Genomic DNA, 57,671 nt, shown 5'->3' on the forward strand with positions numbered 1-57,671 from the left:
CAAGAATGAAAGCTCAGCTTGTCTGTGATGCGTTAACAATGGCTATTTGGCAACGAAAACCCGATAAAGGGCTTATTGTTCACTCAGATCAGGGTGTTCAATACGCAAGCCACCTGTACAGGAACTTACTAAAAGATAATGGTTTTATTGGTAGTATGAGTAAAAAAGGCTGTTGTTGGGATAATGCTGTAGCGGAGAGCTTTTTTGGCAGTTTAAAGCAAGAGCGTGTTCATTGGAGAAACTATGAAACACGTTATGAAGCACAACAAGACGTAATGAATTACATAACCATGTGGTACAACAGTAACCGATTACATTCCTACTTAGGGTATCAAAGCCCTAATGATTTTGAATTGAAAATTAATGAGTTAGAAAAAGTAGCTTAACTAGGGTGACTGAATTTACTTGACCAGGTCAGTCCTACCGTCTCATAAGTAATGTCGCGTCACACTATAGCTGATACATTGTTCAACACTTGGATTAATAGAATTTCTGTCAATGAGAATTTGCCTCTAAATGAGAATATTCTTATTCTCGACAAAATTAACCGATCACCAAGCACCAATCACTAAGTGCCAGAAAAAGTTAAGTAATTAATTCAATTAGAGTAATAACGTAAACTGACTTACTTATAACAAATAACCATAATAAATCTTTATTTATTACTTGCAGCCAAGGAAATTAAACAGTAGTGTAATTGTCATTAAATCAATTATTTCTATTGCTGATAATTTAATTTTACACTGCGATAAAATTAACAGCATAAACTTACTATCAGAGACGTTTAACACATGAGTACTAACCTGAATCGCCGACATCACCATCTTCATTACAACTAGCCCATTCAGGTTTACTTAATCAGTAAACTATTGAAGGGCAACTGGCCTTTCAGTGGTTTTAAAATAGCACTATACTCTCTCTTAATAGAAGTATCGGTAATTGCTAAACCCCCGAAAGAGTCAACACTCTCTCGGGGGTTTTCGCATTTTAGCGAAGAATTAATTGTATATACATGACAAAATTTACGATAAAAATAATAGGAATTAGCATTATGAGCACATCAGAGCCACGTTTACGCATTGCCATGCAAAAGTCAGGACGCCTAAGTGAAGACACCCAAAAACTACTTAAGCTTTGTGGATTAAAGTTAAACCTAACTGATAGAAGATTATTAGCGCATGTAAGCAATATGCCTATTGAAATTATGCGTGTTCGTAGCAGCGATATTCCTGGTTTAATTATGGATGGCGTTTGTGATTTAGGTATTGTTGGTGATAACACCCTTGAAGAAGAGGAGCTAGATCGCAAATTAAAAGGCAATAAGGCTGACTACATTCGCACTACGCCATTAGATTTTGGTGGCTGTCGCTTTTCAATTGCGATGCCTGAAGAGTTTGAATACACCGGCTTAGACTGTTTAAACGGTTTACGTTTTGCAACCACTTACCCACAATTACTCAATCGCTTTGCTAAAGCCAATGGTATCAACGTAGAATTTTGCTTATTAAAAGGCTCTGTTGAAGTAGCACCTCGCGTTGGCTTAGCCGACGGTATTTGTGATTTAGTCTCTACTGGCGCAACTCTTGAAGCCAATGGCCTAAAAGAAGTCGCCGAAGTTTTCCGCTCAAAAGCATCACTCATTCAACGAGCTGAAGGATTTACTCCAGCAAAACAAGCTATTTTAGATACTTTATTACCACGCATCCACGGCGTAATGAAAGCTAAAGAAAGCAAGTATATCATGCTACACGCGCCAAAAGAGAAAATAGCCCAAGTCAGTAAACTCATGCCAGGCACAGAAACGCCAACCGTTTTACCACTAGCAGGACGTGAAGACATGGTTGCCGTGCATGTAGTCGCTACAGAAACATTTTTCTGGGAAACGATGGAGCAGTTAAAAGACCTAGGTTGTCACTCTATACTGGTAATGCCTATTGAGAAAATGATGGGCTAAATAAGCAGCATACTTGAGACTTCAGCGGCATTGTCGGTGTTGTGAGTTAGCATCACTTAGCACACTAAGCTCAGGCAACTAACCACTTGACAGCTTTGCTGAAGTCATAATTATTTAGCTTAGTTTTACAGTAAACACCTTTACAATATATTGAAAAAGCTAGTACTAAGCAGCGACACCAAAAAGCTAGCACTAAAAAGCTTTTACTTATAAATAATATCGAGAAAGCATTATGATTGATCAACTAATTAATTGGCAAACACTGTCAGAGCAGCAAAAAAAATCGGCCCTTGCTCGACCTGCAATAGCAGATAGTGCTTTATTATCAACACAGGTTGCCAATATTATATCGCGTGTTAAGAATCAAGGCGACAAAGCGCTTTTTGAACTTACTGAACAATTTGATGGTATTGCACTCAATACGTTAACAGTAAGCGCTGAGCAAGTAGCACAAGCTAAGGCAAGATTATCTGATAAACGTCTACAAGCAATACACACTGCCTATAAACAAATAAAATCGTTTCATAGCGCCCAACAAGCTACGGATATAACCGTTGAAACCACACCTGGTGTTAAGTGCACACTCAAAACAGAAGCCATTGAAAGTGTAGGTTTATACATACCAGCTGGCTCAGCGCCCTTACCATCGACGGTATTAATGTTAGGTGTTCCAGCTCAAATTACTGGCTGTGAACGTACCGCTCTTGTTTGCCCGCCAGATAAAAATGGTCAACTAGCCGATGAAGTGCTAGTTGCCGCCAACCTTTGCGGCATCAATGAAATATATACTGTAGGTGGCGCACAGGCTATTGCAGCACTGGCTTATGGCACCGAGACCATACCGGCAGTAAACAAAGTATTTGGCCCAGGTAACCGTTATGTTACTGAAGCAAAAACACAGCTTTCACAACAAGTGGCTGGTTTTGCCATTGATATGCCTGCGGGCCCTTCTGAAGTATTGGTTATAGCCGATAAGCAAGCAAACGCTGCTTTTATCGCGGCTGATTTATTATCACAAGCTGAACACGGTGTTGATAGCCAAGTTATATTGTTAAGTGATAGCGAGTCGTTAATCGATAAAGTATCAACAGAACTAGAAAAACAAATTGCGTTATTATCTCGACGTGATATCGCCAAACAAGCGTTAAAGCAATCTCGTTTAATTTTAACTAAAGATTTAGCGCAAGCGGTTGAAGTATCAAATCAATACGGACCAGAGCACTTAATTGTGCAAACAGAAAATGCATCAACACTATTGGCTAGTTTACGTAATGCTGGTTCAATTTTTGTCGGGGCTTATACACCTGAATCTGCTGGCGATTACGCTAGTGGCACCAATCACGTATTACCCACTTATGGTTATTCAAAAGTCATCTCAAGCTTATCTCTCGCTGATTTTTCTCGTCGTTATACCGTACAAGAAATAACAAAAGCGGGCTTGGCCAGTTTAGCTGAGTGTATTATTGAATTAACCGATGCAGAGGGTTTAGATGCACATCAACGTGCAGTAACTATTCGCTTAGAAGAAGGCGCGTAATCATGACAGCATCAGCTGATAGCAGCTTAATAGCGAGTTCTTTGGAAAATAAAAACTTAATAGACAAATTAGCCAGAGCAGAGCTGGTAGATATGGTGCCATATCAATCAGCAAGACGCTTATTTGCCAGTGGCGATAATGATCAGGCAAACAGCAAAACATGGCTTAATGCCAACGAAGCGCCAGGAACAGGCAAGTATCAGGTAACAAGTGAAAATATTAACCGCTATCCTGATTTTCAACCACAAGCATTATTAAGTGCTTATAGTAATTATTGCGGTTTACCGGTAGAAAACATCTTAGCAACTCGCGGCGCCGATGAAGGTATTGAATTAATCATTCGCAGCTTTTGTCGTGCTTATCAAGACAGTATTTTAATTTGTCCACCAACCTATGGTATGTATGCCATTAGTGCAGAAAACCACGGCGCTGGTATTGTTAGTGTGCCTCTACTTAACGTTACACAAAGAGACTCTGCACAGCCAGATTGTCAACTTGATCTTGACGGTTTAAAACAGCAAGTAGGTAAGGTTAAAGTGGTATTTTTATGCTCGCCTGGTAACCCAAGTGGTAACCTATTACCAACAGCACAAATTAACGCTGCCATTGAGTTGTTTAAAGAGTCAGCCATTATAGTGGTTGATGAAGCTTATTATGAATATGCCGCCACTAAAGAAGTAGCGAATAGTCAGTTAATTACACAATATGAAAACGTTATTGTCTTAAGAACGTTATCAAAAGCTTTTGCTTTAGCGGGCTTACGTTGCGGCTTTACCTTAGCAAGCAAAGCAGTGATCACCCTATTAAGTAAAGTGATTGCGCCCTACCCTATTTCAGCGCCCGTTGCTGAAATAGCCAGTAAATCATTACGCAATGACTTAGCGGTTATGCAGACAAGAGTTGAGCAGGTAACCATATTGCGCGAGCAGTTAAGCCATTGGTTAACTAAGCAACACTGGTGTTGTTATGTGTTTAGCAGTGACGCCAACTTTGTACTGTTTCGCTGTACTAGCGAAGCCGATAAAAACCGTGTATTTAATCTATTACTTGCAAACAACATATTAATTCGTGACCAATCTAAACAGCTGCAGCTTGATAACTGCCTACGTATTAGCATTGGTAGTGAAGCTGAACTCACCCAGCTACAAAAGCTATTAGATACACTATAAATAAAGTAGTTATCGCTAACATGACTGTTAGCGTAACAAACCTAATTAAGAGCATTTTATGAGTAACACCCAAGAGAAAATATTATTTATCGACCGTGATGGTACCTTAGTTGAAGAGCCAATTAGCGACAAACAACTTGATAGTTTAGAGAAGTTGGTCTTTGAGCCTAATGTCATTGCAGAGCTGTTAAAACTACAAGCTAAAGGCTTTAGTTTAGTGATGGTGTCTAATCAAGACGGTTTAGGTACAAAAAGTTTCCCACAAAGCGATTTTGATTTACCACATAACAAGATGATGGATTTCTTTAGCTCGCAAGGCGTACATTTTCAAGACGTATTACTTTGCCCTCATTTTGATGAAGACAATTGTAACTGCCGTAAACCTAAACTTGGCTTAGTTAGTGATTACTTACAACAAGGTCGTGTAGATTTTACTAACTCTTTTGTTATTGGTGATAGAGAAACCGATATGGGTCTTGCTGCTAACATGGGTATTGTTGGTATCAAATATGATCGCCAGCACTTAAATTGGGCTCAAGTGAGTGAACAAATTATCAATCACTTAGAACAACCAAGAGTTGCCACCGTTACCCGTAAGACCAAAGAAACTGACATTACTGTCACCGTGAATTTAGACCAAGCGGGCAACAGTAAAATAGACACTGGCTTAGGTTTTTTTGATCATATGCTAGATCAAATAGCCACACACGGCGGTTTTAACTTAAACTGTAGCGTTGTCGGTGATTATCATATTGATGATCATCACAGTGTTGAAGATACCGCCTTAGCACTAGGTCAAGCACTAAGACAAGCACTAGGTAATAAACGTGGTATTAACCGTTTTGGCTTTGTTATTCCTATGGATGAATGTCGCGCTGAATGTGCCATCGACCTTTCTGGCCGCCCTTGGTTAGAGTTTGATGCTGACTTCACCAGTGACAAAGTCGGTACTATGTCTACGCAAATGGTGCCACACTTTTTCCGTTCATTAACTGACGCTATGTTAATTACTTTGCATTTATCAACCAGTAAAGGTAACTGCCACCACCAAGTAGAAAGTTTATTTAAAGTGTTTGGTCGTGCCTTAGGTCAAGCAATAAAAGTTGATGGCGACGCCATGCCTAGCTCTAAAGGAACCTTGTAATGACAAAGGCAAAGCATGTTATTGTTGATACCGGCTGTGCTAACTTAGCTTCGGTAAAGTTTGCAGTTGAACGCTTGGGTTATCAAGTAACCATTACTGATGATGTTGATTTAATACAAAGTGCTGATAAAGTTATTTTCCCCGGTGTTGGTAGTGCTAAGCATGCCATGGAAAACATCAAAACTAAAAACTTAGTGAGTGTTTTGCAAAACTTAACTCAGCCAGTGCTTGGCTTTTGCTTAGGTATGCAATTAATGACTGAGTCATCAAAAGAAGGTGGTAATGACGGGTTAGTACCCTGCTTAAATTTAATTCCAACTAAAGTTGAGCCATTACAAGCACAAGGTAATAGATTGCCACACATGGGCTGGAATACGCTCACCACCGTTAGCGACCACCCTGTTTTTAAAGGTATTTGTGTTGGTGATTATTTCTATTTTGTGCACAGTTTTGCCGCGCCAATTAGCGAATACACCATTGCTGGCTGTGAATACGGTAGTACTTTTTCTGCCGCTATCGCTAAAGATAACTTTATTGGTTGTCAATTCCACCCTGAGCGCTCAAGTGCTTTAGGCAGTAAAATAATACAAAACTTCTTGGAGATGTAAGCCATGATGATCCCCGCAATTGACCTGATTGATGGTCAAGTAGTTCGCCTTTACCAAGGTGATTATGATCAAAAGACAAACTACGAGTATACCGCTAAAGAACGTCAAGACTTATACGCACAAGCCGGTGCTACCGTGATGCACTTTGTTGATTTGGACGGTGCTAAAGACTCAACTAAACGCCAGCTAACCTTGTTAAAAACATTAATGAATCATAACACTATGATCATTCAAGTAGGTGGCGGTGTACGTTGTAAGGCAGATGTAGAACAACTGTTAAATGTTGGTGCAGACCGTGTTGTTATTGGTTCATTAGCCATTAAACAACCTGAATTAGTACGTGAATGGATCATCGAATTTGGTGGCGATAAGATCGTATTAGCACTGGATGTTAAAATTGATGAAAATGGTAATAAAACTCTGCCAACACATGGTTGGATTAAAGACAGTGGTGTTAACTTAGAAGATTTATTAACACACTACCAAGACGCCGGTTTAAAGCACGTACTTTGTACCGATATTAGTAAAGATGGTACCCTTTCTGGCTCAAACGTGACTATGTATACCGAGCTATGTGCGCAATATCCAAACCTAGCATGGCAAGCCTCAGGTGGCATTGGCAGCTTAGACGATATTAAAGCCTTAATTCCAACGGGCGTTAGTGGCGTTATATTAGGTCGTTCATTACTCGAAGGTAAGTTCACCCTAGAACAAGCCATTGCTTGTTGGCCTCAATCGTCATAAAAAGTATTAATACAGCATTGTCGTCACTCATCACGCCATCACTTATAAAACATAAGCTCTGGCGTTCATCATTTGACGGCTTTGTTTAAATCCTTTTTATTTAGATTGAAACTCAATTATGAATAAAAATATAATGTAAAGTCACAATGATTAACATTGTGACCTAAACGGGAGAAGGCTCCATGTTAGCCAGAAGAATTATTCCTTGCTTAGATGTTCGTGACGGTAAAGTTGTCAAAGGCGTTCAATTTCGCAATCATGAAATTATTGGTGATATTGTGCCATTAGCTAAGAAATATGCTGAAGCGGGTGCTGATGAATTAGTTTTTTATGATATTACTGCTAGCGCTGATGACCGTGTAGTAGATAAAAGTTGGATCAGTCGTATTGCCGAAGTTATCGATATTCCTTTTTGTGTTGCTGGCGGTATAAAAAGCGAAGCAGACGCAAAAGAAATCTTAATGATGGGCGCAGACAAAATTAGTATTAACTCGCCTGCCCTAAGAGACCCTGAACTAATCACGCGTTTAGCCGATGTATTTGGCCAACAGTGTATTGTTGTTGGTATTGACAGTTTTTATAATAAAGACGCTAATGGCGGCAAGGGCGAATATCAAGTTTATCAATTTACCGGTGATGAAAAACGCACCCAGCAAACAGGCTGGACTACTTTTGACTGGATTAAAAAAGTAGTGAGTTTAGGTGCAGGTGAAATAGTATTAAATTGCATGAACCAAGACGGTGTTCGTCAAGGTTATGATATTGAGCAACTACAACAAGCCAGATCAGTATGTAGTGTGCCTTTAATCGCCTCAGGTGGCGCAGGTACTATGGCACACTTTAGTGAGGTTTATCGTCAAGCCGACGTTGATGGCGCATTAGCCGCATCAGTTTTCCACAAAGGTGTTATTGCCATTAAAGACTTAAAAGATTATTTAAAAGACCAAAATATTGAGGTAAGACCATGTTAGTAAACGAAAGTAATATCGATGCGTTAGCATGGGATAAAATGGATAACCTAATACCTGCCATTATTCAACATAGCGCTACTGGCGCAGTGTTAATGCAAGGTTACATGAACAAGGCATCACTTGCCGCGACCTTAAGCACAGGCAAAGCGACATTTTTTAGCCGTTCAAAACAGGCATTATGGGTTAAAGGCGAAACCTCTGGTAATTTCCTTGAAGTAAAACAGGTGCTAACGGATTGCGATAACGATAGTTTATTAATCGCTTGCACACCTATTGGACCAAGCTGCCATCTTGGTACCGAGTCATGCTTTCCTGAACAAAAGTTAACGCAACAAAACTTTTTAAGTCAACTTGAACAAGTCATTGAACAACGCAAAGGTGATGATCCAAAAGAAAGTTACACTGCGCACCTGTTTTCTCGTGGCACCACGAAAATGGCACAAAAAGTGGGTGAAGAAGGCGTTGAAGTCGCACTAGCTGCGGTTGCAGAAACCAAAGAAGATTTATTAGGTGAATGTGCAGATTTGTTCTATCACACCTTAGTATTACTTGCTGATCAAAAAATTGAGCTTAGTGAAGTCATGGCAGTATTACAACAACGTCATAATAAGTAATCACTATAAGTAATAGCAATTCTATTAAATTTATTCCCAACTCAGGGCTGTATTAGCGAGCTTAGAACAAGCAAAATTTGTTAAGTATAGTGAGTCTATATTTCATCAATTTTGTGCTGTTATCAGTTTGCTAATAAACTCCCGAAGGGCGAGTACCTAATAAAAGGCAAAGGCTTACATGCGGCGTTATTGATTTTGGCAAGGAGGCTACACGGAGGTAGCTTATTAGTGAATGCAGGACACACATTCTCCTGAGTAAATGCAGGACACACATTCTCCTGAGTAACCATTCTCTTCAATCAATGCCTTGCCTCTAAGCCTTTTAACCCTCGCTGAGTGGGAAATAACTTAATAGACTTGGTATAAGAGTCGCTTTTTATTCAACGTTTAGGCTATGTTGCTAAGCGTTGAATAAATACTGACTAAACGTTAAATAATATTGATGACGTTACGCCATAACACTGAGCAGATTATTAGTCAGATTGATGTAAGTGTTCTTCAATATTTGCCCGTAATACTCGATAACCCACGTTACCATAAAGTATTTGCCTGCCATTATCTATGATATACGTAGGGCTACCTTTTAACGACAATAATTTGGCTTGTTGATAATCCGCCATCAAAGCCCCTATTGCCCTACCATCATTTATCGCTGCTTTAACGCCATTAATCTCATAGCCTGACTTTTCAATAAGCGCGAACAATACAGATAGCTGACTAATATCTTGCCCCTCAACAAAAAATGCATGGCGAATAGCTTGTGCCAACTTAACACTTACTTTATCACCCAACATTACCTCAATGGCTTTTAAAACAAGGTGTGGGTTAGCAGATGAATTCGGTCGAACACTTTTCCACACTTCGCTATGAATAGATGCACCTGGATAAGGCGCAGCAGCCTCTTTAACATGACTTGAAAAGCCTAAAAAACCGCCTTTATCTTGCCACTGGTTTGGAATTTTATGTCTAGCATCACCAAACACATCAAGGTAATGATATCGCCAAGCAATCTTGCCTACTAATTTATCATTAAGCACTTCAATGCGTTGCTGCGCTATCCATGCCCAAACACATAAAATATCACTGTAATAGTCTATTACAACAGGTGTTGTCATATTGGAATCCAGTTACTTACTAATCTATGGGGAGTTAGCTGCTTAACGGTAATGACAATAAGTTATTACCGTTAACAACAAGCATTACAAATATCATCTACATTAGACGTGATCACTGACACATTTAAGTAACCAACGCGCTTTAGTTGTTCTGCAGAAAAAATAGCACGAGCACCGGTGGCGCAGTGTAAAAAGATAAGCTGATTTTCATTGGGATAAAGTGTCAGCATTTTCATTTCAAGCAAACCGCGTGGAATATTGATAGCGCCTTTAGCTGATTTTTCTGCATATTCACTTGGCTCACGCACATCAATAATGACACCATTATTTTGCTTAGCCAACGGTAGCGCTTGTGCAATAGTCATAATGGTTAATGATTCTCGTGCTTTAGCAATGACTTCAGGTATGGTTTTTAACATGGTTATTTCTCTATTGGTAAATTAGCTTAATTCTAGATCACTCTAGGTTAACTCGGGCGTTTAAGCCGGCTACTTTAAGCCTAGCTTTTTTAAAATGGTCATCATTAAACACCATTTAGTAAATGATGATTGTATTAAGTTAACAGCAATAAAGGCGGTAAACCATAACCAAGTTTGTGTGTAATTTATCGCTAAATATAGCGATATTAAAATCATAGTACCAGCAACTAAACGTAGCGCTTCATTAACAGTCATTTGGCTTACTCCTCAAAGGGCTTATTCACGTGGGGGGATTAAAAATCATTAAACAGTCATTAAACAGTCATTAAACAGTCATTAAAAGACAACATGTCATATTTTTATTTCAGCATAATCTTTATTAGTAAATGCTAATAAAGATTATATTAGCCTTTACTAATTTAGAAAACAACTATAATATCAACTTATATTATAGAACTAGTTACCCTGGATAATGAATGAATATTAAACAACAAAAGTTGTTAGAAAATGCGCAAGAAGTCGCCGCCATTTTAAAACAATTGTCTAATCCTTACCGATTAATGATCTTGTGTTGCCTGAGCGATAATGAACTTACGGTTGGTGATTTAAACCTACGTATTGAACTTTCACAATCAGCACTTTCACAGCATTTAGCCAAACTACGAGACAGTAATATAGTGACAACAAGGCGCGAGGCACAAACTATTTTTTATCGTATTGCAACCCCAACCATAGAAGAATTATTACGAGTCCTGCATGAAAAGTTTTGTCGCGACGACTCAGACATTGATCACAAAGCAGTGAATTAACAATGACCACTAACGCCACTTTTACTACTGCATTACTCAGTAAGGTACTTAAGAGTAAAATTCCGCTTTTTATTCTACTGTTATCAATAGTCGCTGGGCTAATGGCGCTTAACTTTACAGCGCGTGAAGAAGAGCCACAAATAGTGGTGCCAATGATCGATATTATTGTCGATGCCCCCGGTGTTAACGTAAAACAAGTAGAGCGTTTAGTCACCACCCCGCTTGAAAAGTTACTAGCACAGGTGCAAGGTGTAGAACATGTTTACTCGGTTAGTCATAGCAACCAATCCGTGGTGACCCTGCGTTTTACGGTCGGAGAAAATCGCGAAAACGCACTACTAAATACCTATAATAAATTACATGCTAATACTGAAAAAATTCCTGCTGTTGTCAGTAATTGGCGCGTTAAACCCATTGAAGTCGATGATGTTGCCATTGTCATGCTAGCACTATATAGCACCGATACTAGCCAAGTAGATGATTTTGGTTTGAGGCGGCTTGCCCAAGAAGTGTCTACTTTTTTACAAGCGATTGAAAGTACCAGCGAAGTTAATATTATTGGTGGTCGAGCTAGACAAATACAAGTCAATATAGACCCAGAAAAAATGGCCGCTCGGCAAGTGACCGTTGAGGATATTTTCAATGCTATTCAAGTATCTAATGTACTTGTTAACCACGGTAATATTACCCTAGCAAATCAGTCAATCTCGCTTGAAAGTGGCGATACTTATCGTGATATTAACGCGCTAAAAAAAACTACTATTAGTGTTATTGATGGTAGCGTTATTTTACTAGACGATATTGCTGAAGTGGTTGATGGCCCAGCAGAGCAAACCAGCTATAGCTGGCTTGATCATGCCAATACTAGCAATACAGCTAATGGGAAAAACGCTACCCATAACGACCAACCTATGGTCACCATTAGCGTTGCTAAGCAACGTGGCAGTAATGCGGTAACCGTTGCCAATGCAGTACATGCAAAAATAGCCGAATTAAAGTCATCTATTTTTCCTGCTCATGTTGAGGTACAAGTATTACGTGACTATGGCGCAACCGCTAACGAAAAAGTGAATGACTTAACCACCAGTTTAGCTTTTGCCATTTTTACTGTGGTAATTTTTATTGGCGTGTTTCTAGGCTGGCGCTCTGCGCTAGTGGTCGGTTTAGCGGTACCTATTTGTTATGGCATAACACTCTCGTTAGATTTACTATTTGGCTATACCATTAACCGAGTTACCTTGTTTGCACTTATTTTATCATTGGGTTTATTAGTCGACGACCCTATTACCGGTGTTGATAATATTGAGCGCTACATGGCTAAAATAAAAGGTAAAGTAAGTACTAAAAAAGTTAATACTGCCATTGTCTTAGCCATTAATGAAATACGCGTGCCTTTGTTAATGTCGACACTCACTATTGTACTGGCGTTTATTCCACTGGCCTTTATCACTGGCATGATGGGGCCTTATATGGCGCCAATGGCCTTTAATGTGCCGTTAAGTGTTATTAGTTCAACCGTGGTGGCTTTTTTAGTAACACCTTGGCTAGCAGCAAAATTTATTAAAGCTAAGCCCCAGCCTGAAGTTACTGCTAATTTTTCTCAAGCTAACGCTAAAGCCAAAACAAACAATACGACTGTGCCAGCGGAGCTAGTTACCGACGAACAAGGTTTTCAACGTTTATACCGCCAACTATTAACGCCATTGTTAGACAGTAAAGCAAAAGGTAAAGCTATACTCGCTTTAGTGTTATTACTCTTTGTTATTGCCGCTTTATTACCAGTGATGCGTTGGGTTCCCCTTAAATTATTACCTTTTGATAATAAGAATGAAGTACAAGTTATTATTGATATGCCTGAAAGCGCGACCTTAGAGCAAACCGCTGCTATGGCTAAGCAAGTGTCGGTAATTTTACAAAAAATGCCCGAAGTAACCACTATTGCCAGCTATGTTGGCTTACCTTCGCCAATAGACTTTAACGGTATGGTTAGGCAGTACTACCAGCGCCACGCACCTTATTTAGCAGACTTACGGGTGTTGCTACTTGATAAAAGCGAGCGCGAACATCAATCCCATGCCATTGTGTTAAGAATGCGTGAGCATTTAGCGCCGTTAACTAATGAATTAGCGCAAAACAGTGATATTAAAATACGCGTAGTAGAAGTACCACCTGGACCACCGGTATTAAGTACACTGGTTGCCGAGATTTATGGAGATGAATTTACTCAATATGCCAGTTTACAACAAGCGGCTGGCATAGTTGAGCAGCGCTTAATAGCCGAGCCGTTTGTGGTTGAGGTAGACTCAACCGTTGGCGGTGAACAAACACAACTACGTTTTATCAGTGATAAAACTAAAGCAGCACTGTCTGGGATATCAACAGCAAGTATTAATCAAACTCTTAACGTGGCAACCCAAGGACAAGTGGCTGGTTATCTGCACCTTGATAATGAGGCGTCGCCGTTAGCCATTAATATTAATTTGCCGCTCGAGCAACGCCAGTCACTCAATGATTTAAAACGTTTGTCCTTAAAAGGACAAGCGGGGATCATACAAACCACCACGGCACAAGGTATTGATATGGCGCCACAGCCATTAGTCTCTCTAGGTGAGCTGGGTGAGTTTATTGAACACCCTCGCGATAAACCAATATTCCATAAAGATCTTAGACCTGTTGTTTATGTTACTGCTGATATTTCAGGTAGAACACCAGCAGAAGTTATTGCTGACATCAGCAGTGACTTAATTAAAAGCCATTCTAGCAACAATCTTAACGCTATTGAGCCTATTAACAGTAACAATACTGAACAAAGCAACTGGCAAGAACGAAACTTCCTCGCAAGTGGTGGTGGTATTAACTGGCAATTACCTGAGGATATTGAGTTGTCATTTAGTGGCGAAGGTGAATGGCGTATTACCATCAGAGTATTTCGTGATATGGGCCTAGCGTTTGCTTTTGCACTGACCGCAATATTTATTGTTTTACGTATACAAACAGGTTCAGCGGCTTTATCAGGCATTATCATGTCAGCCATTCCGTTAACCGTCATTGGTATTATGCCAGGCTTCTTTTTATTAAATCAATTTGGAGAGCGCACTATTGCAGGTGCACCTGACCCTATTTTATTCACCGCCACCGCGATGATAGGCATGATAGCGTTAGCGGGCATAGTAGTGAGAAACTCATTAATTTTAATTGAGTTTATTAGCCAAGCACAGCAACAAGGTGCGACGATAAAAGAGTCGTTAATTCAAGCAGGTGCCGTTAGGATGCGACCGGTATTACTCACCGCTGGCACTACCTTATTAGGTAATTTAATTATTACCTTAGACCCTGTTTTTAGTGGACTCGCTATTGCGATTATATTTGGCATTATCTCGTCAACAGTATTTACCCTACTGGTAGTACCTATTGTTTACTCTCTGGTATTTGATAACAAGGTGGCCCCCGGTAAAGAAACACCACCAGCAGCGACAGTCAATAACAAAGTAGACGATTCATCAGACATTAAGGCTTTATCATGAAGACACCACAAGTTGAAAAAAAGAGCACCCTAACAAAAAGTATTGTGCCGTTATTAACATTAATTATATTACTACTTATGGTGGCGTGGTTAGCTGGGTCTTTTGATAGTAAAGTCACTCCGGGCTTTAACCAACCTGCTGCGTTAGTAGCGCCAACTACTTATACCGTTAAAAGTACACCTGAAGCTATATTTGAAGCGGTCGCTGCGAGTATTAGCGCTAAACAGGCAACTATTATTTCATCGAGACTGCTAGCTCGCATTGATAAAATAAAGGTTCGCTCTGGTGATACCGTCAACAAAGGTGATGTATTAATTACCCTTGAAAATAAAGACCTTTCATCCAGTGTTATTGAAGCTAGTGAACAAGTTAATGCCATGGAAGCAAGGCATATAGAAGCAAAACAAAACTATACTCGCGCTACTGAGTTATTTAACAAAAAAATAGTCTCAAAATTTGATTTAGATAAAAGTAAAGCTGACTACCAAAGCAGTAAAGCAGGGTTAACCGCTGCTAAACAAAGCTTGGCACAAGCGCAAACGACATTAAGCTATGCAACGCTTCGTGCACCTATTAATGGCAAAGTTGTTGACCGTTTTGCCGAGCCTGGCAATACCGCACAAGCTGGGGCAAAACTATTATCACTATATAACCCATTGTCGTTACGTGTAGAAGCACAAGTACGAGAGCAACTTGCCCTAACGCTCACACAAGGCCAACATATTACGGTAGAGTTGCCAACAATCAAACATAGTTTAATGGGAGTAGTCGAAGAAATTGTCCCTGCAGCCAATACCGGCTCACGTAGTTTTTTAATTAAAGTCAGTTTACCTTACCAAGAGAATTTACTACCTGGTATGTACGCACGGGTTTTGATCCCTGCAGGTCAAGCACAAAAAATTTACCTACCCCAGGAAAGTGTATCTCATGTAGGTCAACTCAACTTTGTGCAGGTTGTCATTAATGGCGAAACTCAAAAGCGCTTTGTACGCGTAGGGACGCAAAGTAAAAAAGAGTTTGTGACAATTATTTCAGGTTTGAACGATGGCGACATCATTATGACCCCCCAATAATCACTAGAGATAAGATCATTAGTCTAGCTGTAAACTTAAAGGTAATGGATCATTTTGTAATACAACGGAATTTAGCTATTTATTTGTGTAAAGACTGTTATTTTCTAATGACACTTAGTTACATATTGGTTGTTTATAAAAAATTTGCTAGAATCGCCTAAATTTAACGCAGTGATATAACTGGTTTACCTGCGTTTTACATTAACGATTGACTAGAATAGTGAACCACTAATTAATGACCCTCTCACTACCTATTAACTTATTACCTTTAAGGATGAACATGAGATCTAAAATAGCGATTGCAGCAGCGCTTTTATTACCATTATCAGGCCAATATGCCTTGGCTGAAGAAGCCGTTGTTGAAGAAGAATCTTCGTTAACTGTTTCTGCTGAATTGGGTATGTTATTTAAAACAGGTAATACTAAAAGTGGCGATATCAAAGCAGGCTTAACCATAGAGCATAAACAGGATAGATGGCTAAACCTATTATCTTTCAACGCACTTGCTAAGAAGCTTGAAAAAGAAGACGAAACTACCGGTGAAGAGGTTTTTGAAAGCACGGATAACAAATGGGACATTCAAGGACAAACCAATTACTCTCTTGAAAAAAATGGTAAAAATTACCTATATGGTAGTGTTTTTTATGAACAAGACAAATTCAGTAGTTTCTCTTACCAAACGTCAGCTTCTGTTGGTTGGGGTCGTCATTGGTGGAAAACCAAAAAGAGTTCATTTTTTGCCGATATTGGTCCGGGTATTAAATACGATGTGATACGTGCAGATGGCTTAATGCCAGAGAAAAGTGAAGCTGCCGCTATATTACAAGCGCAAGCGTTATATACAAATCAAATCAATGAATTTGTTAAATTTAAGCAATACTTAGTGGCTAAGCAAGCGTTTGGCTCTGATCAAAACAGTGTTTATAAATCAGAAACATCACTGACTACTAAATTAATTGAGTCATTACAGTTTAAGTTTGCTTTTCGTATCGATTACGATACTGACGTAGAAGAAGGCTTTGAAAATACCAATACTGAAACATCAGTAACCTTGGTATATAGCTTCTAAAATAGCATTAAATTTACAAGATAAGGGCTGTTATTCATTGAGAATACGGCCTTTTTTATTGCCTGAATTGACTAAGTAATACTGACTCTACGTTATTTAAGCTCACTGACATCTAAGCTAGGCTTAGTAACAATAAGCATTAGAAACAAAAAAACCAGCCTCAAAGGCTGGTTTTTTTTACGCTAACTAGGAAAGCTTAGTTAAATTGGTTAGAGGTGTTTTTCGCACCACCCGCTTTTAACGCATTCTCACCAGCAAAGTATTCTTTGTGGTCATCACCCATATCAGAACCTGACATGTTTTGATGTTTAACACAGGCGATACCTTGACGTATTTCTTCACGCTGTACGTTTTTAACGTAACCTAACATACCTTGTTCACCAAAGTATTCTTTGGCTAGGTTATCTACAGACAACGCTGTTGTATGGTAAGTTGGTAATGTAATTAAGTGATGGAATACGTTCGCTTCACGTGCAGTGTCTGCTTGGAAAGTACGTACACGTTCATCAGCAATAGCAGATAATTCAGTGTCATCGTATTCAGCTTTCATTAAGTCGTCACGAACATAACCAGATACATCTTCACCTGCTTCAACCATGGCATCATAGGTTTGCTGACGGAAGTTTAACGTCCAGTTGAAAGATGGTGAGTTGTTATAAACAAGTTTCGCATCTGGGTGAACTTTACGTACGTCGTCCATCATACCCGCAATTTCGTGTACCGTTGGTACCGCTGTTTCTATCCAAAGTAAATCTGCGCCGGCATTAAGTGCACCGATACAGTCAAACACACAACGCTCATGGCCAGTACCTTGACGGAATTGGTATAAACCAGAAGGTAAACGCTTAGGACGAACTAGTTTGCCGTCACGGTTGAAACATACATCGCCTTCGCCCATGTCAGCTACGTTAATTTCTTCAACATCTAAGAAAGAGTTGTAGATATCACCAGCATCACCTGGCTCTTTAACAACAGCAATTTCTTTCGTTAAACCAGCACCTTCAGAGTCAGTACGTGCAACGATTAAACCGTTGTCGATACCTAGCTCTAAGAAAGCATGACGTAATGCGCGAATTTTCGCGTGGAAGTCAGCGTGCGGAACGGTAACTTTACCATCTTGGTGACCACATTGTTTTTCATCAGCTACCTGGTTTTCGATTTGAAGTGCACAAGCACCCGCCTCAATCATTTGCTTAGCCATGATGTAAGTTGCTTCAGCGTTACCAAAGCCGGCGTCAATATCAGCAACAATTGGTACAACGTGAGTAACGTGATTGTCAATTTGTGCTTGAATAGCAGGCTTATCAGCGTCAGATGCTGCATCTAACTCGCGAAACAGACCACCTAATTCACGGGCATCAGCTTGACGTAAGAAAGTGTAAAGCTCAGCAACCAAAGAAGCTACCGATGTTTTTTCGTGCATAGATTGATCAGGAAGAGGACCAAACTCACTGCGAAGTGCTGCTACCATCCAACCTGAAAGGTATAAGTAACGACGATCTGTTTTGCCATCAAAATGTTTCTTAATAGAAATCATTTTTTGTTGACCAACAAAACCATGCCAACAACCTAGAGATTGTGTGTACTTAGTTTTGTCTGCATCAAATGCAGCCATATCAGCACGCATAATATCGGCAGTATACTGAGCAATCTCTAAACCTGTTTTGAATTTATTTTGCGCTCGCATACGGGCAACAGACTCAGGGTTAATGGCATCCCAAGAGCTACCTGCTTTTTCTTTAATTGCTTTAACGGCTTCTATTGCACTTTGATAGTTAGACATATCATTCTCCAAAAAGTCTTGTGGTATATTAATTAGTAATTAGTAATAGTAATAAGTTTTAGCTAGTTACCTTGCTACTGTGCGATATTGATACATTAATGTAAAACGTAATTCTCAACTTAGCTAGTAGAAAGTGTGCTTTCATACTGGACTACAAAAACAATACCTCATAAAGGTGGTATTTTCAAAATATATATTTTATATTGCCGCCATTCATACCAAAAATAAAGGTAAGGAGTTAATCCATATAATAATGTGTTTTTTCCTATCAAAATGATAAGATCCCATTGAAATAGCGAGTATTTTAACTTTACATATACTTAACTTATATTTATACACTGAGCCATTAACAACATGAATATTTCTAAAATTGATTTGAACTTACTTATTTATTTAGATGTCTTGTTGCGAGAAAAGAATGTTACTCGGGCAGCCAGCCAACTTAACATTACTCAACCAGCAATGAGTAATGGCTTAAAACGTTTAAGAACGTTATTTAACGACCCTATTTTGGTACGTACCTCTGATGGCATGGTACCTACTGAGCGCGCACGAAGCTTAGCGCCAAACATTCGTAAAATATTACTCGAGCTTGAAGAAACACTCCAAGGTGAAGAAGAGTTTAACGAATTTAAAAGCCAACGTGTTTTTAGAATAATGGCTAGTGACTATGCAGCATCAACACTTATACCGCCTTTATTAAAAGCATTAAATGAAGTTGCCCCAAATATTACCCTTGATATTATGACGCCAAGCGATGTGACTTTTCATGATGTTGAAGCTGGTAAAATTGATATGGCTATCAACCGCTTTGATGAGTTACCACAATCTTTTCACCAAAAAGCAATTTGGCGCGATTCTTTTTCTTGTTTAGTCGCAGCTGATAGCCCATTGGTCAGTAAATTCAACTTAAACGCTTATTTAGGTGCTAAACATGTTTGGGTGTCAAAAACAGGTTTTGGTGTGGGTATTGGCATGGACCCTACCGATGTGCAAAAACTGGGGTGGGTTGATGAAGCACTGGCGCGTTTAGGTAAAAAGCGAGATATCAAGGTGTTTACCCGTAATTACCATGTTGCTATGCAACTCGCTTATGAAGGTAATTTAATTGCCACTTTACCAAGTAAAGCAGCCCAACTGTACAAAAATGATAGTAATTACACTATTATCAAACCACCTTTTGATATTCCGGAGATAGAATTAAAAATGATTTGGAGCCCTTTATTACACCATGATGCTAGCCATATTTGGTTTAGACAATTAGTGATTGCAGCGGCCTTAACATGCCAGGAAAATATATAATTCACTATGAATAATGTGCTTTATACCCTTTTTGCCATCAGTATATGCTTACTGTTAGGAAAGCTTGCTAATTCGCTCTTCTCTGCTTTACCGGCAAGCTTATATGGCATGATTATTTACGCGATATTTTTACAAATAAATTGGTTTAGCGCCGATAAAATAGTTAATACTAACCAATGGTTTATCAAGCATATGGGCGTATGTTTAGTTCCAGCAGGCATGGGAATAATCAATCACTTTAAGCTGATTCAGCAACACGGTATTGCCTTGGTGGTCATTATTTTTAGCTCAACGTTTATTTTACTAACCTTAATAGGCTACTTAAGCGAACGCTTTTTAATTACGCCTGCACATCACATAGCAGACACCAAGGCGCAGAATAAACCTAAATCAGGCGTAAATTAATGCTGTCTACTTTTATCACTAACAGTCCACTATTAGCTAGCATAATTATCACGCTAATCACCATAGCAACTTACCAATTAGCAGCTGCCTGCCAACAGAAATGGCAATACATTTGGCTAAACCCTATGCTATTTACTATTAGTATACTAGTGCCTCTTTTACTATTAACTAATATTAATTATGAACAATATAGTGAATCTACTCAGCTACTTAACTGGTTGCTTGAGCCTGCAATCGTTGCATTAGGGTTACCTCTTTATCAACAATTTAAGCAGATACGCTTTTATTGGCAAGCCATGATCGCTATTTTAGTTTTCGGTATCATTGTCGTTATTAGTGTTAGCTTTGTCCTTTCTATGTGGTTAATAAAAGCGCCTGATATTGCTATCGCTTTATCATTAAAATCAGTCACGACCCCGATAGGTATTACCTTAACCAACCAATTATTTGGTGATAGTTCAATAACCACTTTTGCTATTTTAATAGCCGGTTTATTTGGCGCGTTACTAGGTCCCCAATGGCTGAGTTTTCTGGGTATTAACTCAGCTAAAGCGCAAGGCTTGGCTATTGGCAGTGCTAGTCATGTTATTGGTACCGCGGTACTTGTACGTAAAAGTGCCGAACATGGTGCATATAGCTCTGTGGCGTTAATTTTATCCGCTGTACTGACCGCGCTTATTAGCCCGTGGTTAATTCCTTTACTTCAACAATTTTATCACTAGTTTGCCTCAGGTCCTGCATACTAGGGCACAAGAGCTTTACGCCCTTAATATCGTTAGCGATATAGCTAGTAATGTAAATATTTGGCAGCAACCTATATTCATATCGTGAATGTTCTTTATCACCAAGTATAATAAAGCCTGTGAATAGTCAATAACATCATATTTCAAAGATAAATAGTTAGCTTTAACAACTACTTAAGCAATAATTCCTTCAACGTTACCTTTGCTCCGCTACTTAAGCGAACTAAAGCACTATTGCCAGACATGCGAATAAGCCATAGGATCGTCCCCAATATTAATTGGTATAAATTCTTAACGCTTTAAATAAAGTTTTTGAACAATAAGGTAAATAATAATGTCAGCCACAGTCACCATAGAAAATTTAACAGTAAGCCAATGCCTTTTTGATTTTATTGAGTATGAAGCTCTCCCTGGTACATCTATTAGCTCAAGTCATTTTTGGAAGCAGTTTTCCAGTATTGTTCATGATTTAAGCCCTGAAAATAAAGCGCTTTTATTAAAGCGTGATGCCCTACAAGCAAGCATTGATGACTATCATCAAAATAATAAGCCACTTGAATTCGCACACTATAAAAAATTCTTAGCTGATATTAACTACCTTGTCCCTCAAGTAGAAGATTTCAGTATCAACACGAGTAATGTTGATGATGAATTAGCGCTTATTGCTGGACCACAGCTAGTAGTACCTATTATGAACGCTCGTTTTGCACTTAATGCGGTAAATGCTCGCTGGGGGAGTTTATATGATGCCCTTTATGGCACAGATGCAATAAGCAACGATGATGGCGCAGAGGCCACTAAAGCTTATAACCCTATACGTGGTAAAAAAGTTATCGCTTTTGCCAAAGACTATTTAGATCAAGTGATCCCATTAGTTAACGGTAGCCATAGCCAAGCCGTGAGTTATGACTTAACAGAGCAGCAATTAATGGTAAGTTTGGCTGATGGTCAGCAAACACCGTTAAAAGATCCTTCAGCGTTTATTGGTTTTACTGGCAGCATAAATAAACCAGAATCACTAATGTTTGTTCATAACAACTTACATATCAACTTATTGTTCAATGACCAAAGTGCTATTGGTAAAGAAGACGCTGCAAGCTTAAGTGATATAGTACTTGAGTCTGCCTTAACAACTATCATGGACTGTGAAGACTCTGTTGCTGCAGTTGACGCACAAGACAAAGTATTAGCCTACCAAAATTGGTTAGGCCTAATGACGGGTAAATTGTCTGCAACACTAAATAAAAATGGTAAAACAATCACCCGTACCATGAAAAAAGATGTAAACGTACAAACACTTAAGGGTGAAACAGTTACCCTTAAAGGTCGTAGTTTAATGTTTGTTCGTAATGTGGGTCATTTAATGACAAACAGTGCCATCATCGATAGCCAAGGTAATGAAATACCAGAAGGCATACTTGATGCTATGATCACCAGCTTAGTTGCCCTGCACGATTTAAAAGGCAACAGTGAATTTAGCAACAGTAGTGAAGGTTCAATTTACATCGTTAAACCTAAAATGCATGGCCCTGAAGAAGTAGCTTTTGCTAACACCTTATTCTCACGTGTCGAAGAAGCATTATCCCTACCAGAAAATACCATTAAAATGGGGATAATGGATGAAGAAAGACGCACTAGTGTTAACTTGAAAAACTGTATTTTTGCGGCTAAAGACCGCGTAGTATTTATCAACACAGGTTTCTTAGACAGAACAGGTGATGAAATCCATACGTCAATGCTAGCTGGCCCTATGGCGAGAAAAGCCGACATAAAACATACTCCATGGATTAGCGCTTATGAAGATAACAACGTTGATATTGGACTCAATTGTGGTTTTAGTAAAAAAGCACAAATTGGTAAAGGTATGTGGGCTATTCCTGATCAAATGGCTAATATGTTAACCACTAAAATAGGTCATGTTGAAGCAGGTGCTAATACTGCTTGGGTACCTTCACCAACAGCAGCAACACTGCATGTTTTACATTACCATAAAGTGAATGTATTTAGTGTACAACAGCAACTTATGGGTCGTAAGCCTGCGAATATTGACGACATACTTACCATTCCATTGGCTGAGCATACTAATTGGACTGCACAAGAAATTAGTGATGAGATAGATAATAACTGTCAAGGTCTATTAGGTTATGTTGTACGCTGGATAGATGATGGTGTGGGTTGTTCTAAAGTACCTGATATCAACAATGTAGGCTTAATGGAAGATAGAGCAACTTTGCGTATTTCTAGCCAGCATCTTGCTAACTGGCTTACTCATAATATTTGTACTGTTGAGCAAGTACAGGCCAGTTTGAAGAAAATGGCCGCGATTGTTGATGAGCAAAATGCCAGTGATAGTAGCTACCAAGCAATGAGTGCTGATTTTGATAACAGCATCGCGTTTAAAGCAGCAGCGGCATTGGTCTTTGCAGGTACAGAGCAACCTAACGGTTATACAGAGCCTTTATTGCATAAATACCGTATAGAAAAAAAACGTCAACTTAGTTAAGCTATTCACACTAAGACTATAGAGCTACAACATTAGTTCAAGCTGACTATCAAAAAATCAATACTGACGCTATATTAAGTTTACTTATAGCGCTGGTGTTGATTTTTTACTTTTAGGAACTTGCTATCATAGCTATTTCTTATCCCCTTCTACATTGGTCTACTTACTAATTATCACCACCGTTTAGCCGTTGTACTTGGTATTAAGCGACATTTTACGTTACTCTGTTTACCTCTATCATCTATTTAATTGCTAGCTATTTATCTATGCAACTCTTTAAAAAATTACTCTTGGGCTTGCTACTTATTAGCTTGTTAGTAATAGCAACTGCATTAACTTGGCTTTATAGCCGAATTGATGGTGCCCTCCCCTTACTCGAGGGTCAAGAAACCGTTTTTGGTTTACAACAATCAGCAACTATTGAGCGTGATAACCAAGGCATTACCACCATTAAAGCACGCAGCAGAAATGACGTTGCTGTTGCGCTAGGCTTTGTGCACGCCCAAGAACGATTCTTTCAAATGGATTTACTAAGGCGAAACTCCGCTGGCGAATTAGCCAGTTTATTTGGCTCCTTAGCCCTTGATTATGATAAGTCTATTCGTCGACACCGCTTTAGAGATAGAGCAAGAGCCATAGTGGCGCAACTACCTGATAAACAACTCTCCTTACTAAAAGCTTATACTAGAGGCGTTAACCAAGGTTTACAATATTTACACTCCTCACCTTTTGAATACTTACTACTGCAACAAGACCCAGTGCAATGGAGTGAAGAAGACTCAATCCTCACCGTTTTTAGTCTGTATATCGATCTGCAATATGCAGATGGTAAGCGTGAACGTACGCTAGGCTTAATGAAAGCTGTACTCTCTGCTGACGTTTATGCCTTTTTAGATCCCCAAGGCAGTATATGGGATGCCGCAATAGATGGCAGTCAATTCCTTCAAGCACCAATGCCAAAAGGTGCTTGGCCTTCAGCTGCTGGTGCGGGTGTAAAACCTAACTATATACCTAGTGATAAATCTGGTTATGCGGCTAACACTGCTAATAGATATACTAAAAGTGAAAATGATGTAAAGGCTAATTATCTAGGCGATTATTTGCTAGGTTCTAATAGTTGGGCTGTATCAGGGGCGTTAACGGCTACGGGTAGCGCTGTTATTGCTAATGATATGCACCTTAGCCTTAGTGTCCCTAACACTTGGTTTCGCGCGTCTTTTGAATATCCACAGCCAAGCAATAGCACAGCAGCAATTAAAGAAAATATTAAGGTTACTGGCGCAACTTTACCGGGTACGCCCAATATAGTGATAGGCAGTAATGGTCATATTGCCTGGGGGTTTACTAACAGTTATGGTGATTATAGCGATGTTATTTTACTTACCACCAATGCAGATAACAGCCAATACTTAACGCCTACAGGCTTTAAGGACTTCACAATACATAAACAAATTATTGCCATCAAAGATCAAAAAGCGCAAGAGATAACGGTTACCGACACTATATGGGGGCCCGTTATTGGTAAAAATCATTTAGGGCAATTACTTGCTTATCGCTGGGTTGCCCATGATAAACAAGCCATTAACTTAACCGCCACTGAGCTAGAGTATGCCAAAAGCGTCGATCAAGCTTTTGCAGTTGCTGCGCGTGCAGGGATCCCCGCACAAAATATAGTAGTGGCTGATAAAAATGGTGATATTGGTTGGACAATTATGGGACCAATACCTAATAAAAAAGGCAATATTGGCGAGACACCGCAAGCATGGCATTTAGGTAAAAATAGCTGGCAAGGTTATTTAACGCCAGCCCAATATCCGCAACTTAAAAACCCAACGCAGCAACGTTTATGGACAGCTAACTCCCGTGTTGTTGGTGGTGATATGATTAAAAAACTGGGGAATGGTGGTTATGCTCTCGGTGCGCGCTCACAGCAGATAAGAGATCACTTATTTGCTAAAGAAGCATTTGACGAAGAAATGTTACTGCAAATAGGGTTAGATGATAGCGCCATTTTTTTACAGCGTTGGCAACAATTCATCCTTGAGCAAGTGCTTACCAAGCAAGTACTTGCTCAACAAACTTTGGAAAAAAACACCAGTTTCTCTCAAGTGAAAGCTTTATTAGAAGAATCCATTGAGCTAAGTGCCAGTGTCGATTCAGTGAGTTATCGCTTAGTACGTAACTTTAGAATAAATCTCAGAGATAGTGTTTTTTTAGAGTTAAGCCGTAGCTTACATAGCATTGATAACGCTTTTACGTTTAATAGTATTCGCCATCAACTCGAAGTCCCTTTATGGCAACTTATTAACGAGCAACCACAAAACTTTATGATGCTTGGTGAGCGAAGCTGGCAAGATGTTTTTACTAAAGCATTAATCTTAACGATTAATGACATGTCTATTAAGCAACCGTTAGCTGAGGCGACTTGGGGACAACAAAACAGCTCAACAATAAAACACCCGCTAAGTAATTCAGTGCCTTGGTTAAGTTATTGGCTGGATATGCCAAGTAAGCAATTAGCGGGTGATAGTTATATGCCAAGAGTACAAGGGAAAGCTTTTGGCGCTTCAGAGCGTATGGTGGTATCACCAGGTTATGAAGAAAATGGTATTTTTCATATGCCAACAAGTCAGGCTAGTCATCCGTGGAGTCCGTATTATCGCATCGGACATAGTGACTGGGAGCAAGGTGTCGCTTCACCATTTTTACCCGGTAAAACCCGTTATACACTAACCCTACTAAGCTACTAACAAGAAAATAACGAGGAAGATAATGACCACTTTAATTATTTGTTTATTTTTAGCATTACTTTTACCACTATTAGCCAAAGGCCCAGTCGTTTTTGCGATGGCCAAGCTCGGCGGATATAATAATAATCATCCAAGAGAGCAGCAAATAATACCAAGTTAATTAAGTTCTTTCCTACTCAGCGAGAATTAAAAGACTTAGAGGCAAGACATTGATTGTAAAGAAGGGTTATTCAGGAGAATGTGATCCTGCATTCTCTAATAAGCTACCTCCGTGTAGCGTCCTTTTCAAAATCAATAACGATGCATATAAGCCTTTAAAAATGGTTCTTTGGGAATGCCTGGAAGCCATGATAACGTCACAAAATTTATTTGATGTAGAGTAACTATATCCTCATAAATTTTATTTATTCTAATGTCGTCCATGGAATGCTAAGTGCTCACTTCTTTATTCAGAATGGTATTAGTAATTAATTATGAACAAATACGTCTAAAGAAACAGTTGACACTCTTTAGCTAAGCTAGCTAGAGTAACTACTCAAAATCATAAGCATAGTAAGTTGCTACATTAACAAAAAAGGTAAGCAAGTGAGCAAACAGTTAGATTTAAACGAGATACGCCAAGAAATAACGCTTTTAGATCAAGATTTATTAGCTATGTTTGCTAAGCGTCGTGCATTAACACTGAATGTGGCTAAGAGCAAAGTTCAACAAGTTCGCCCAATTAGAGATCAACAGCGCGAACAAGAGTTGTTAATTAGCTTAATAAAACACGGGAAAACGCTAGGTTTGGATGCCCACTATGTCACCAGTATTTTTCAAACCATTATTGAAGACTCGGTGTTAAATCAACAAGCTTACTTACAAAGTTTAGCCAACCCTAATATTCAAGTACCTACGGTTAGCGTTGCCTTTTTAGGTGATAAAGGCTCTTACAGCTACCTTGCTAGTCACCGATATTTTTCACGTCGAGCAGAAAAAATTATTGAATCTGGCTGTCAAAGCTTTTACGACATACTACAACAAGTAGAGTCGGGGAAAGTAGATTACGGTATGCTGCCTATTGAGAACACTAGCTCAGGGAGCATTAACGAAGTATATGATCTACTTCAGCATACTAACCTGTCTATTGTTGGTGAAATTACCCAGCCAATAGCCCATTGTCTGCTAACAGCCGTCAATACTAGCTTAGATAAAATTAAAACCATTTACGCGCATGGACAACCTTTTGCACAATGTAGTAATTTTTTAGATAAGCAAAGCGGTATTCGTATTGAGTATTGTGAGAGCACCGCTGATGCCATGGCACAAGTGGCCGAATTACAAGATGAAACCATTGCTGTTATTGGCAGTGAAGAAGGTGGTCAGCTTTATCAATTGCACGCCTTAGAGCAGTCTATCGCAAACCAAGCTGAAAACCATTCTCGCTTTATTTTAGTAGCACGTAAAGCGGTCGAGGTCGCAGAGCAAATTCCCGCTAAAACCGCTATTATTTTATCGACCGGCCACAAAGCTGGTGCGTTAGTTGAATGTTTGTTAGTGTTAAAAGAAAAAGGCATTAACATGTGTAAGCTTGAGTCACGTCCTATTCAAGGTCGACCTTGGGAAGAGATGTTTTATATTGATGTAGAAGCTAATTTAAAAAGCTTTGCGCTACGAGAAGCCATTAATGAAATGACTCCGCACACTAATTTTATTCAAATATTAGGTTGCTACCCAATAGAACATATTAGCCCAACAAGTGTGCCTAGCAGTAAAATTTAAAAATCAGCTTAGCTGACCAAACAATATAATGTTCGCTGTATATAGTGTTCACTGTATTGTTTGGTAGTACTTTTTACATTTATTGGTAACAGACCATGCGCTCTATTTCATTAAGTTCAACTAAGGCTCTTTGGGATAAGACTCTTTTTCCGTTAACTAGAGCAACGCCACAAAACCACTACCCACATAAATATCAACATCAGCAAGGCTTTACCCTAACAGAACTATTAATAACGATTGCCATCGCGGGTATTGTTTTGGCAATTGCCCTGCCTAGCCTTAACAATTTTATAGTAAAGATGCGTATTGATAATCAGGTTAGTCAACTCAACAGGCTTGTGTTAACCGCCCGAAACACCGCCATTAATACCGAACAAAATGTCACCTTATGCCCTCTTACTGCGAATAATACCTGCAGTAATAATTGGCAAAATGAACTGTCTATTTTTATTGATTTAGATAATGATGGTGTCTATGAGCCTGGGCTACCTGCAATACCACCTGTACCGAGCGAGAGCATAGTACAAGTAAAATCAGCGACTACCTCGGGAGATACCATTACCTACGCAGGGCAAAATAGAGTGAGTTTTTTACCAACAGGAGCGCTGTCTTCTATTCCCAGCACTTTTATATACTGCCCCGCTAGTGATGCTACTTTAGCGCGTGCTATCGTATTATCGCTATCAGGCAGATCCTATATGAGCGCTGATCTCAACGGTGACGGCAGAGATCAAGACAGGGACCAAAGTAATATAAGCTGTGATTAATACTGCTAAGGTTAACGCAGTGTTTTGGCATCAAGTAAACGAGACTTTTGCTCAGTAAAATTATCTGTTTCTAAAACGCATTCATAAACGCGATAAATTTTTATTTTTTTATTCGATTCTTGAGTGAGTACTTTTTTACCGACAATGTTATCGGTTAGTCTAGAAAACTTCTTAACATTAAGGCGATAAAAAACAATCGCCTCATGACCATTAATTAACGCGACATGGCATTTAGCGTTTACCTTGTTAGCTGCTTTAGCTAAGTTTTTATCCGTCGTGGTATTAGGTATCGCTGCTTGACTGGCAAAGAAGGTGAAGGTAAAGAAACAAGCGACGACTATTATGATAGTTTTCATATTATCCTTCCCAACAGGTAATGGGCGCTTTTTTACCTGTATCTGTTATAGTCATTTTAATGCAGCTCACGTCATTAGTCGCTTGTGCGCCTTGAGCTTGGGCAGTTAGGGTAAAGGTGCTACCTACTACCTTTGATGATATTTTATAATGCTGACTCGGTGTAGTATATATTGCCGTAGTGCCAACACCTAAGTCACTGAGATTTTCAGTATAAACTCTACTATCAACAAAAAGCTGCTCTTGTAAGTTAGCTAAACGTACCAACTCTCTGGGCGCTTCTGCTCTATTAGATCGCACCACATAATTAGTATAAGAGGGATAGGCTACTGCCGCTAAAATCGCAACTATCGCCACAGTAATCATTAACTCAACTAAGGTTAAGCCGCTAGCCTTATCACGCTGAACTTTAACTATATTCTCCTGTTTATTTAACATCCATTTACTCCTCGGTAACATATAGGTAAGTTCTTAGCGTTTGTAGCTTAAAACCAACCGGTATTATTTTACGCCCAACAATAATATTACCATCAGGCTCTTCAACGTTAGTATCGGGATCAAGCTTTTTAGTCACTATGAGTGTTGGAGCACCTAAAAACTGCTCACTAATAAAAGCGATCCTGTCATCTCTATTTTTAGCATCTTCACTTTGCCAGTTATATTTCTTAATCCCTAACGATAAATCAACCGCATATAACCACCCTTGACCATTGGGCATATCACAGGTTTTGAGTGTCTCTGTTAAAGAAGGGGGCGTATAGGTGGTGAAATAAACAACATTATTAATCACTAAAGCTGCTGACGTAGCTTTTTCACCAAGTTGTTCCATATCGATAAACCAGCCTGATTTTAAACTAACGGCCAAGGATAAAGTCTCTTTGGCCTGCGTACTTAATACATCACCAAAAGGGTTATTAGTGTAATCGGCTAAATCAGCTATTTTAATTGGTGTCGTTGGCATTGCAGGCACACTACTCGCCGTAAACTGAAGCGTTTTAATATTGATATCTTTCACCATAAAAAAGGTATCATCGGTATCTGTACCAATAGGGTTGGTTCGATCGCCACTACCTATTAGTAATGCATCATAAGGAATATCTTGCTGAACGATAATCGCTTTGCCATTAGCATCTTTTTTACCCGAATTAATCGTTTCGGTAATATACGCTCTAACAATTGCCGGTTCGTTAAAAAATCGCCTGTCGACGGCATTACTGGTATCACCGCCAAATTCAGCTAATTTAAAGACCGAAAATTTATTTTTATCATTACCTGGCATATCAATTCGCCAGATATTGCCACCGGAATCGCCTACATATAACCTATCGGTTAAACCATCACCGTCACTGTCTAAGGTCGCGATACTCGATGGAATGCTGTCAGTGCCATTAAATACTGTATCGCCTGTAGGAGATAAACTCCATTTTAAAGCACCTGTTTGCGCATCAACCATATAAATAGCCTTACCTTGAGTATCAGCCGCCACTTTTCCGCCAATGGCATGAGAGTCCTTAACGGGATCATATCCACCACCAAAAATAAGCACAGGTTTAGCGCTATTGTTATCGATATTTAATGCCGAATAGGTGATTTTAGGTTGTGACCATGTTTGCCCTAACTCTTCAAAAGGACTACCGGCTACACCACCTTCAATGGTCCACATAACACTAGGTATTGAGGGATTAGTTACATCCATAGCATAATAAGAACTTCCGCCGCGACGATAACCAAAAAACAGCCAAACTTTATCATCGCCATCAACAATACCATTACCATTACCATCAACAATGTGTGAGGTAATAATGCCATCAATGCCATACACTTTTTCTGCGCTACTTAAATTTTCTCGTAAAACTGTAATATTAGGCAAAAATTCTTTCGGCATAAATGCCCATTTTTCTTCTACGGTATTGGCAACATCATCATCTTTAAACATGTGTAATACACCATGGTTAGTACCAACAACAATATAAATATCGCCATTACCATAATTAATAACGACTGGCTTAGAGTGTAAGGGATCACCAAAAACATCAGCCCTGTTCTCTGCAGTATTGTTGTCGTCATCTTCATCATCGACATCTTTACCATTTATCCAATGCAGTGTGTTGGTTATTTCATCTATATCATCAGTCACATCAAGAGCTGTTGCTAACTCGCTCTGCGTCGGATAGGTATTACTCGCGCTGGCCTTGGCATATGTTAAGGCAACTAGTGCATTGCTTGGGCCTAAGTCACTATAAATAACGCGGTTAGTATTCTTTCTTAACACTTCAGCCACACCACCTTTAGCAACTAGGTCACCATCAACACCACTTGACCAGTAACTTTGTACTTTGTTGGAAAAGCCTCCCGTTGAGGAATTAATAGCGGCGATACCGTTAGCCCCTTTTTGAATGCCATTAGTCACTTTATATTTTTTAAGATTTCCTTGCCACCTAGGCCCTCTAGCGGGTTGAAACATAGCGTAGTAAACAGAGTCCAATGTTTCTGTTCTATCAAAATTATTTGCTGCGACAGAGGCAGACGTTAAACTGTCATTGCTCGGCGCTATGTTCGCTAAAACAGTAGTTAATGCCGCGGTTAATGACGCACTATCTGTCGCGGGAAAATATTGGCCACCACCTCGCTTTGCGGTTTCAGCAAGTACAGGTGCTGCACTGGTTATATCTGCACCAAAACCAATAGTATAAACTTCAGCGCTTTGTTGGCCTGCCATCGTGGTATGTATATCATTGTTATACATCCACCCTGCAAGTGCTGGTAAGTAATTGTACTGATCATTTTTAATTAAAAAACGATCGCTGGTAACAATTTGATCTTGCCCTGAGACAGGGATATTTTTAATGAGAGTATCGGCTTGATTATCACTGGTAGGCTCACCGTCAGAAATCATCACAACATAAATAGTTTCATCACAGGCTGTAAACGGTCTTATATAGTTACTACCGCTTTCAATGGTGTTATCTCTTACCGGATTATAATCGTCATAGCTGTTAAGATAATCATTACCATACCAAACTGTTTTCCCTGCAAAGTATTGATATGTTTCATATAGTGACTCACAAAGTGGTGTATTACCGCTTGCATATAAAGTATCAATTACTGTTAATAATTTAACTTTTGCCGTATCTGTCGTTTCTTGAATACCATGGACAATACGACCACCACTGCCATTACGATTAAATATTTGTAAACCGAAATCTATACCTGGCGATGAGTTAATTAAATTCGTCACACTTTCTTTAGCGACTTCCATTCGTGTTCTGGGTTTGGGCACATTACTATTATGAAACCAGCGAAGATAATGATCGCTGTACAGAGTAAACATTTTGCTCCAGTTACCCGTATCGGCGTCAGCCGCTAAGTTGGTATAATATATCGGCGTTTTTTTTGAGCCTTGTTCATCAACAGGGTAACCTAAAGGCAATACACTGCCATTTTTATGTTTACCATTGTTAGGATTGTTTGCTAAAACGTCTTCTTTACAATCTAAAACTTCTATTTTACTGCCGTCACTAGGCAAGTTTGTCCATTGCTTCTTGGTATTTCTATAATATTTTATTCTACCGGTAAAATACCCCACGCTAGCGAGAGAATCGCGAGACACTTGGCAACCATTAATCGCTTCAAGAAAACGGCTATTGGTTGTACCCGGATCAGGTAAAGTCGAAGAGGTAGCATCACCCGTGGTGTAATAAACATACTCCTGCGTACCAGCACTACCATAAACACCGTTAGGATCGTAGGGCTCTCTAAAAACATCATCTTCAGTTGTCATACTGCCAGAGGTATCAAATATAATAAGTACTTTAGGTCGTCTTTCTATTTGCTGTACTGTTTCACTCAAATACAACTCAATATCTTCAGCCACACTAACCTTAGGTGCTGTTAATAAAAATACGCTGGCACAACTGAACAGTAGGTTAAAAAACACCTTAATGCGTTTATTACTATCCTTTGATAACTTCATACGATTCTCCAAAAACGATATGTGCCACAATGCTTATTAAGGTATTACTTATTAACTTATTGCTGAGCTGTTATGACCGTACTTACTTTAATAATTGCTGAGCGATACCTGAGTTTGCGGCAATATTACTTTGGCCTGTTCGACCATAATTTCGATTAGCCCTTACTCTTAACATGTTACAACTAAAAACTTCTGTCGATGAGGCGAGCTTTAAGTGAGGACAAGCAATATCTAAATTAAGTTGATTATTAGCCACTTCAACTCTTGCACTTGATTGAGTGGTGGTATTAGGTAATAAAATGCCTTGGTCAGTAATCGGAAAATTGATATCCCCGGTAACAGGTCGAGAAAACGCATTCGTTTTACCCACACTCACTTGGTTAAAAATAACTTCATCAACAGCGCTAACCACTTCTTGTAATGCCACAACCTTCTCTTCTGTTGCCCCCGACATTTTCATATCAGTAGTACTGTTCTGCATTAGTGCTGCTGCTACAGCCGTTAACGCCACTAAAAAGATAAGTGATACGATTAAAACAACACCGCTTTGATTTTTGATTGGTAATGAATTTTTCATTATTTTTTACCCTAGCTTTTCCCTGTTTAAATGTACCTTTAACATAGCGCCACTTACTATTATTACCATGACTCAACACTGTTATTATATAGGGTCACTGTTGAACTAAAGAGTAGGCGTCTATAGTTATCTTCGGGAGTAAAAGGTAAATCATCTCCCAATTGATAGCTGTTTTTATTAGTATATTTATTATCAGGTCTTATGCTGCGTGCCAGTACAAAAACCTGAACAGCTAACACGCGAGTGCCGCCAGCATTATCCCAGAGTTGTTGCGTCATATTATCAGCAGAAATATAGGCATCTACAATGCCATAACCTGCCGCGGTGGGATCAATGTCTGTATCTACACCATACATAAAACGGATCCTTTCAATACCGTCAATAACGGGTGCAAAGTTCATACTAAAGTTGGCTAATCTGCCTTGGATTAACACTGGCACAAAATCATTTCCTGCAGAGACTTCTCTAACATAATAAACATGGTGCTGATATTGCCACAATCGGGAGTTATCAATAGTTGGAACAGCGTCTCCAGCCGCAAAAATAGCAGCTGAAGCTAAATTAGACGTTAAGTAATAATTACCTGCTGTTGGCGCTGCTACGGGGTTAGCAATCACCCTTTTTAACTGAATTACATCCGAACCAACCATGGTACGAGTATTAGCAGGCATACTAAAACAACCCAGTGGGTTAAGCGCGCCAGCGACAATGGTTTGTCCCCATAATGTTCTAAAAGGGCCGGTGGCTTGAGGAAAGGTTGCGTTATTTACGCCTTCGCCGGTGCAGTTATTTCCCGGTTGAGCAGGGATACTAATTAACGTACTTTGACTTAAAGTGCCTGAAAGATCTCCCCAAAAATTTTGTCGAAGTAAATCATCCGTTAACACGCTAATAGCAAACCGACCATTCTCTTGTAATTCGCCATAACTCGATGTTTGCGCAGTGGTGGTTCGCATACCAACAAAAACACTCATCACCCCAGCAAAAATAACTAAACCAACAGATAGTGACACCATAAGCTCAACAAGCGTAAAACCTTGTGTTTTGTGAAAAGCTCGTTTAGTTATAGGCTTTGTGGGTTTTATTAATTCGTTCATATTTAACCTATAACAATAAATTTTATATAATAAACGCTTGTACAACAACTTGACGTCGCTTGTTACCGGCAGTGCCACAACCTGCACTTTTTTTGCTGTCTTTAATTTCTTCTCTGCCTTGCCAACTCACCACAACCGTTAATGCATTACCATTTTGAGCAATGCAGCCACGTCCACCAATGAGTCCGCCGCTATTTTTCCCTCCAGCGGTGACATTGCCCCCTACTAAAGCAAGCTCCCATTCATAGATATCATTAGTCACCATTTGAGCAGGCGTACATAAAGCATTCGCTGCTTTACACCTTAACCCGGGTTCTGCATTTAAGGTAACACCATAGTCATTTGCGGCATACGCGGCTAAATTATCAGGGTTATTAGCCCTAATTCTTGCAATAATATCTTGGGCTAAACTTGACGCTAAAGAACGCTGCATCGCATCAAAACTCCCTTGTTTAGCGGTAATTTGCATTGCAACAGCCCCTAAAATACCGGTTACCATAATCACCAACGCGATAAGCACTTCAAGAAAAGTCATGCCATTTTGATTATGTTGATGGCGAGATAGCATGGAAAGCTTACTCATAGTGACGCCAAAGAGAAAAGTCTGTTTTTTTCTTCAAAAAACAGAGCGTATGTATCGCTTGAAGGCATGAATAACAAGACAGAATAGGAGGACGAAGGCAATAAGAAGCGTTTAAAGATGAAGTAACAAGATTAAGCAAGTTTGATTTTGCGTTACCTTTTACTTTATATTGTGCTTTATATGCTGCTTTATATTTTAGTTGCATAACTGAACGACCTTACCATTTTCATGGTTATTATTTAGTTATGCAGTGCTTAAGATAACAGATAAAGTTATTAAAAATAACAGGCGGTGAGAGTGACTTGCTACTACTTGGTATTGCTTGGACTCATTGCTCTTTAACACATATTTTTAATAACTTTTTCAATAGCTTTTCTATTAACTTTCTTTAATAGAGTCATTTGATAAATTAACTGTATTGATAAAAAGTGCACCGTTAACCACAAGGTATGTTATGGCAATAACCGATAACACACTTGTTATCGCGGTTAACATAACAAATTATTCAATAATTTTTACTGATAAAATAACATTAGCGTAATTCAATAGGTACTGCAAATACTATGCTTTCTTCTTTACCAGGGTGTTCTATAACGTGGTGTCCACCATAGTTTTTTAACGCTTCGACAACCTGTTTAATCAATACTGCTGGCGCAGAAGCGCCTGCGGTTACACCAATCTTGTTGACATCAATTAACCAATCGGTATCAATGTCTTCTGCCGTATCGATTAAATACGAAGTAACCCCCATTTTACTGGCTAACTCTTTAAGTCGATTAGAATTAGAGCTATTTTTTGCGCCAACAACTAACATAAGATCTACTTTATCGGCTATTTCACGCACCGCATCTTGACGGTTTTGGGTTGCGTAGCAAATATCATCTTTACGTGGACCTTCAATCAAGGGAAATTTAGCCTGCAGAGCTGAAATAACATCCATGGTATCATCAACAGATAATGTTGTTTGACTACAAAAATATAACTTATTAGGGTTTTTAACCACTAGTTTTGCCACATCTTCTGGAGATTCAACTAAATAGATACCCGCAGAGTCGCTACTATATTGTCCCATTGTCCCCTCAACTTCGGGGTGCCCCGCATGACCAATTAGAATGCACTCTATGTCTTTACGGCTAATACGCGATACTTCCATATGGACTTTGGTCACTAATGGGCAGGTCGCATCAAATACTTTTAATGCTCTATTTTTAGCTTCTTGCCTCACCGCTTTAGAGACACCGTGAGCACTGAAGATAACGGTATTATCGTCAGGCACTTCATCGAGTTCATCGACAAAAATAGCGCCACGTTCTTTTAGATCATCAACGACAAACTTATTATGCACTACTTCATGACGAACATAGATAGGAGCGCCAAATAACTGTAAAGCACGCTCAACAATACTGATGGCGCGATCAACGCCCGCACAAAAACCACGGGGGTTAGCTAAAATAATTTCCATACCTTTCCTTCATTTTCTTATAATTAAGCGACAATAATGCAGTGCTTTATTATACCAATGAAATACGCATTTATTATAGATATTTTGACATATCTTCTTGCTAGGGCTGTTATGAATATGCTGAATTAATGCAGTGAAAAATAGTGGCTGGTCATTAAGAGAAAAGAAATAAGGCGAGCAAGCGCTCGCCTTATTTTAAAAGGGGTGTTAATTTACTGAATAAGGATTATAAGCCTAGATTTTCAAGCTCTTTAGCAACAACGTTACTTGGCAGTGGAATATAACCGTCTTTTTCAACAATGGTTTGCCCAGCTTTAGACAGAATCATTTTCATAAATTCAGCTTCCATCGGTGGCAGTGATTTATTTGGGTGTTTATTAACATAAACATATAAGTAGCGTGATAATGGGTATTCGCCTGAAATAGCATTGTCCATATTCGCTTCAATATAATCCGATCCCTTCTTAGCTAATGGTAAAGCACGTACGCCTGAAGTACGATAACCTATCCCTGAATAACCAATACCATTTAGTGATGCTGATACCGACTGTACAACCGATGCTGAACCAGGTTGCTCGTTAACACTATTTTTAAAATCACCTTTACATAACGCTTGCTTTTTAAAGTAACCATAGGTGCCTGATACAGAATTTCGTCCGTATAACTGTACATCTTTAGCAGTCCACTCACCTGTTAAGCCAAGGTCTCCCCAACGGTCAATATCTTTATTGGCGCCACATTTACGGTTATTAGAAAAAACAGCATCAACTTGTGAAATAGTTAATCCTTCTAATGGGTTATCTTTATGAACAAAAACGGCTAAGGCATCAATAGCAACCCTTACGCGGGTGGGTTTATAGCCATAACGTTTTTGAAAAGCTTCAATCTCGCGAGATTTCATCTTACGACTCATTGGCCCAAGATTAGAAGTAGACTCTGTTAACGCTGGTGGCGCGGTAGAAGAGCCAGCCGCCTGAATTTGTACATTAACATTCGGGTATAAACGTTTAAAGTCTTCTGCCCAAAACGTCATCATATTAGCTAAGGTATCAGAGCCAACTGACGAGACATTACCAGAAATACCACTCACTTTTTTATATTCAGGTAAATTTTCATCTACCGCCAAAGCAGATAGACTAACCAGACTTGATAACGTAACTAGACTTGATAAACCGACTGTATTAATAATTTTTTTTAAACTCATGGTGTCTCCAGTAAGAGTTTTAACTGTTTAAGTGCTGACACTATACAAAGTGAAGATGACACTTATATGGCCTTTTTATGACAGAAATATGACGAACAATAATAAGCCACTATTTTTACTAACTACGACGTAAAGTTCACGCTAGCTATTGCCCCATAAACGCCCATTGAATGAATAAAACTTATTAACCCGAGCTAGGTTAATTAACGACATATTTGAGTGTTTTAATAGTTAGCTGAGCCTTGAATATAGGCGTATATCAACGCTGTAGTTACTCGACAACTAACTAAAATCAAGATGTATGCTGTAACGTACTTTCATCAAAGAAAATCGAAAAATCACTGCCTTTGCCCCAATGGCTAGTAATCACTAATTCAGCTTTATGGTGATGTAAAACATGTTTAACTATGGCTAAACCTAGTCCTGATCCTCCGGTATCTCTAGAGCGGGATCTATCAATACGATAAAAGCGTTCCGTTAAACGATTAAGATGCTCAGGTTTGATACCATCACCGTTATCTTTGACTGAAAAAATCGCTTTGTTATCTTTTAACTGCCAACTTACTTCAATAATACCGCCCGGTGGCGTATAAGCGATGGCATTCGCGAGTAGGTTAGCACAAGCACTTTTTAGTTCGACTTCAGAACCTAAAACAGCAACATCGGTAGAGATATTGGTACTAATCTTATGTTGCTTTTTTTGGTTAAGCCAACTGGCTTCATCAACTAATGTACGAATAAGTTGTACCATATTAATAAGTTGCTTCTCATCGCCACTATTATTCTCTACTTTAGCTAAATTCAGTAATTGTTCAACTAACCTATCCATACGAGAGACTTGCCCTTCAATGGTTTCAAAAGCTTTTTGCCAATGCGGTTCAAATGTGGTTTGCGAGCCTTGAATCATTTCGACATAACCACGCACAACCGTTAACGGTGTTTTTAATTCATGTGAAACATTAGCAACAAAATCACGACGCATGTCTTCGAGTCGTTGTAAGTTAGAAATATCTCTAGCTAAGAGTAAAACATTCTCACTGCCATAAGCCATCAGGCGTATTTCAAGCTGTACGTCACTCTGAATAGGAGAGAGTAACAAACAAGGGTGTTCAAAATCTTCTTGCGCTAAATAGTCGGAAAATTCAGGCGCTCTGAGTAAGTTATCAATACGTAAGGTAAAGTCATCAGGCCAACGCACACCTAAAAGTTGTTGAGCTTTTTTGTTGCCCCATTCAATAGTGAGCTCTTCAGATAACATTAATGCCGCATCGGGTAGCGCTTCGGCACCATCTCGAAAGCGTCTAATTTTTTCATTTAATTGCTTTTGCTTATTACGTTGTCGCTTCATTTGACGATATAAACCATCATATAAGTCTCCCCATATTCCTTTTGCTTGAGGTGGGGATAACGCTTTAGATCGCAACAACCAATTACTGAGTGTAAATAGATGATGATAATGCCAAACTAATAAAAATAACGTAGTGGCAAGCATCGCTAACAAAACATGATTAAATAGCCAGCCGACAAATGCACTGGCAACTAACCAGCCTACTAGGCGGTAGATTATAGTGATAAAAGATGAACTAAAATGCATAGCTGCCTAATGGGGGTTTAGTTGATCGTTAGCCGTTTTTTTTAACTTACTGGAAAAACGATAACCAGCACCACGAACCGTTTGCACAAAGTTTTCGTGACCTGCACCAGAGATGGCTTTACGTAAACGCCTTATGTGAACATCAACTGTTCGGTCTTCCACATAAATATTGGTGCCCCACACGTTATCAAGTAACTGCTCTCGAGAATAGACTCGCTCAGTATGCGTCATGAAAAAATGCAATAACCTGAATTCTGTTGGTCCTAACGCCAAACTATTACCATTAATTTCAACACGATGAGTAACAGGGTCAAGCTTTAAGCCATGAAAATCGATTTCTTCTTCAAGCGATGTGGGTGCAACACGGCGAATAACGGCTTTAATACGAGCGATAAGCTCTTTAGGTGAAAAAGGTTTTGTCACATAATCATCCACGCCCGCCTCAAAACCTTTTACTTTATCGTCTTCATCACTACGCGCAGTTAACATAATAATGGGAATATTACGGGTATATTCATTTTGTTTAAGCTTTTTTGCCAATGAAACCCCAGTCCCACCAGGTAACATCCAGTCAAGTAAGATTAAATCAGGGTAAGGTTCATTAATTTTACTTAAGGCTTGGTCAATATCGCCAGCTTCCACTGCATTAAAACCATTTTGTTGTAAGGCAAAACTAATCATCTCCCTGATAGGGGCTTCATCCTCAACCACTAAAATTTTACGACTCATGTATATATCCTAATAATATGATTTTCTATCTATTTAGTTATCTATTTAGTTATCGTTTTATGGCTATAAGAAATATTACAGCAGATAAGTCATTGTGCAGAAGTTAAGTGACAGTTTTATGACAATATGAAGTATTTGTTAATATCATTAACTAGCCTTGAACAATAGGCAAGAAAAAAGTCGCCAAAGCGACTTTTTAACTAACAACTTACAGTCAACAACTAACTGCAAAATTTACTTTAGAATTTGTACTGGATACCCGCAGCTAAATAGTCTTCATCATTACTGCTATCTAAATCAAATGTTGTATAAAAGACATAAAGCTTAGTATCTTTAGCAAGTTTGTAATCTATGCCGGCAGTCATACCGTTACGCGTATCGCCATCTTTATAATCTGCACGCTGAAATTGTCCTTTCAAGGTGGCTTTATCAAAAGAGTACTTAGCTGAAATCATCATACCATCCATTTCAGCACCCGTTACAATCTCTTCTTGATTTTGTAACATTAAGCCTAGTGTGATACCAGCAACCTTACCCGATACCGTTGCACGCATAGTGTCAAAGTTTCCTGATACCGCACCGTCACCCGACTTTCCTTTAACTTCTGAATCATAAGCAACAGCGGCATAGATATTTGATTTCTTTAACCCCTTATCGCCATAAAAAACAGCCATAGAATAAGCATCTTCACCATCTACTTCATCTTCAGCCACATAAGTGAGACCAAATTGAAAGCCTTGATATTTAGGCGTTTTATAGCTTAATGTATCGCTTAAGCGATTTTCACCTACCCAAAGGTGCTTAATATCACCATTATAATCACTAAACAGATCTACTTTACCTTGAGACTGCTTTAGCATGGTATCATTTTTCCCCAGTAACACCTCACCGAACAAACCACGTAAACCAACATATTGATTACGAGCTTTAAAGACGTCGGCACCATCCCCATCCATATCGACTTCAAATTCAGCTTTATATAACACTTCTAGATCGTCATTGAGTTCATGAGTGCCTTTAAAACCGATTCGTGAAGCATTACTTTTAATTTCTGTAAATTTGCCGTCACCTTCATCTGATGATTGAACCGAAACATCAGCTCGACCATAAATATCAACAGATGCTGCCATCGCAGGAAGTGCAGCTGTACAAAACATTGAAGTAAGTAATAGTTTTTTAGAAAAATTCATGTTGTTAAACCTTGATTCTTAAGTGATTAATGGTTGATGATTAATAATTAATGATTAATTTCTTATTATAATATGGTTAGTTTGTTACATTAATATGACATGGTTCAAAGTAAAATAAAAAATAGTTAAGCAGGTAGAGCTTAGCTTACTTTATTCAGTTATGACGAAAGTACCTATTGCTAAGCAACAAATATAAATATTGATAAAAATCATTTCATTGCTTAATAATTTAGCTAGAATCACTGCAGCATAAGATAAAACTTTATCAATAACCCTATAAGATCAACGATATGAAAATAACAAGCATATCTCGTAAGCTACTCTCAAGAGTACTCTCTGTATATTTTATTTTAACGTTCAGCGTTACTGGCATTCAAATTATTGCTGAGTACCTTAATACAAAAAGTCATATTAATAGTGAACTACTTACCTTACAAAAAACCATAAGCGGCAGTTTAACCCGCGCTGTGTGGGAGCTTAACACACAACAAGTTATTGATATTTCAGAAGGTTTAATTGCAATCCCTATGATACAGGGCATAACGGTTACCGATGAAGCTGATAATATTATTACGCAACTTGGTGAAAGAGTTACCTTGATCTCACAACGTTCACAAGGCCTTTATGATGAACAGCAAAGTATTAACTCTCTCAGTGAAGGTTTATTTGGTCACTCTTTCCCGTTAATATTTGAATTTTCAGGACGAACGACTACCGTGGGCACGGTTACCTTACTCTCTAGCAACCATGTTATTTTTAGCCGTATTGAAGTAGGAATATACTTTCTTATAGGTAACGCCATGGTAAAAACAGCCTTTTTGGTTTTCTTATTCTTATTAGCCTTTAATCGCCTATTAACTGAGCCTCTACAAGAGCTTACCGATCAAATTAAACAACTTGATCTAGATGATCCTGAAGCCTCTAAATTTCATAATATGAATAACGAAAGAAACGAGTTGAGCATACTTGCACAGGCGTATAACAACCTTATTGATGAGCTCATAGCATTTAAAGATAAATTGGCCTTATCACAACGAGAAACAAATTTAGCGAATGACAAATTAGATGAGCAAAACCTATTGCTCGAGCAAGAAGTAGCTAAAAAAACCTCCACGTTAAGTAGAACCTTATTGAAAATGGAAACACAACAAAAAGAGATGCTAAAGCAGCAACAACAGTTAGAGGCTGAGAATAAGCGCCGCCGTAAAACCGAAAGTACGTTAACCACTACGAACAACGATTTAAAAACATCAATAATTGAGCTCAACAAAGCGCAAGACCGGTTATTAGAATCAGAAAAAATGTCTTCATTAGGGCAACTGAGTGCTGAAGTGTCTCATGAAGTAAATACGCCACTTGGCATTAGTATCACCTCAATTAGCTACTTAGCTGATATTACCGCTAAGCTAAAGCAAGACGTTAGCGCAAACAAAATATCAAAGCGTACTATTGATACTTTTACCGATAATGCACAATGCAGTATTGAATTGTTATCGAGTAATTTACAACGAGCGGCAGAGCTAATGACCAGCTTTAAACAGGTTGCTGTTGATCAAATGAATGACAAAATAAGAGTCATTCATATTGCCAAATATATTGATGAAATTATCCATTCCATTCAGCCAAAGTTAAAAAAAACCCAGCATAAAATCATGGTAAATTGCGACTCAGATATTGAGATATACACACACCCTGGTGCTATTGCCCAAATTATCATCAACCTAATTATCAACTCTATTACTCATGGTTTTGAAAATATTAAGCATGGTTTGATAAACATTGAAGTAAGCTTAGCGCAAAAAAGGCTAGTGATCATTTACAAAGACAATGGTGTAGGCCTTGATGAAGAGGCACTTAAACAAATATTCACCCCTTTTTATACCACGCAAGCCGATAAAGGTGGCACGGGGTTAGGCGCTCACATCATTAAAAATCTAGTCATAAATACGCTTAACGGATCTATTGATGTGCATTCACAATTGGGCAAAGGTTTACATTATCGCATAACGCTACCCGACATGCGCTATAGCTAAAAGCTGCTGCCTTAAGAGCTGAATTGAGGTATGATAATCGCCAAAACTCCCCATTATCAGCCCAGGATTTATTTATGTGGTTTAAAAACCTTTACTTTTTCGCCTTTACTCGACCATTTGAATGGTCTGAAGAAGACTTAGAAAAACATTTATCTGAACACCTTTTTACACCGCTAGGCTCTACAGAAATATCTCATTTTGGTTGGGTAAATGCATTAGGTAAACATGGTGATACTAGCGTTCATAGCGCTAATGGTAATTTTTTAATTTGTGCTCGTAAAGAAGAGAAGATGCTACCTGCCTCTGTTATTAAAGACATGGTAGAAGAGAAAGTTAATTTACTTGAGCAAGAGCAAGGTCGCGGTGCAACTAAAAAAGAAAAAGAACAATTTAAAGAAGATATCACTTTTGAATTATTGCCTCGTGCATTTTCTCGTATAACCGACACCTATGCCTATATAAGCCCTGTTAATAATATTATTGTTATTAATTCAAGCTCGCGCGGTAAAGCAGAAGACTTATTAGCTTTATTACGTAAAGTCCTTGGTACGTTACCGGTAACCAGTTTAGAGCCTGATGTAGGCGCTGACGAAACCATGACCGACTGGCTAAATGAGAAAAGCTTAGGCGGTAAATTTACGTTAGGGATGGAAGCAGAATTTAATGCCCTAGGTGATGATGGTGCTGTGGTGCGTGTTAAAAACCAAGATTTACTCAGTGAAGAAATTAAAGCTCATTTAGATGTAGACAAGTACGTGGTAAAAGTAGCTCTAGAATGGGATGACTCTTTATCATTTATTTTATGTGATGATTTGGCGATAAAACGTATTAAGTTTTTTGATGTTATTCACGAGCAAAATGATGATATTGATAGTGATGACGTAGTGGCTAAACTTGATGCTGATTTTGCCTTAATGTCTGGCGAGTTAAATCGTTTTATTGTTGATTTATTAGCTGAGTTTTCACTAAAAACAACCGATCCATTAGAAAAGGATTAAGGTCTACTGAACGTTAGATACAGTTATTTTGCTTGAGCAAGTTAACGATGAGGGGCGATATAGTGTCGCCCTTTTATTTTGCTTAAATTTCAAAATAGTCGATAAGATTAAACAAGCTAACTAGAAAATATTCTTAAATAAACATAGCCCGCACGTTATCACACTGCGCTGTAAACTCATCAGACGCCATATAATCGACGCTTGGTAAAAGGCCTTTTTTAGTATAGCTGTTTAAAAGTGTCACTTTAGTCGACTCATTTTTAAATACATTATGATAAATAGCCCCTGCGCGAATAAAGTCTAAATAATGAACCTCAGACGGTAAAATGGTTAAATCACTCCAACTTTCCGCTAATAAGGTTAACTCATCAGAAAAACCCCAACTGCGGGTAATTTCCCCACCTACTCGACCAGATAATTTAATAATAGCTTGCTGTAAAAATGTTGGGTTAGCAAAAACACCGGGGTGATTTTCTGCTTCAGTCAAAATAGGTAAGACACCAATATTATGTATTAACGCACCTAAGGTAATAGTGTCTAAAGAAAGAGCACTATGCTTATTTTCTTTCAAATATAGGTTCATTAAACTCATAGCAACGGACGCTATATCCACTGTTTTTATCCACGCCTTATTCATATATAAGGTAACTACCTCATTACGTGAGATAAAAACTTGTTCAATCGCCATTGCTGTAGCAATACTTTTAATTTTTTTTAAGCCTATACGAGTTACCGCTTGCGGCACCGTTTCAACTTTCACACTACGACCTAAAATTGCACTATTAGCCACTTTAAGCATACCTAAAGATAACGCGGGATCTTGAACAATAATATCGCTCATCGTGTTCAAATTAATACTAGCATCATCAGCTGCACTTCTTACCTTTAACGCGATTTCAGGTAAGGTAGGCAATACCAACGTGTTTTGTTTAATCTTTTCACTCAAAATAGCATACAAAGCATTTTCTGCTGCCATGATTTCACCTTTAGTTTTATTATACTTATGCTGTAAGCTAGCATATTTTAATAAAAAAATATTTTTATTAAGGATTTTTCTAATATTTTCAATAAAGTGGCAAGTATTTTTTTGGTAAACCTACCCCTTTCAACAACACATTACCTAGTGACAAGCTATAAAAAAGAGATCACACAAAGCTAAAAGTGTATCAACGCTGAGTTTATACACTGACAACAAATAAATATTGATCCAAATCATCTTTAGCTTAATACGCAATGACAGCAGTAGCTGCTATTACGTATAATTTGCCGCTGATTTTTCGTGTTTAATACTTTACTTTTTATCCCTATCCTATATAGCTGAGTACCTAATGATAAAACCTGAACTTCTTTCTCCCGCTGGTAGTTTAAAAAACATGCGCTATGCTTTTGCTTACGGTGCTGATGCTGTTTATGCCGGTCAACCTCGCTACTCTTTGCGTGTTAGAAACAATGAATTTAGTTTAGATAATATTCAAATAGGCATCAATGAAGCACACCAACTAGGTAAAAAATTCTATCTAGTTAACAATATAGCGCCACATAACGGTAAATTAAAAACCTTTCTAAAAGACATAGCACCTATTATTGCCATGAAGCCCGACGCACTAATTATGTCTGACCCTGGGCTTATTATGCTCGCTAGAGAAAATTTTCCTGACATGCCTATTCACCTATCAGTACAAGCAAACACTGTTAATTGGGCTACCGTTAAATTTTGGCAACAACAAGGCGTTGAACGGGTCATTTTATCAAGAGAACTCTCCCTTGATGAAATTGAAGATATACGCTTTCACTGTCCAGACATGGAACTAGAAGTCTTTGTTCATGGTGCGCTTTGCATGGCATATTCTGGTCGTTGTTTACTGTCGGGTTACATTAATAAAAGAGATCCCAACCAAGGCACTTGTACTAACTCTTGTCGTTGGAAATATGATACTCATCAGGCAACAGAAACTGAAACAGGTGACATTATTGCTATTAAGCCTGAAGCTGTTGAAGTCTATATGCCGGAGGAGAAAGTTATTATTCCCGAGCAGCAACCTATCGATGACGTTGTTTTATTGCAAGAGCAAGGTCGCCCTGGTGAATATATGCCAGCTTTTGAAGATGAGCACGGCACATACATAATGAACTCTAAAGATTTACGCGCCGTTGAGCATGTTGAACGCTTAGTAAAAATGGGCGTGCACTCCTTGAAAATTGAAGGTCGTACTAAATCATTTTATTACTGCGCAAGAACAGCACAAGTTTATCGTCAAGCGATTAATGATGCCATGGAAAACAAAGCCTTTAATAAAAGCCTCAATAGCGACTTAGAACACCTTGCACACCGCGGCTATACTGAAGGTTTTTTACAACGTCATCGCCATGGTGATACCCAAAATTATCAACAAGGGTATTCAAAAAGCGATTCCCAGCAATTTGTTGGTGAAGTACTCGGTCGTAACCAAATAACCGGCTTGGTAGAGATTGACGTAAAAAATAAATTTCTTGTTGGGGATCAACTTGAGCTAATGACGCCTAGCGGTAACCACACCTTTACCTTAAACCAAATGGTTAATAGTAAAAACGGTGAAAGTATTACTGACGCTAAAGGCTCTGGTCATAAAGTAGAAATTGCTCTTGATACGACACTTGATTTAAGTTTTGGTATTATTATGCGTTATTTAGCTGAAGGCGGTACTACTCGCCATCCCTTTGCACAGAACCAGAAAGATTAGGGGCTGTTAATATATCATGATAAAAGAGCTTTCATAACATGGCGTTAAAAATACTCGACTCATGCATCAATTGCGATATGTGCGATCCTGAGTGCCCTAATGGTGCTATCACGCTGGGTGCAGAGATTTATGAAATAGATGCTAATAAATGTACAGAATGTGTGGGGCATTATGACAAACCTACCTGCGTAAGTGTTTGTCCAATAGATTGTGTAAAGCCTGATTTGGAGCATATTGAAGATGAGGAAGCATTACTGGCTAAATTTATTCGCCTACACGGTTAATCTATAATGCGTGTTATTAACGACTATTGATCATAGCAATAGTCGTTAACAGTAGTGACAAAATTATTAATAAAGCTACGGTTAGCGAGTCGGTAACTCAATATCCTTTAAAAATTCGTCAACCTCAATGTTGTTCTTTAATAACATCGCGCGGGTAACAATATCTTTGGTTAAGTGCGGTGCAAATCGTTCAATAAAATCATACATATAAGCCCGTAAAAAGTTGCCTCGTCTAAAGCCAATCATGGTAGTACTCGCTTTGAACAAGTGACTTGCATCAATCACCACAAGGTCATTATCAATACGCTCATCAATAGCCATAGTCGCAATAACGCCAACACCAACACCTAAACGGACATACGTTTTAATCACATCGGCATCGGTCGCAGTAAAAGCGATTTTAGGCTTTACACCGGCATTATCAAAAGCGGCATCAAGTTCAGAGCGCCCCGTAAAACCAAACACATAGGTCACTAATGAATATTTAGCCACATCCGCAATAGTGAGCTGCTGTTTTTTAGCAAGCGGGTGATCTGGACGAACAATAATACTGCGGTTCCAGTGGTAACAAGGTAGCATAACTAAGTCGTTATATAAGTGTAATGATTCTGTCGCAATGGCAAAATCAGCCTCGCCTTTAGCTGCCGCATCACTTATTTGTGTTGGTGTACCTTGCGACATGTGTAATGAGACTTTACTGTATCGCTTAATAAAACCTTTAATAACATCAGGTAAAGCATAACGAGCTTGAGTATGTGTCGTGGCAATACGCAATTTACCTTCATCAGGTTGGGTATGCTCTCGAGCAACGGCTTTAATGCCTTCCACTTTTGACAGTATTTGCGTGGCAATATCTATAACATCTTGACCGGCTTCAGTGACATGGGTTAAATGTTTACCGCTACGTCCAAAAATTTGAATACCTAACTCATCTTCCAGCATTCTCACCTGCTTAGAGATGCCCGGTTGTGAAGTAAATAAACTATCCGCTGTCGCTGAAACATTTAAGTTGTTGTTTAATACTTCAACGATATAGCGCAGTTGCTGTAATTTCATAGTAATACTCAGTAGCATTAATAAATGCGATAGGTGCAATCTAATTCTCTTATGCCAAAATAATATACTTAAATGCAATTTTATTCCATAATAAAATTTCAGTTTATTGTCAATAAAACGCACAACGTTGATAAAAAGTCTTTAATAATCTGTGTCGTTCGATAGAACTGAGCTTTATTTATGCTTTTTTAAGCCAAATGAATAACTAGCGCTATGCTAAACAAAACATTTTTTGTAGACTCCCTAGTAGTTTATTTTTTCAGAGAGTCCTAAATGATTGCTATTATCGTTGGCTTGATTATTACCTTAATTGTTTTCGTTGTCGTGGTAACTTCCATTCAACAACATAAAGAAAAGTTAGATGCCGAAAAGCGCGTTAAAGTATCGAAACAAAAGGCAATAATTGATGAAAGTGAAGAGCTTATTTTCAATTTATCTCATTTGCCTGATAACCCTGTGATGGTCAAAATATTAAACCGTCGTAGTTTAAATGCGGCTAAAGCTATGGAAGAACTGATGCCTGAAGTTAAAGGCATCAAAAAAAGAGTCCAAGAAATATCATCACGATTAAAAGCGTCTGAAGAACTCGCTAACAATAAAAACACCACGGAAGAAAATTTTATCTTACCCGATAACGAGCAACAGCTTGTTGGTATTTTACAATGTATTAAAAAGCTACGTTCGGTACTAAAGTCAGAGCAAAGTAAAGGAGCTTTAGATGCGCAAACCTTCACTGGCGAAGATCAAAAATTAGCAACGATGCAATTAAAAATAAACATTGAAAGCTTAATTAAGCGAGGCACTATTGCCTTTAATAAGCAAATGCTTGGCTCTGCTAGGCAGTATTTTGAAAAAGCCTTACAAAGTTTAGTAAGTAGTAGCGTCAAAAGTGACTATGTCGTCACAAGACAAGTAGATATTAACGAAAAGCTAGAAGAAATAACCGATGCGTTAAAAAATACTAATGCCAAAGATGCCGCTAAAAAAGCAAAAAGCGAAGAAAATGAATTAGATTTATTATTTCAACCAAAGAAGAAATGGTAATTTACTTTCGTTAAAGCGTTTTTATAACGCAATATTTATATTGAAAATTAACTGTCTTTAATAAGCAGTAGACAAAAAAATAGATACCCTTGGGTATCTATTTTTATTTAAGTGATAAAGACAGTAGAGCTGGTAACAAAAATGTTGACCAGCTTAGCTATTACTCATCAGCTATTCTTCAACTGACTTATCTTCTTTTGCTTTCTTTGCTGCAGGCTTTTTAGTGGCCGCGTTCTTTGCTGCCGTTTTTTTAGCGACTTTCTTTTTCGGTTTAGGGATATCTTCAACCCATTTACCGTCAATATATTTAGCTGTCCAACCTGTTGCTTTAGGTTTACCCTCTTCAGTAGGTATTTCAGTCATTACGTATTGCTCTTTGGTTTTACGACTGTAACGCACTACCGATAGATTACCTTCGGGATCTTCTGCGGGTGCATCAGCTAAGTAATAGAACTTTTCTGAGATACGGTCTCTAAAACGTTGTAACTCTGCTACTTTCGGGGCACGTGTTTCTCTTGAACGAGGAAAAGTATGTGCAGCTAAAAATATACCTGCAGCACCATCACGCAGCACAAAGTACGCATCAGATTTTTCACATTCAAGCTCAGGCAATTGCACCGGATCTTCTTTTGGCGGCGCAGCTTCACCATTAGCTAATAACTTACGGGTGTTTTTACACTCGTCATTAGTACAGTCAAAGTACTTACCAAAACGGCCAGATTTTAATTCCATTGGTGATTCACAGCGATCACATTCTAAAATTGGACCATCATAGCCTTTAATTTTAAATTCGCCTTTTTCAACTTCAATGCCATCACAAACAGGATTATTACCACAAACATGTAACTTACGCGTTTCATCAATAAGATAGCTGTCCATTGCTGTGCCACACTTTTCACAACGGCGCATCGCCATTAGTGCTTCAGTTTCAGTATCTTCTGCTAAAACGCTTACTGCTTCTTCACCCGCGGTTAAGTTCATCGTTTTGGTACAACGCTCTTTTGGCGGTAAAGCATAACCAGAGCAACCTAAAAACACACCAGTTTGTGCGGTTCGAATGCCCATTTTACGATTACAAGTAGGACAATCTATATCGGTTAACACTGGTTCATTAGTTTGCATACCACCATCTTCTGATGGCTGATCAGCGTTAGACAACTGTTTAGTGAAGTTTTTATAAAACTCATCTAAAACAGCTTTCCAGTCGGCAGTGCCACCCGCTATTTCATCAAGCTCTTGTTCCATGTTCGAGGTAAACTCGTAACTCATCAAGTCTTCAAAGCTGCCCGATAAACTATTAGTGACAATTTCACCCATTTTTTCCGCATAGAAACGCTTTTTATCTAAGCGAACATAACCACGGTCTTGAATGGTTGAAATGATTGACGCGTAAGTTGACGGTCTACCGATAGAGCGTTTTTCTAACTCTTTTACTAGTGATGCTTCACCAAAACGCGCCGGTGGTTTAGTAAAATGCTGGCTTGGTTTAATTTCATCTAAGGTTAATTTCTCACCTACTTTTAAATCAGGTAAGTGGGTGTCGTCACCTTTACTAAGCTGTGGATGAACAATAGTCCAGCCATCAAACTGCATTACGCGCCCTTTCGCTTTTAAGTCAAAGCTAGCTGCACTAATCGTTAATGTACTGACAGTATAACGAGCAGCCGTCATTTGACAAGCAACAAATTGACGCCAAATTAACTCATAAAGTTTTTTAGCATCAGGTTCAATCCCCTCAAGAAAGGCGGCTTCAAGCTTAACATTGGATGGGCGTATGGCTTCATGCGCCTCTTGAGCTCCTGCTTTAGAGCCATATGTTTTGGGCTTTTCAGGCAGGTAATTGTCGCCAAAACTTTTGCTAATATAGTCACGGCACATTTGTACCGCGTCTTTACTTAAATTAGTTGAGTCGGTACGCATATAGGTTATATGACCGGCTTCATATAGACGCTGAGCTAAGCCCATAGTGCGTTTAACACCATAGCCTAATTTAGTACTCGCAGCTTGTTGTAATGTCGAGGTAATAAAGGGTGCAGACGGCGTACTTTTTGACGGTCTATCTTCACGTTTACTGACCGCATAGTCAGCTGGTTTTAATAGTGCTAACGCAGCATTAGTTTCTTTTTCAGTAGCGGGTTTGAACGCTTTACCATTTTCATGGGTAACATCAAGCGTAAGTAACTCCCCTGTAGATGCATGCGTATCTACAGCAATTTCCCAAAATTCTTTAGGATCAAATGCTTTGATTTCACGCTCTTTTTCAACCACTAACTTTACTGCAACCGATTGAACACGACCAGCAGATAAGCCACGGGCTACTTTTTTCCATAATAGTGGGCTAACCATAAAGCCAACAACACGGTCAAGAAAACGCCTTGCTTGCTGGGCATTAACGCCCGGCATACTCAACTCTCCTGGTGTAGCAAACGCTTGTTGAATAGAGCTTTCGGTTATTTCATTAAAAACCACGCGGCGAAACTTTTCATCTTCGCCACCAATAATTTCTTTTAAATGCCAAGCAATCGCCTCTCCCTCGCGATCCAAATCGGTTGCGAGATAAACAATATCGGCTTTATCGGCTAATTTTTTAAGCTCTGCCACCACTTTTTCTTTACCGGGTAGTATTTGATAATTAGCAGCCCAGTTTTTATCCGGGTCAATACCCATGCGATTAATCAGTGCTTGCTTGTCACGTTTGGCTTTGTATTTAGCTTTTGCTTCCGGTGCCATTTTACGCACCTCTGCAGGAGATTTAGCAGCCACTTTTTTGCCGGTACTACTGTGCGGAAGATCACGTACATGACCAACACTCGACTTTACAATAAAGTCTTTACCCAGATATTTATTAATTGTTTTCGCTTTGGCTGGCGATTCGACAATAACTAGTGATTTTGCCATAAAAATTTATAATCCTTCGATAAAGGCAAATTATTTTTTGCCTTTTTATTCAAGCGCTAATGTAATACTCAGTTCACGCATTATTTGATCATGTCTACTGGTTAAAATAGACCAGATAACGAGTAAAACCAGTGTTGTCAAAAAAGTGCGAGCGTACTTTTTTATGACTCGGTTAGCGATAAAAACATGTTATTTACAATGATTATTTGCATAACTATTTATAGGTATATCTATAAATATGCAAACTGACAAGTAATTATTGTACTTCACAGCGAATGCTATTCACCCTGTTACTGGTTTTAGCTATAATAAGCACAATTAATATTATTGCGCGCTTAGTGTACATTTAGTCTTGTTTAGTCTGTATTTGAGCATATATCGCTTGCGTTTAGCGGCAATCATAATCGACTTTACGGTAAAACATAAGAGTATAATGTTAAAAACATTTAAATAGTAAAAGTAAAAGGGAGCTTCTTCCTCAATAAATAGCGTATATAGAGAGTACATAACCACAATGACATCGACATTTTATAACAAGCTCAGCAACTGTTTATGCCCGCCGGGTAATGGTGTATTTACGGTAAATACCGCTAAAGAGCGTAAAGAGCAATTACACCAAGCTATTTTTGGACAAGTAGTTGACGTTGAAAATTTATGGAAAGCTTCGTTAAAGCAGTTACCAGAAGCATCTAAAGCCGTTATTTTAGGCGTAGCATCAGATTGTGGTGGTGGCATTTTACGTGGTGCTAATTGGGGGCCATTATTTTTACGTTCAACATTACTCACAAAGTATCCTGAGTTAAGCGCCTTTGACCTAGGCGATGTTCGCGTTATACCGCATTTATTGTCTGATAAATATTTAAATGAAGCGACGCTTGCTAACTGTAAAAAAGCCTTATACCAAGATGAAAAAAGTCACTATGCGGTTAGCCCGCTTAGTATTACCGAAGATGTTTTACATGATTTCTACGCTCAATTTCCTGACAAAGGTATTTTTGGTATTGGCGGTGATCACAGTGTCAGTTATCCGTTAACGAAAGCTTACCTGCAAGCTAAAAAACAACAAGGTAAACGTGCCGCGATAATACACTTTGATGCCCACACTGATTTATTAGTAGAGCGCTTGGGCATCGATTTATGTTTTGGCTCATGGTGTACTCATATTTTAGATGACCTAGCTGAGAAACATCATTTAATTCAAATAGGTATTCGCTCAAGTGGTAAGCCACAAAGTCATTGGGAAAACACTTTTGGTGTGCGCCAGCATTGGGCAAAAGATATTAAAGCACAAGGCATAACTCAAACAATAGCCAATATTTTTAGTCAATTAGACCATGAAAATATTGATGAGCTTTATGTCAGCTTTGATATAGACGCCATTGACGCTAGCTTCGCTTGCGCTACTGGTACACCTGAGCCTGACGGTTTAATGCCAGAAGATGCGATGGAGATATTACGCGCTTTAGCTGCTAAATACCCTATTACTGGTGCTGATATGATGGAAATAGCACCTTTTACTGATAGTTGTGGTCAGGGCTTAGTAGGCCAAGAAAAAACCTTAACCGTGGGCGCTGAAATTTCAGCTTTTTTACTTCAAGAAATGGCTAAATAAAGCTCAATTAATTTAAGTTAACTGACCAGATTAATCTAACGAATTAACTGAGCGAACTACACAAAAGAACAAAGGAAAATCAAAAACGCCGCTAAATTAGCGGCGTTTTTGTTATTATCGGCATAATAAAAAGGCACTATATACAATTATTATTGAATATAAATATCAGCAACAGGAACTGTTACTGTGTCATCATCTTCAAACGTTAAAATAACCTCTAACGTGCCAGATTCCACATTTTCCCCTGCTTTAATGGTTGCAGAAAATTGGGCGCCGCCATTTTTATTACCTTCCCAATCTGAGGAGCCTGATGTAACGGAGCCAACGGATGATTTAAATGATACCGTAGTCCCTGCTGGCATAGGTTGATTATGTAAATCAGCCATCGTTATTACCACGGTTCCCGATGCTTTAGGGCTTAAAAACAATTTATTATCATTATCTCTATGTTGCTTAGTTATAAATGTATCATCTTGTTTATTCAAACAAAAATTCTTATCTGTTGCTAAATAGTCTGTAAATTTATCTTCATCTGTAGGCGCTATAGAGCCATTATCAATAGATGAGTCGACACATATATACGGTGTATCTCCAGCCATTATAATGACTATTTGCGCTTGAATATCTAATGATGTTTTTTCAGCGCAACCACTATGTGATGGGATAGCACACAAAATACCATTATACTTTCCGTCTTTAGTGTCATATACAGCATTTTGATTAAAATCGACTAACTCTTCTAATTCACCACCTATTTCAGAGCCAGCTTGGCTATTAAACACGCCATCTTCGTTATAGTCAGCGTAAGCTTCCCCGATATCATAAGGTTTGCCACTAATATCATTGCCTGAATAAATAATATCTGCAGCGGTCTCATCAAGACTGCCATCTGCTAAACAAGGTTTACCTGGCGTCCCAAGAAATGCGGGCACTTCACAAACATCAAAGCGGCCATTACCATTAATATCAGGAAAGGACTCTTCACCAATGGTGGTTGCTAAAATAGTCACTCGACCTCCATACTTTTGCCCCATAACACCTTTATTGTCAGCTAAAGGGAGTGTAGGCACTTGGTTAGGATTATTCACATCGCCTAACACATGACCTTCAGGGCGAGGAAATTGACTACGCCAAATAACCGAACATGAACCATCTTCACCGGTAGTACAGCTTTTTCCTAAGCTTTCAATAGAGCCCCCCCTCTGTGGTGAAATAGACAACAGTTGCTGGCGGGGGATTATTAAAAGCATCTGCTAATCTAGCGGTAAGGGTTACTTCTACCCCATCATGATCCCACGCTCTTGGCGCCAAATTACTTGCCGAAAGGCTTATGCTATCCTGATCCGGAATACCTGTAGATACCTTTAATTCACTCGATTGGGTTTGAATTATAGGGTTACTGTTATCTACACTAGCTACTACCCTTACCGTTCTAGCGACAGTTCCGGAGTTGACGACGGTTTGAACTAAGCCTTCATTATTAGTTGTTGCCTTAACCGGATTTAGCGCAATGCCACCCACAGTACTATTTAATAAAAAACTGATATTTTTATTACTTACAGGATTACTGTTTGTGTCTAGTACCTTAAAAATTACCGTTGCACTTTCAGGTCGCTCATTGTTACCTGCTCCTTGAATAGCAATGTGTTCAGGTGTTGCTGAAACAAATTGAATACTCCCAACATCCGCAGACAAAACCTTAATTGTCCCTGTAGCAGAGAGGTTTTGTCCGTTAATAACTGCGTTTACAGTTACGGGATCATCGCCAACGCAACCTTTGGCAAAGTAAATACTTTCAGCTTTACCATTTGAAGTAACCACTGGACTATCTAATGTTGCGGTAAGGGTCTCTTGCGTAGAACATAACGAGGTAAATGTAAATTCAGCTGACTCTGAATACAATTGACCTTGCTCGTCAACTAAACTTGCAGAGATAACACTGGTGCCTCCAGCAGAAAGAGGCGATAAACTAATGTCTATAACGCCTTCATTAAATGGATTACCACTACCCATTCTTAATACTATTGCGCTAGGAGCTTGCGTTGTAAAGCCAATAGAAGCACTTTCACCTGAAGAGACTCCTGCTGTCACTAACCCTGCACCTGAGATAACGCCACCATTTAAGACAATACTAGCAATACCGTCTTCCTCTGTTAATGCCGTACCAATTTCAGGTAAAAAGCTTCCAAGCGACGTGGTAAAAGTCACCACTTCACCAGTAACAGCTTGTCCATTTTTTAATACGGTAACGATAATCGTCGCAGGTTTTTGTGGTGTTACATTAGTGTTAGATATTGCAATAGCAAGCGTCGTCTCTGACTCAGGCGTACCGCCATTAATACCTCCGGTTAAGTCTCCCTCACCATCGCCACATGCTAGCAATGTCATTAACAACATGAATAACATGGTAAAACGTAAACGTTGAAGTAGCGGCATAAAGCATCCCTGTATCTTTTTATATATTACACTTAATCACATTTTAACTGATAACTAACAAAAAAGTACTGCTTATTAAAAATAACTCTTCATTTTATAGCCCGGTATATTGGCTAAATGTAAGCAAAACAGAGCAGTGTTACTCTAGAATATTATTGCTAACCTTAAGTATAAGCTCCACAGTGTTATTTACCCCTTTTCCTTGAAGATGCTCCTTTAAGGGAGTCTAAGGGGTTCATAACCACGACAAGTTTTTATTAAAGGTGTTCCTTATAGTACAAAGATAACGCAAAATATAATTTACTCAGCCTTGCCTAAAAGCGTTTCTAACGCTAGCTGAATCGTGCATCTTCAAGTGGAGCGAGTATACATGTATAATACTCGCTTAATTTACAGCTGAAGTAATATAGCCCTATGACAATTGAAAAAAATACATTGCCTATAAAGAAGAAAGCCAGCTTAACCAGTCGAATTGTTATCGGTATGGTTGCGGGTATTTTATTAGGATCATTCTTACAGTGGCTTATGCCCAATGGTACTGACAAAGTTATCAGTCTCTACTCTATCGAGCTCTCTTTAAAAGGCTTTTTAGTTGAAGGCATACTAGAAGTAATAGGCCAAGTCTTTATGGCCAGTTTACGTATGCTCGTTGTCCCCTTAGTTTTTGTGTCACTTGTATGCGGCGTGTGTTCGTTAAAAGACACCAGTAAACTTGGTCGTATTGGCGGTAAAGCAGTAGGTTTGTACCTTGCTACTACTGCTATTGCTATTAGTTTTGCTATTTTTGTTGCCTTAATTGTCTCTCCCGGTGAAGGCGTCAATATGGTTGCAAATAGTAGTTTCTCTGGCAGAGAAGCGCCCTCTTTAGCACAAGTTATCATTCAAATGTTTCCGACTAATCCGTTCGAGTCATTTGCCGAAGGAAAAATGCTACAGGTCATTGTATTTGCTTTACTCTTTGGTATCGCTATTGCGCTATCCGGAAAAGCCGGCGAACGTGTGGCTTTATTATTCGAAGACTTAAGTGAAGTGATTATGCGCTTGGTGACTATTTTAATGAATA

The 57,671-nt window shown here is 38.8% G+C and carries 47 protein-coding genes and 1 pseudogene (1 of these 48 running past the window's edge); 28 read left to right on the top strand and 20 right to left on the bottom strand.

Annotated features, from left to right (window positions below; all coding sequences use genetic code 11):
* From FCS21_RS06125 to hisIE, 9 genes are all read left to right on the top strand, one after another.
* A partial coding sequence (locus FCS21_RS06125) for an IS3 family transposase (protein ID WP_138621496.1) occupies window positions 1-386 on the top strand: 386 nt, incomplete at its 5' end.
* 665 nt (window positions 387-1,051) lie between these two features.
* On the top strand, window positions 1,052-1,954 hold the full coding sequence (hisG, locus tag FCS21_RS06130) for an ATP phosphoribosyltransferase (RefSeq protein ID WP_138621498.1): 903 nt from the start codon (window positions 1,052-1,054) through the stop codon (window positions 1,952-1,954).
* Between the two features lie 232 nt (window positions 1,955-2,186).
* A complete protein-coding gene (hisD, locus tag FCS21_RS06135; RefSeq protein WP_138621500.1) occupies window positions 2,187-3,491 on the top strand; it encodes a histidinol dehydrogenase in 1,305 nt (434 codons plus the stop codon).
* A gap of 2 nt (window positions 3,492-3,493) precedes the next feature.
* Window positions 3,494-4,660 (top strand): histidinol-phosphate transaminase, encoded by a 1,167-nt coding sequence (gene hisC, locus FCS21_RS06140; protein WP_138621502.1) that lies wholly within the window; start codon window positions 3,494-3,496, stop codon window positions 4,658-4,660.
* A 58-nt stretch (window positions 4,661-4,718) separates the two neighbouring features.
* A complete protein-coding gene (hisB, locus tag FCS21_RS06145) occupies window positions 4,719-5,804 on the top strand; it encodes a bifunctional histidinol-phosphatase/imidazoleglycerol-phosphate dehydratase HisB (RefSeq protein WP_138621504.1) in 1,086 nt (361 codons plus the stop codon).
* A complete protein-coding gene (gene hisH, locus FCS21_RS06150; RefSeq protein WP_138621506.1) occupies window positions 5,804-6,412 on the top strand; it encodes an imidazole glycerol phosphate synthase subunit HisH in 609 nt (202 codons plus the stop codon). Before hisB ends, hisH begins: the two co-directional genes overlap by 1 nt.
* A gap of 3 nt (window positions 6,413-6,415) precedes the next feature.
* Window positions 6,416-7,156 carry a 1-(5-phosphoribosyl)-5-[(5-phosphoribosylamino)methylideneamino]imidazole-4-carboxamide isomerase gene (gene hisA / locus FCS21_RS06155; protein WP_138621508.1) on the top strand — a complete coding sequence of 247 codons (741 nt, stop codon included), beginning with the start codon at window positions 6,416-6,418 and terminating at the stop codon, window positions 7,154-7,156.
* A 182-nt stretch (window positions 7,157-7,338) separates the two neighbouring features.
* Complete coding sequence (gene hisF / locus FCS21_RS06160) at window positions 7,339-8,127, top strand: imidazole glycerol phosphate synthase subunit HisF (RefSeq protein ID WP_138621510.1); 789 nt, start codon at window positions 7,339-7,341, stop codon at window positions 8,125-8,127.
* A complete protein-coding gene (gene hisIE, locus FCS21_RS06165) occupies window positions 8,121-8,741 on the top strand; it encodes a bifunctional phosphoribosyl-AMP cyclohydrolase/phosphoribosyl-ATP diphosphatase HisIE (RefSeq protein ID WP_138621511.1) in 621 nt (206 codons plus the stop codon). Before hisF ends, hisIE begins: the two co-directional genes overlap by 7 nt.
* 473 nt (window positions 8,742-9,214) lie before the next feature.
* Here hisIE and FCS21_RS06170 read toward each other — a convergent pair whose 3' ends face one another.
* The 3 genes from FCS21_RS06170 to FCS21_RS06180 form a co-directional block, all read right to left on the bottom strand.
* On the bottom strand, window positions 9,215-9,856 hold the full coding sequence (locus tag FCS21_RS06170; RefSeq protein WP_138621513.1) for a DsbA family oxidoreductase: 642 nt from the start codon (window positions 9,854-9,856) through the stop codon (window positions 9,215-9,217).
* Window positions 9,857-9,927: 71 nt separating this feature from the next.
* The gene (locus tag FCS21_RS06175; RefSeq protein ID WP_138621515.1) at window positions 9,928-10,275 is read right to left on the bottom strand and encodes a rhodanese-like domain-containing protein; all 348 of its coding nucleotides are present in this window, start codon (window positions 10,273-10,275) and stop codon (window positions 9,928-9,930) included.
* Window positions 10,276-10,344: 69 nt separating this feature from the next.
* On the bottom strand, window positions 10,345-10,530 hold the full coding sequence (locus FCS21_RS06180; protein WP_138621517.1) for a YgaP family membrane protein: 186 nt from the start codon (window positions 10,528-10,530) through the stop codon (window positions 10,345-10,347).
* Window positions 10,531-10,751: 221 nt separating this feature from the next.
* On the opposite strand from FCS21_RS06180, the gene FCS21_RS06185 reads away from it, so the two are divergent.
* The 4 genes from FCS21_RS06185 (at window position 10,752) to FCS21_RS06200 (ending at window position 16,750) form a co-directional block, all read left to right on the top strand.
* Window positions 10,752-11,084 carry an ArsR/SmtB family transcription factor gene (locus FCS21_RS06185; RefSeq protein WP_138621519.1) on the top strand — a complete coding sequence of 111 codons (333 nt, stop codon included), beginning with the start codon at window positions 10,752-10,754 and terminating at the stop codon, window positions 11,082-11,084.
* Window positions 11,085-11,086: 2 nt separating this feature from the next.
* A complete protein-coding gene (locus tag FCS21_RS06190; RefSeq protein WP_138621522.1) occupies window positions 11,087-14,608 on the top strand; it encodes an efflux RND transporter permease subunit in 3,522 nt (1,173 codons plus the stop codon).
* Window positions 14,605-15,681 (top strand): efflux RND transporter periplasmic adaptor subunit, encoded by a 1,077-nt coding sequence (locus FCS21_RS06195; RefSeq protein ID WP_138621524.1) that lies wholly within the window; start codon window positions 14,605-14,607, stop codon window positions 15,679-15,681. Before FCS21_RS06190 ends, FCS21_RS06195 begins: the two co-directional genes overlap by 4 nt.
* 280 nt (window positions 15,682-15,961) lie before the next feature.
* Window positions 15,962-16,750, top strand: a complete 789-nt coding sequence (locus tag FCS21_RS06200) for a DUF481 domain-containing protein (protein WP_138621526.1) — start codon at window positions 15,962-15,964, stop codon at window positions 16,748-16,750.
* A gap of 196 nt (window positions 16,751-16,946) precedes the next feature.
* On the opposite strand, the gene FCS21_RS06205 is transcribed toward FCS21_RS06200, so the two are convergent.
* Window positions 16,947-18,533, bottom strand: a complete 1,587-nt coding sequence (locus FCS21_RS06205) for an isocitrate lyase (protein WP_138621528.1) — start codon at window positions 18,531-18,533, stop codon at window positions 16,947-16,949.
* A 354-nt stretch (window positions 18,534-18,887) separates the two neighbouring features.
* Here FCS21_RS06205 and FCS21_RS06210 point away from each other — a divergent pair, with 354 nt between their 5' ends.
* The 8 genes and pseudogenes from FCS21_RS06210 to FCS21_RS06245 all read left to right on the top strand — a co-directional run bounded on the left by FCS21_RS06210 (window position 18,888) and on the right by FCS21_RS06245 (window position 28,764).
* Window positions 18,888-19,835, top strand: coding sequence for a LysR family transcriptional regulator (locus tag FCS21_RS06210; protein WP_138621530.1), 948 nt, complete (start codon window positions 18,888-18,890; stop codon window positions 19,833-19,835).
* 6 nt (window positions 19,836-19,841) lie between these two features.
* Window positions 19,842-20,240 (top strand): CidA/LrgA family protein, encoded by a 399-nt coding sequence (locus FCS21_RS06215; protein WP_138621532.1) that lies wholly within the window; start codon window positions 19,842-19,844, stop codon window positions 20,238-20,240.
* A complete protein-coding gene (locus tag FCS21_RS06220; protein ID WP_138621534.1) occupies window positions 20,240-20,962 on the top strand; it encodes an LrgB family protein in 723 nt (240 codons plus the stop codon). The genes FCS21_RS06215 and FCS21_RS06220 overlap by 1 nt, the downstream gene beginning before the upstream one ends.
* A 355-nt stretch (window positions 20,963-21,317) precedes the next feature.
* Complete coding sequence (locus tag FCS21_RS06225; RefSeq protein ID WP_138621536.1) at window positions 21,318-23,486, top strand: malate synthase G; 2,169 nt, start codon at window positions 21,318-21,320, stop codon at window positions 23,484-23,486.
* Between the two features lie 266 nt (window positions 23,487-23,752).
* Entirely contained in the window at window positions 23,753-26,236 is a 2,484-nt protein-coding gene (locus FCS21_RS06230) for a penicillin acylase family protein (RefSeq protein WP_138621538.1), read from the top strand.
* 22 nt (window positions 26,237-26,258) lie between these two features.
* Window positions 26,259-26,381: pseudogene (locus FCS21_RS06235) on the top strand (MAPEG family protein); the annotation flags it as partial.
* 440 nt (window positions 26,382-26,821) lie between these two features.
* Window positions 26,822-27,997 carry a prephenate dehydratase gene (pheA, locus tag FCS21_RS06240; RefSeq protein WP_138621540.1) on the top strand — a complete coding sequence of 392 codons (1,176 nt, stop codon included), beginning with the start codon at window positions 26,822-26,824 and terminating at the stop codon, window positions 27,995-27,997.
* A 95-nt stretch (window positions 27,998-28,092) separates the two neighbouring features.
* The gene (locus FCS21_RS06245; protein ID WP_138621542.1) at window positions 28,093-28,764 is read left to right on the top strand and encodes a GspH/FimT family pseudopilin; all 672 of its coding nucleotides are present in this window, start codon (window positions 28,093-28,095) and stop codon (window positions 28,762-28,764) included.
* 11 nt (window positions 28,765-28,775) lie between these two features.
* Here the strand turns inward: FCS21_RS06245 and FCS21_RS06250 are convergent, their stop codons facing one another.
* The 11 genes from FCS21_RS06250 to FCS21_RS06300 form a co-directional block, all read right to left on the bottom strand.
* On the bottom strand, window positions 28,776-29,120 hold the full coding sequence (locus tag FCS21_RS06250) for a TapY2 family type IVa secretion system protein (RefSeq protein ID WP_138621544.1): 345 nt from the start codon (window positions 29,118-29,120) through the stop codon (window positions 28,776-28,778).
* 1 nt (window position 29,121) lies between these two features.
* On the bottom strand, window positions 29,122-29,556 hold the full coding sequence (locus FCS21_RS06255) for a type IV pilin protein (RefSeq protein ID WP_138621546.1): 435 nt from the start codon (window positions 29,554-29,556) through the stop codon (window positions 29,122-29,124).
* Window positions 29,557-29,560: 4 nt separating this feature from the next.
* On the bottom strand, window positions 29,561-33,091 hold the full coding sequence (locus tag FCS21_RS06260) for a pilus assembly protein (RefSeq protein WP_138621548.1): 3,531 nt from the start codon (window positions 33,089-33,091) through the stop codon (window positions 29,561-29,563).
* Between the two features lie 82 nt (window positions 33,092-33,173).
* Entirely contained in the window at window positions 33,174-33,668 is a 495-nt protein-coding gene (locus FCS21_RS06265) for a PilX N-terminal domain-containing pilus assembly protein (RefSeq protein WP_138621550.1), read from the bottom strand.
* Window positions 33,669-33,730: 62 nt separating this feature from the next.
* The gene (locus tag FCS21_RS06270; RefSeq protein ID WP_138621552.1) at window positions 33,731-34,765 is read right to left on the bottom strand and encodes a PilW family protein; all 1,035 of its coding nucleotides are present in this window, start codon (window positions 34,763-34,765) and stop codon (window positions 33,731-33,733) included.
* Window positions 34,766-34,787: 22 nt separating this feature from the next.
* The gene (gene pilV / locus FCS21_RS06275) at window positions 34,788-35,348 is read right to left on the bottom strand and encodes a type IV pilus modification protein PilV (RefSeq protein WP_138621554.1); all 561 of its coding nucleotides are present in this window, start codon (window positions 35,346-35,348) and stop codon (window positions 34,788-34,790) included.
* A gap of 532 nt (window positions 35,349-35,880) precedes the next feature.
* Window positions 35,881-36,810, bottom strand: coding sequence for a 4-hydroxy-3-methylbut-2-enyl diphosphate reductase (gene ispH / locus FCS21_RS06280; RefSeq protein ID WP_138621556.1), 930 nt, complete (start codon window positions 36,808-36,810; stop codon window positions 35,881-35,883).
* A gap of 226 nt (window positions 36,811-37,036) precedes the next feature.
* Window positions 37,037-38,014, bottom strand: coding sequence for a PstS family phosphate ABC transporter substrate-binding protein (locus FCS21_RS06285; RefSeq protein ID WP_138621558.1), 978 nt, complete (start codon window positions 38,012-38,014; stop codon window positions 37,037-37,039).
* Window positions 38,015-38,306: 292 nt separating this feature from the next.
* On the bottom strand, window positions 38,307-39,608 hold the full coding sequence (gene phoR / locus FCS21_RS06290) for a phosphate regulon sensor histidine kinase PhoR (protein WP_138621560.1): 1,302 nt from the start codon (window positions 39,606-39,608) through the stop codon (window positions 38,307-38,309).
* 6 nt (window positions 39,609-39,614) lie between these two features.
* Window positions 39,615-40,337 carry a phosphate regulon transcriptional regulator PhoB gene (gene phoB / locus FCS21_RS06295; protein WP_138621562.1) on the bottom strand — a complete coding sequence of 241 codons (723 nt, stop codon included), beginning with the start codon at window positions 40,335-40,337 and terminating at the stop codon, window positions 39,615-39,617.
* Window positions 40,338-40,576: 239 nt separating this feature from the next.
* Window positions 40,577-41,527, bottom strand: coding sequence for a porin (locus FCS21_RS06300; protein WP_138621564.1), 951 nt, complete (start codon window positions 41,525-41,527; stop codon window positions 40,577-40,579).
* A gap of 290 nt (window positions 41,528-41,817) precedes the next feature.
* Here FCS21_RS06300 and FCS21_RS06305 point away from each other — a divergent pair, with 290 nt between their 5' ends.
* Together FCS21_RS06305 and rdgC are read left to right on the top strand one after the other, a co-directional pair.
* Entirely contained in the window at window positions 41,818-43,560 is a 1,743-nt protein-coding gene (locus FCS21_RS06305) for a sensor histidine kinase (protein WP_138621566.1), read from the top strand.
* Window positions 43,561-43,634: 74 nt separating this feature from the next.
* The gene (rdgC, locus tag FCS21_RS06310; RefSeq protein ID WP_138621568.1) at window positions 43,635-44,558 is read left to right on the top strand and encodes a recombination-associated protein RdgC; all 924 of its coding nucleotides are present in this window, start codon (window positions 43,635-43,637) and stop codon (window positions 44,556-44,558) included.
* A 133-nt stretch (window positions 44,559-44,691) separates the two neighbouring features.
* Here rdgC and FCS21_RS06315 read toward each other — a convergent pair whose 3' ends face one another.
* Window positions 44,692-45,534 carry an HDOD domain-containing protein gene (locus tag FCS21_RS06315; protein WP_138621570.1) on the bottom strand — a complete coding sequence of 281 codons (843 nt, stop codon included), beginning with the start codon at window positions 45,532-45,534 and terminating at the stop codon, window positions 44,692-44,694.
* A 352-nt stretch (window positions 45,535-45,886) separates the two neighbouring features.
* Here FCS21_RS06315 and trhP point away from each other — a divergent pair, with 352 nt between their 5' ends.
* Both trhP and FCS21_RS06325 read left to right on the top strand, forming a co-directional pair.
* Window positions 45,887-47,278 (top strand): prephenate-dependent tRNA uridine(34) hydroxylase TrhP, encoded by a 1,392-nt coding sequence (gene trhP, locus FCS21_RS06320; RefSeq protein ID WP_138621572.1) that lies wholly within the window; start codon window positions 45,887-45,889, stop codon window positions 47,276-47,278.
* A gap of 38 nt (window positions 47,279-47,316) precedes the next feature.
* Window positions 47,317-47,562: a YfhL family 4Fe-4S dicluster ferredoxin gene (locus FCS21_RS06325; RefSeq protein ID WP_138621574.1), complete on the top strand. Its 246-nt coding sequence runs from the start codon at window positions 47,317-47,319 to the stop codon at window positions 47,560-47,562.
* Between the two features lie 81 nt (window positions 47,563-47,643).
* Here the strand turns inward: FCS21_RS06325 and cysB are convergent, their stop codons facing one another.
* On the bottom strand, window positions 47,644-48,618 hold the full coding sequence (gene cysB / locus FCS21_RS06330; protein ID WP_138621576.1) for an HTH-type transcriptional regulator CysB: 975 nt from the start codon (window positions 48,616-48,618) through the stop codon (window positions 47,644-47,646).
* A gap of 273 nt (window positions 48,619-48,891) precedes the next feature.
* Between cysB and FCS21_RS06335 the strand changes: the two genes are divergently transcribed.
* A complete protein-coding gene (locus tag FCS21_RS06335; protein ID WP_138621578.1) occupies window positions 48,892-49,662 on the top strand; it encodes a hypothetical protein in 771 nt (256 codons plus the stop codon).
* Window positions 49,663-49,833: 171 nt separating this feature from the next.
* Here FCS21_RS06335 and topA read toward each other — a convergent pair whose 3' ends face one another.
* Window positions 49,834-52,560 (bottom strand): type I DNA topoisomerase, encoded by a 2,727-nt coding sequence (topA, locus tag FCS21_RS06340; RefSeq protein WP_138621580.1) that lies wholly within the window; start codon window positions 52,558-52,560, stop codon window positions 49,834-49,836.
* Window positions 52,561-53,065: 505 nt separating this feature from the next.
* Between topA and FCS21_RS06345 the strand changes: the two genes are divergently transcribed.
* Window positions 53,066-54,172, top strand: a complete 1,107-nt coding sequence (locus FCS21_RS06345; RefSeq protein ID WP_371287220.1) for an arginase family protein — start codon at window positions 53,066-53,068, stop codon at window positions 54,170-54,172.
* A gap of 149 nt (window positions 54,173-54,321) precedes the next feature.
* Here FCS21_RS06345 and FCS21_RS17010 read toward each other — a convergent pair whose 3' ends face one another.
* Window positions 54,322-55,422 (bottom strand): hypothetical protein, encoded by a 1,101-nt coding sequence (locus FCS21_RS17010; RefSeq protein WP_246047067.1) that lies wholly within the window; start codon window positions 55,420-55,422, stop codon window positions 54,322-54,324.
* The gene (locus FCS21_RS17015) at window positions 55,358-56,608 is read right to left on the bottom strand and encodes an Ig-like domain-containing protein (RefSeq protein ID WP_246047068.1); all 1,251 of its coding nucleotides are present in this window, start codon (window positions 56,606-56,608) and stop codon (window positions 55,358-55,360) included. The genes FCS21_RS17010 and FCS21_RS17015 overlap by 65 nt, the downstream gene beginning before the upstream one ends.
* A 414-nt stretch (window positions 56,609-57,022) precedes the next feature.
* Here FCS21_RS17015 and FCS21_RS06355 point away from each other — a divergent pair, with 414 nt between their 5' ends.
* A protein-coding gene (locus tag FCS21_RS06355; protein WP_138621584.1) for a dicarboxylate/amino acid:cation symporter crosses the window boundary here: on the top strand, window positions 57,023-57,671 show its 5' end (the start). The gene runs 716 nt beyond the window's last position; 649 of the gene's 1,365 nt are visible here — the first part of the coding sequence; it begins with the start codon at window positions 57,023-57,025; its stop codon lies off the right edge, out of view.

This window comes from Colwellia ponticola (genome assembly GCF_005885605.1).
Lineage (GTDB): Bacteria > Pseudomonadota > Gammaproteobacteria > Enterobacterales > Alteromonadaceae > Colwellia > Colwellia ponticola.

What these genes read in the sequence shown, in the direction of transcription:
- FCS21_RS06250 (WP_138621544.1), bottom strand. Translation starts at nt 29,120, where the DNA reads ATGAAAACTATCATAATAGTCGTCGCTTGTTTCTTTACCTTCACCTTC.
- FCS21_RS06255 (WP_138621546.1), bottom strand. Translation starts at nt 29,556, where the DNA reads ATGTTAAATAAACAGGAGAATATAGTTAAAGTTCAGCGTGATAAGGCT.
- hisIE (WP_138621511.1), top strand. Translation starts at nt 8,121, where the DNA reads ATGTTAGTAAACGAAAGTAATATCGATGCGTTAGCATGGGATAAAATG.
- FCS21_RS06215 (WP_138621532.1), top strand. Translation starts at nt 19,842, where the DNA reads ATGAATAATGTGCTTTATACCCTTTTTGCCATCAGTATATGCTTACTG.
- FCS21_RS06325 (WP_138621574.1), top strand. Translation starts at nt 47,317, where the DNA reads ATGGCGTTAAAAATACTCGACTCATGCATCAATTGCGATATGTGCGAT.
- phoB (WP_138621562.1), bottom strand. Translation starts at nt 40,337, where the DNA reads ATGAGTCGTAAAATTTTAGTGGTTGAGGATGAAGCCCCTATCAGGGAG.
- hisF (WP_138621510.1), top strand. Translation starts at nt 7,339, where the DNA reads ATGTTAGCCAGAAGAATTATTCCTTGCTTAGATGTTCGTGACGGTAAA.
- FCS21_RS06300 (WP_138621564.1), bottom strand. Translation starts at nt 41,527, where the DNA reads ATGAATTTTTCTAAAAAACTATTACTTACTTCAATGTTTTGTACAGCT.
- hisD (WP_138621500.1), top strand. Translation starts at nt 2,187, where the DNA reads ATGATTGATCAACTAATTAATTGGCAAACACTGTCAGAGCAGCAAAAA.
- FCS21_RS06335 (WP_138621578.1), top strand. Translation starts at nt 48,892, where the DNA reads ATGATTGCTATTATCGTTGGCTTGATTATTACCTTAATTGTTTTCGTT.
- FCS21_RS06230 (WP_138621538.1), top strand. Translation starts at nt 23,753, where the DNA reads ATGCAACTCTTTAAAAAATTACTCTTGGGCTTGCTACTTATTAGCTTG.
- FCS21_RS06170 (WP_138621513.1), bottom strand. Translation starts at nt 9,856, where the DNA reads ATGACAACACCTGTTGTAATAGACTATTACAGTGATATTTTATGTGTT.
- ispH (WP_138621556.1), bottom strand. Translation starts at nt 36,810, where the DNA reads ATGGAAATTATTTTAGCTAACCCCCGTGGTTTTTGTGCGGGCGTTGAT.
- FCS21_RS06305 (WP_138621566.1), top strand. Translation starts at nt 41,818, where the DNA reads ATGAAAATAACAAGCATATCTCGTAAGCTACTCTCAAGAGTACTCTCT.
- FCS21_RS17010 (WP_246047067.1), bottom strand. Translation starts at nt 55,422, where the DNA reads ATGCTTTTAATAATCCCCCGCCAGCAACTGTTGTCTATTTCACCACAG.
- phoR (WP_138621560.1), bottom strand. Translation starts at nt 39,608, where the DNA reads ATGCATTTTAGTTCATCTTTTATCACTATAATCTACCGCCTAGTAGGC.
- cysB (WP_138621576.1), bottom strand. Translation starts at nt 48,618, where the DNA reads ATGAAATTACAGCAACTGCGCTATATCGTTGAAGTATTAAACAACAAC.
- rdgC (WP_138621568.1), top strand. Translation starts at nt 43,635, where the DNA reads ATGTGGTTTAAAAACCTTTACTTTTTCGCCTTTACTCGACCATTTGAA.
- FCS21_RS06200 (WP_138621526.1), top strand. Translation starts at nt 15,962, where the DNA reads ATGAGATCTAAAATAGCGATTGCAGCAGCGCTTTTATTACCATTATCA.
- FCS21_RS06190 (WP_138621522.1), top strand. Translation starts at nt 11,087, where the DNA reads ATGACCACTAACGCCACTTTTACTACTGCATTACTCAGTAAGGTACTT.
- FCS21_RS06315 (WP_138621570.1), bottom strand. Translation starts at nt 45,534, where the DNA reads ATGGCAGCAGAAAATGCTTTGTATGCTATTTTGAGTGAAAAGATTAAA.
- hisA (WP_138621508.1), top strand. Translation starts at nt 6,416, where the DNA reads ATGATGATCCCCGCAATTGACCTGATTGATGGTCAAGTAGTTCGCCTT.
- FCS21_RS17015 (WP_246047068.1), bottom strand. Translation starts at nt 56,608, where the DNA reads ATGCCGCTACTTCAACGTTTACGTTTTACCATGTTATTCATGTTGTTA.
- hisC (WP_138621502.1), top strand. Translation starts at nt 3,494, where the DNA reads ATGACAGCATCAGCTGATAGCAGCTTAATAGCGAGTTCTTTGGAAAAT.
- trhP (WP_138621572.1), top strand. Translation starts at nt 45,887, where the DNA reads ATGATAAAACCTGAACTTCTTTCTCCCGCTGGTAGTTTAAAAAACATG.
- FCS21_RS06265 (WP_138621550.1), bottom strand. Translation starts at nt 33,668, where the DNA reads ATGAAAAATTCATTACCAATCAAAAATCAAAGCGGTGTTGTTTTAATC.
- FCS21_RS06245 (WP_138621542.1), top strand. Translation starts at nt 28,093, where the DNA reads ATGCGCTCTATTTCATTAAGTTCAACTAAGGCTCTTTGGGATAAGACT.
- FCS21_RS06175 (WP_138621515.1), bottom strand. Translation starts at nt 10,275, where the DNA reads ATGTTAAAAACCATACCTGAAGTCATTGCTAAAGCACGAGAATCATTA.
- topA (WP_138621580.1), bottom strand. Translation starts at nt 52,560, where the DNA reads ATGGCAAAATCACTAGTTATTGTCGAATCGCCAGCCAAAGCGAAAACA.
- FCS21_RS06225 (WP_138621536.1), top strand. Translation starts at nt 21,318, where the DNA reads ATGTCAGCCACAGTCACCATAGAAAATTTAACAGTAAGCCAATGCCTT.
- FCS21_RS06260 (WP_138621548.1), bottom strand. Translation starts at nt 33,091, where the DNA reads ATGAAGTTATCAAAGGATAGTAATAAACGCATTAAGGTGTTTTTTAAC.
- hisH (WP_138621506.1), top strand. Translation starts at nt 5,804, where the DNA reads ATGACAAAGGCAAAGCATGTTATTGTTGATACCGGCTGTGCTAACTTA.
- FCS21_RS06270 (WP_138621552.1), bottom strand. Translation starts at nt 34,765, where the DNA reads ATGAACGAATTAATAAAACCCACAAAGCCTATAACTAAACGAGCTTTT.
- pilV (WP_138621554.1), bottom strand. Translation starts at nt 35,348, where the DNA reads ATGAGTAAGCTTTCCATGCTATCTCGCCATCAACATAATCAAAATGGC.
- FCS21_RS06205 (WP_138621528.1), bottom strand. Translation starts at nt 18,533, where the DNA reads ATGTCTAACTATCAAAGTGCAATAGAAGCCGTTAAAGCAATTAAAGAA.
- hisB (WP_138621504.1), top strand. Translation starts at nt 4,719, where the DNA reads ATGAGTAACACCCAAGAGAAAATATTATTTATCGACCGTGATGGTACC.
- FCS21_RS06210 (WP_138621530.1), top strand. Translation starts at nt 18,888, where the DNA reads ATGAATATTTCTAAAATTGATTTGAACTTACTTATTTATTTAGATGTC.
- FCS21_RS06185 (WP_138621519.1), top strand. Translation starts at nt 10,752, where the DNA reads ATGAATATTAAACAACAAAAGTTGTTAGAAAATGCGCAAGAAGTCGCC.
- FCS21_RS06220 (WP_138621534.1), top strand. Translation starts at nt 20,240, where the DNA reads ATGCTGTCTACTTTTATCACTAACAGTCCACTATTAGCTAGCATAATT.
- FCS21_RS06195 (WP_138621524.1), top strand. Translation starts at nt 14,605, where the DNA reads ATGAAGACACCACAAGTTGAAAAAAAGAGCACCCTAACAAAAAGTATT.
- FCS21_RS06285 (WP_138621558.1), bottom strand. Translation starts at nt 38,014, where the DNA reads ATGAGTTTAAAAAAAATTATTAATACAGTCGGTTTATCAAGTCTAGTT.
- FCS21_RS06180 (WP_138621517.1), bottom strand. Translation starts at nt 10,530, where the DNA reads ATGACTGTTAATGAAGCGCTACGTTTAGTTGCTGGTACTATGATTTTA.
- hisG (WP_138621498.1), top strand. Translation starts at nt 1,052, where the DNA reads ATGAGCACATCAGAGCCACGTTTACGCATTGCCATGCAAAAGTCAGGA.